Annotated in this window: 39 protein-coding genes (1 of these 39 cut by a window edge); 23 read left to right on the top strand and 16 right to left on the bottom strand. The window is 70.3% G+C overall.

Going from position 1 to position 42678, the window contains the following annotated elements; all coding sequences use genetic code 11:
- Nucleotides 1-308, top strand: the final stretch of a protein-coding gene (locus tag ASF22_RS03655; RefSeq protein WP_056175373.1) for a response regulator transcription factor. It extends 388 nt beyond the left edge of the window; the window shows 308 of its 696 coding nt (coding positions 389-696); the start codon falls outside the window, past its left edge; the stop codon is at nucleotides 306-308.
- Here ASF22_RS03655 and ASF22_RS03660 read toward each other — a convergent pair.
- Nucleotides 284-886, bottom strand: coding sequence for a hypothetical protein (locus ASF22_RS03660; protein WP_056175376.1), 603 nt, complete (start codon nucleotides 884-886; stop codon nucleotides 284-286). The two genes, ASF22_RS03655 and ASF22_RS03660, sit on opposite strands and share 25 nt — an antisense overlap.
- Nucleotides 887-1174: 288 nt before the next feature.
- Between ASF22_RS03660 and ASF22_RS03665 the strand changes: the two genes are divergently transcribed.
- The 5 genes from ASF22_RS03665 to ASF22_RS03685 all read left to right on the top strand — a co-directional run bounded on the left by ASF22_RS03665 (nucleotide 1175) and on the right by ASF22_RS03685 (nucleotide 8632).
- Nucleotides 1175-1657 carry a hypothetical protein gene (locus ASF22_RS03665; protein ID WP_056261541.1) on the top strand — a complete coding sequence of 161 codons (483 nt, stop codon included), beginning with the start codon at nucleotides 1175-1177 and terminating at the stop codon, nucleotides 1655-1657.
- Nucleotides 1658-1996: 339 nt separating this feature from the next.
- A complete protein-coding gene (locus ASF22_RS03670) occupies nucleotides 1997-2854 on the top strand; it encodes a hypothetical protein (protein ID WP_056261545.1) in 858 nt (285 codons plus the stop codon).
- 112 nt (nucleotides 2855-2966) lie between these two features.
- Entirely contained in the window at nucleotides 2967-4949 is a 1983-nt protein-coding gene (locus ASF22_RS03675; RefSeq protein WP_056261548.1) for a hypothetical protein, read from the top strand.
- Between the two features lie 120 nt (nucleotides 4950-5069).
- Nucleotides 5070-7223, top strand: coding sequence for a type I secretion system permease/ATPase (locus tag ASF22_RS03680; protein ID WP_082483496.1), 2154 nt, complete (start codon nucleotides 5070-5072; stop codon nucleotides 7221-7223).
- Between the two features lie 53 nt (nucleotides 7224-7276).
- Complete coding sequence (locus ASF22_RS03685; protein WP_056261550.1) at nucleotides 7277-8632, top strand: HlyD family type I secretion periplasmic adaptor subunit; 1356 nt, start codon at nucleotides 7277-7279, stop codon at nucleotides 8630-8632.
- A 106-nt stretch (nucleotides 8633-8738) separates the two neighbouring features.
- Here ASF22_RS03685 and ASF22_RS03690 read toward each other — a convergent pair whose 3' ends face one another.
- Nucleotides 8739-9923 (bottom strand): MFS transporter, encoded by a 1185-nt coding sequence (locus ASF22_RS03690; RefSeq protein ID WP_056261553.1) that lies wholly within the window; start codon nucleotides 9921-9923, stop codon nucleotides 8739-8741.
- Nucleotides 9924-10200: 277 nt separating this feature from the next.
- Entirely contained in the window at nucleotides 10201-10734 is a 534-nt protein-coding gene (locus ASF22_RS03695; RefSeq protein ID WP_056175392.1) for a MucR family transcriptional regulator, read from the bottom strand.
- 898 nt (nucleotides 10735-11632) lie between these two features.
- On the opposite strand from ASF22_RS03695, the gene flhA reads away from it, so the two are divergent.
- Nucleotides 11633-13750 (top strand): flagellar biosynthesis protein FlhA, encoded by a 2118-nt coding sequence (gene flhA, locus ASF22_RS03700; RefSeq protein WP_156368976.1) that lies wholly within the window; start codon nucleotides 11633-11635, stop codon nucleotides 13748-13750.
- Nucleotides 13751-13833: 83 nt separating this feature from the next.
- Nucleotides 13834-14130: a hypothetical protein gene (locus ASF22_RS03705; RefSeq protein WP_056175398.1), complete on the top strand. Its 297-nt coding sequence runs from the start codon at nucleotides 13834-13836 to the stop codon at nucleotides 14128-14130.
- 205 nt (nucleotides 14131-14335) lie between these two features.
- On the opposite strand, the gene ASF22_RS03710 is transcribed toward ASF22_RS03705, so the two are convergent.
- The 3 genes from ASF22_RS03710 to fliI form a co-directional block, all read right to left on the bottom strand.
- Nucleotides 14336-15382 carry a lysylphosphatidylglycerol synthase domain-containing protein gene (locus ASF22_RS03710; RefSeq protein ID WP_056175400.1) on the bottom strand — a complete coding sequence of 349 codons (1047 nt, stop codon included), beginning with the start codon at nucleotides 15380-15382 and terminating at the stop codon, nucleotides 14336-14338.
- Nucleotides 15383-15536: 154 nt separating this feature from the next.
- On the bottom strand, nucleotides 15537-15944 hold the full coding sequence (fliJ, locus tag ASF22_RS03715) for a flagellar export protein FliJ (protein ID WP_056175403.1): 408 nt from the start codon (nucleotides 15942-15944) through the stop codon (nucleotides 15537-15539).
- 84 nt (nucleotides 15945-16028) lie between these two features.
- A complete protein-coding gene (fliI, locus tag ASF22_RS03720) occupies nucleotides 16029-17396 on the bottom strand; it encodes a flagellar protein export ATPase FliI (RefSeq protein ID WP_056261559.1) in 1368 nt (455 codons plus the stop codon).
- Nucleotides 17397-17821: 425 nt separating this feature from the next.
- Here fliI and ASF22_RS03725 point away from each other — a divergent pair, with 425 nt between their 5' ends.
- Nucleotides 17822-18523, top strand: coding sequence for a response regulator transcription factor CtrA (locus tag ASF22_RS03725; RefSeq protein WP_056175409.1), 702 nt, complete (start codon nucleotides 17822-17824; stop codon nucleotides 18521-18523).
- A 294-nt stretch (nucleotides 18524-18817) separates the two neighbouring features.
- Here ASF22_RS03725 and ASF22_RS03730 read toward each other — a convergent pair whose 3' ends face one another.
- The 6 genes from ASF22_RS03730 to ASF22_RS03755 all read right to left on the bottom strand — a co-directional run bounded on the left by ASF22_RS03730 (nucleotide 18818) and on the right by ASF22_RS03755 (nucleotide 25704).
- Entirely contained in the window at nucleotides 18818-19717 is a 900-nt protein-coding gene (locus ASF22_RS03730; protein WP_056175412.1) for a protein-glutamate O-methyltransferase CheR, read from the bottom strand.
- Nucleotides 19714-20808 carry a chemotaxis response regulator protein-glutamate methylesterase gene (locus ASF22_RS03735; protein ID WP_056175680.1) on the bottom strand — a complete coding sequence of 365 codons (1095 nt, stop codon included), beginning with the start codon at nucleotides 20806-20808 and terminating at the stop codon, nucleotides 19714-19716. Before ASF22_RS03735 ends, ASF22_RS03730 begins: the two co-directional genes overlap by 4 nt.
- A 175-nt stretch (nucleotides 20809-20983) precedes the next feature.
- The gene (locus tag ASF22_RS03740; RefSeq protein WP_056175413.1) at nucleotides 20984-21385 is read right to left on the bottom strand and encodes a response regulator; all 402 of its coding nucleotides are present in this window, start codon (nucleotides 21383-21385) and stop codon (nucleotides 20984-20986) included.
- 48 nt (nucleotides 21386-21433) lie between these two features.
- The gene (locus tag ASF22_RS03745; protein WP_056175682.1) at nucleotides 21434-21925 is read right to left on the bottom strand and encodes a chemotaxis protein CheW; all 492 of its coding nucleotides are present in this window, start codon (nucleotides 21923-21925) and stop codon (nucleotides 21434-21436) included.
- 37 nt (nucleotides 21926-21962) lie between these two features.
- Nucleotides 21963-24740: a hybrid sensor histidine kinase/response regulator gene (locus tag ASF22_RS03750; RefSeq protein ID WP_056261562.1), complete on the bottom strand. Its 2778-nt coding sequence runs from the start codon at nucleotides 24738-24740 to the stop codon at nucleotides 21963-21965.
- A gap of 238 nt (nucleotides 24741-24978) precedes the next feature.
- Nucleotides 24979-25704, bottom strand: coding sequence for a histidine phosphotransferase family protein (locus ASF22_RS03755; protein ID WP_056261564.1), 726 nt, complete (start codon nucleotides 25702-25704; stop codon nucleotides 24979-24981).
- Between the two features lie 246 nt (nucleotides 25705-25950).
- Between ASF22_RS03755 and ASF22_RS03760 the strand changes: the two genes are divergently transcribed.
- The 6 genes from ASF22_RS03760 to lysA all read left to right on the top strand — a co-directional run bounded on the left by ASF22_RS03760 (nucleotide 25951) and on the right by lysA (nucleotide 31009).
- Nucleotides 25951-26811 carry a 3'(2'),5'-bisphosphate nucleotidase CysQ gene (locus ASF22_RS03760; protein ID WP_082479211.1) on the top strand — a complete coding sequence of 287 codons (861 nt, stop codon included), beginning with the start codon at nucleotides 25951-25953 and terminating at the stop codon, nucleotides 26809-26811.
- A gap of 189 nt (nucleotides 26812-27000) precedes the next feature.
- On the top strand, nucleotides 27001-27639 hold the full coding sequence (locus ASF22_RS03765) for a DUF1134 domain-containing protein (protein WP_056261567.1): 639 nt from the start codon (nucleotides 27001-27003) through the stop codon (nucleotides 27637-27639).
- A gap of 195 nt (nucleotides 27640-27834) precedes the next feature.
- Nucleotides 27835-28569: a hypothetical protein gene (locus ASF22_RS03770; protein WP_082483498.1), complete on the top strand. Its 735-nt coding sequence runs from the start codon at nucleotides 27835-27837 to the stop codon at nucleotides 28567-28569.
- A gap of 172 nt (nucleotides 28570-28741) precedes the next feature.
- Nucleotides 28742-29014, top strand: a complete 273-nt coding sequence (locus ASF22_RS03775) for a hypothetical protein (RefSeq protein WP_056175436.1) — start codon at nucleotides 28742-28744, stop codon at nucleotides 29012-29014.
- Between the two features lie 210 nt (nucleotides 29015-29224).
- On the top strand, nucleotides 29225-29593 hold the full coding sequence (locus tag ASF22_RS03780; RefSeq protein ID WP_056261573.1) for a lipoprotein: 369 nt from the start codon (nucleotides 29225-29227) through the stop codon (nucleotides 29591-29593).
- A gap of 138 nt (nucleotides 29594-29731) precedes the next feature.
- Nucleotides 29732-31009: a diaminopimelate decarboxylase gene (gene lysA, locus ASF22_RS03785; protein WP_056261576.1), complete on the top strand. Its 1278-nt coding sequence runs from the start codon at nucleotides 29732-29734 to the stop codon at nucleotides 31007-31009.
- Between the two features lie 137 nt (nucleotides 31010-31146).
- On the opposite strand, the gene ASF22_RS03790 is transcribed toward lysA, so the two are convergent.
- Nucleotides 31147-31752, bottom strand: a complete 606-nt coding sequence (locus ASF22_RS03790) for a DUF533 domain-containing protein (protein ID WP_244474192.1) — start codon at nucleotides 31750-31752, stop codon at nucleotides 31147-31149.
- 178 nt (nucleotides 31753-31930) lie between these two features.
- Between ASF22_RS03790 and ASF22_RS03795 the strand changes: the two genes are divergently transcribed.
- The 8 genes from ASF22_RS03795 to ASF22_RS03830 all read left to right on the top strand — a co-directional run bounded on the left by ASF22_RS03795 (nucleotide 31931) and on the right by ASF22_RS03830 (nucleotide 40322).
- Nucleotides 31931-34618 (top strand): TIGR02302 family protein, encoded by a 2688-nt coding sequence (locus ASF22_RS03795; RefSeq protein ID WP_056261579.1) that lies wholly within the window; start codon nucleotides 31931-31933, stop codon nucleotides 34616-34618.
- A gap of 291 nt (nucleotides 34619-34909) precedes the next feature.
- Nucleotides 34910-35095, top strand: a complete 186-nt coding sequence (locus tag ASF22_RS03800) for a twin transmembrane helix small protein (RefSeq protein ID WP_056175447.1) — start codon at nucleotides 34910-34912, stop codon at nucleotides 35093-35095.
- A gap of 151 nt (nucleotides 35096-35246) precedes the next feature.
- Complete coding sequence (locus tag ASF22_RS03805) at nucleotides 35247-35861, top strand: acyloxyacyl hydrolase (protein WP_056261582.1); 615 nt, start codon at nucleotides 35247-35249, stop codon at nucleotides 35859-35861.
- A 128-nt stretch (nucleotides 35862-35989) separates the two neighbouring features.
- Nucleotides 35990-36562 carry a cob(I)yrinic acid a,c-diamide adenosyltransferase gene (locus ASF22_RS03810; RefSeq protein WP_056175453.1) on the top strand — a complete coding sequence of 191 codons (573 nt, stop codon included), beginning with the start codon at nucleotides 35990-35992 and terminating at the stop codon, nucleotides 36560-36562.
- 477 nt (nucleotides 36563-37039) lie between these two features.
- The gene (locus ASF22_RS03815; protein WP_056175455.1) at nucleotides 37040-37789 is read left to right on the top strand and encodes an electron transfer flavoprotein subunit beta/FixA family protein; all 750 of its coding nucleotides are present in this window, start codon (nucleotides 37040-37042) and stop codon (nucleotides 37787-37789) included.
- A gap of 96 nt (nucleotides 37790-37885) precedes the next feature.
- Nucleotides 37886-38839 (top strand): FAD-binding protein, encoded by a 954-nt coding sequence (locus tag ASF22_RS03820; protein WP_056261584.1) that lies wholly within the window; start codon nucleotides 37886-37888, stop codon nucleotides 38837-38839.
- Nucleotides 38840-39037: 198 nt separating this feature from the next.
- Nucleotides 39038-39919 carry a 3-hydroxybutyryl-CoA dehydrogenase gene (locus ASF22_RS03825; RefSeq protein ID WP_056175461.1) on the top strand — a complete coding sequence of 294 codons (882 nt, stop codon included), beginning with the start codon at nucleotides 39038-39040 and terminating at the stop codon, nucleotides 39917-39919.
- A gap of 25 nt (nucleotides 39920-39944) precedes the next feature.
- Nucleotides 39945-40322, top strand: coding sequence for a hypothetical protein (locus ASF22_RS03830; RefSeq protein ID WP_056261588.1), 378 nt, complete (start codon nucleotides 39945-39947; stop codon nucleotides 40320-40322).
- Nucleotides 40323-40341: 19 nt separating this feature from the next.
- Here the strand turns inward: ASF22_RS03830 and ASF22_RS23590 are convergent, their stop codons facing one another.
- The 3 genes from ASF22_RS23590 to ASF22_RS03845 form a co-directional block, all read right to left on the bottom strand.
- Nucleotides 40342-40920, bottom strand: a complete 579-nt coding sequence (locus tag ASF22_RS23590; protein ID WP_056261591.1) for a hypothetical protein — start codon at nucleotides 40918-40920, stop codon at nucleotides 40342-40344.
- Nucleotides 40921-41005: 85 nt separating this feature from the next.
- Entirely contained in the window at nucleotides 41006-41290 is a 285-nt protein-coding gene (locus tag ASF22_RS03840; protein WP_056175471.1) for a hypothetical protein, read from the bottom strand.
- A gap of 93 nt (nucleotides 41291-41383) precedes the next feature.
- Entirely contained in the window at nucleotides 41384-42394 is a 1011-nt protein-coding gene (locus ASF22_RS03845; RefSeq protein ID WP_056261594.1) for an NAD(P)H-quinone oxidoreductase, read from the bottom strand.
- Nucleotides 42395-42678 lie beyond the last annotated feature (284 nt).

Consider the following 42678-nt stretch of genomic DNA (forward strand, 5'->3'; position numbering starts at 1 on the left):
TGACGACGGAGGGCTTCTACCTCGATCCGACCATCGCCGGGCAGCTGTTCGATCCGCGCGCCGCGCAAGGGCGCCGCCGCGCGCCGACGGAGGACGGGGCCATCCAGCCCGCCCTGACCCAGCGCGAGAGCGAGGTGATCCGCCTCGTGGCGCTCGGCCACACCAACAAGGAGATTTCCGGCCAGATCAACGTCACCACCAAGTCCATCGAGACCTACAAGATGCGCGCCTGCGACAAGCTCGGCATCCGCACCCGGGCGCAGATCGTGCGCTACGCCCGGCTTCAGGGCTGGCTCGCCGAGCCCTGAGGCGGATCGGCGGGGACGTCTGGGGCGGGCGCGTCCAGGCTGGCGGCGAGCACGGGCAGGAACTGCCAGAGGTCGCGGTTGAGCCGGGCGAGCTGGCGGTTGACGTCCGTGAGTTCGCGCACCCGCGCGTCGTCCATGGCCCGCTGGGCGCCGAAGCTGAGGCGGCCGCCATGCTCGACGATCCGCATGGTGTTGGTGTGGGTGATCTCGCCGTGCGCGTTGACCACCGACATGGCGTGGGTGAGGTCGTTGCGGACCCTGGTGGCGGCGTTGAAGCGCCGGATCAGGCGTTCCAGCGTCTGCGCCGTGGCCGGATCGGCGAGCTTCACCGAAGCGAGCCGGCGGATCAGGTCGAGGCGCGCCCGGCTGGTGTTGAGGGTGGTGAAGACGATGGCCGCCGTGATCTCGTCCGTGCGCAGGAGCAGCATCAGGACGTAGACGAACACGCTCTCGGTGTTGGACCAGCTCAGACCGAGATTGCCGATGAGGCTGAGGATCTGCGTCTGCCGCAGGGCGGCGTCGCCCTTCGGAGCCTGGAGCGCCTCGAAGTCCGGGGCGGCCGGGAGGTCCGTTCGCATGGGGCCGCTCCTGTTCGGGGCCAGTCTTCTTCGAGGCCAGTCTTTTTCGAGGCCAGTCTTTTTCGGGACCGGTCTTCGGCCGCAACGATACGCCGAACCCGCAAGGCTCGCGCGGGCCCCGGCCCGTCATCCGCAAGAATTCATCGGTGGATGATGCGTCGAATCACGTCGTCCGGCGTCGATGGTCCGGCGCGAAGGAGGTGGCTTGAATTCCGGCGTGGCCGGGCGGACCATCGCGCGCGACCGGCCTCGATCGGTCGGCGGACGCCGCCTTCGAAGAGTCCCGACATGGCGCATCTCACCGACCTGTGGCTCGCCCGGCGCGGGCGCCGGGCCGCCCTGCGGATCGTCCGCCCCTACGTGGAGCGCACGCGCTGGCGGCGCGGCTCAGATCCGGGCGAGGCGTGGATGGAACCCTACGCGCTGGGCTTCCTCACCTGCCTCGTCACCCTCGTGGCCCGCCCGGTCATGGGCGGTGCGCCCGGCGAAGTGCTGGGGCTCGTCCAGGCCGAGGCGTGGGCGGCGCTGACCGGCCTGCCGGCGGGGCCCGTCGGCGAGCGCGTCCTCACCTTCAGCCTGGCACAGGACCCGGACTTCACCCTCGGGATGGGCGACGCCCTCCTGTTCCATTCAGCCCATCGGGGCAGCCATCAGGGCTGGACGCCGGACGGGCTCTCCGAGCAGACCGGCGCGCAGACGGTTCTCGATCTGTGGGACAGCCTCATCGGCGTCCGCATCGAGGCCGGGCCACTCCGCGCGACCGCTCCGTAAGCCCTGGATACGCGTCGGCGCCCGCAGTGCAAACGCGAGGAGCCGAGCGGTTCTATTGCAGTGCGAAGGGATCGTCCAAGTATTCCCCGGGCAGGAATCCAACTCTCAGCGCGTTCCGGTTTTCCTGACGAAAAGTTTACGTTTTTTTAACACTTACGAACCGCGGCCATTCTGCAAAGTTCGGCTCGTTCCCAAGTGGACCGCACCGAACCGGCCCCGCCGGAGACGGCGCAAGCTTCGGGAACACTGTCCCGCACGAAATGGACCACGCCGTCTCGCCGACGCAGAAGATCAGCGAGCTGCCGGTCCCGTGCCCCATCCATCGAAGGGAGAACGATCATGTCGACCAACAACCAGAACGCGCTCGCAGCCCTGTTCGGCACCCAGGCCCAGGATCAGTTCCAGGGCGAGGCCCAGGGTCAGCTGCAGGGCGAAGCCCAGGGACAGCTGCAGGGCGAGGCCCAGGGACAGCTCCAGGCCGAGGCGCAAGACCAGGGCCAGGGCCAGGACCAGGGTCAAGGGCAGGATCAGGGTCAGAGCCAGTACTCCAGCAGCGAGTCGCTCAACGGGAACGGCAACCTCAACGGTAACGGCAACGGCAACCTGAACGGGAACCTCAGCGCCAACGGGAACCTGAACGGCAACATCAACGACAATATCAACACCACCACCACCACCGTATCCACCACGGTCGACGTCAATGTCGACATGACCGGCGTCATGGCGCCTCCATCGGAATCCAGCCTCATCAACCTCGAAGGCCTGACCATCGAGGGTCTCGAAGGCGGCATGTTCGTGATGCCGGACTTCTCGACCCAGACCCTCAACGGGGACGGGAACATCTTCAACCTCGATCAGATCAGCAGCCTGGTCGACAACGACTACCTGTCCAGCCCGAGCGTCAGCCTCGGAATCGGCGGTCTGGATTCCTACTGCGGTCCCGAAGGGACGCTGCCGAACTTCAACTTCACCCAGAACGTCTCGGGCAATGGCGGCAACGCCAGCAGCGACGGCGGCGTGAGCGATTTCGCCAGCAACGGCAACGTCTCGTCGGCGAACACGGTCTCGGGCGAAGCCTTCACCCAGCACATCACGCAGGGTGCCAACATCCAGTACAACTCCATGCCGGTCTCCGTCGTCGGCGGCGATTCCTTCAGCGAGATCAGCGGCACGGCCGATAGCAGCCACAACGTCTGAACCATGATCCCGGCCCGCGCCGTCACCCGGCGCGGGCCGTTCCACACCCACCGATCCCCGCGCGCCGGCCGCTTCCGGCCGTCGCGCGCGGGTCATCCTGATGGGGACGGTCATGATCGCTGGCGGCCCGACCGAGATCATCGCCCACTTCGCCGGGCACATGCGCCTGCTCGACACGGTGGTGCTCCACCGCGAGGTCTACGACGGCGAGCCGGGGCGGCTGCCCGCCCCCGCGCCCGGGACGCCGCACCGCGAGGCGGCACCGAATTTCGACCTCGACGAGATGCCGAGCCGGCCCTACCCGGCGGCCCTTCCGCCCCCAGACGCGCTCCGGTTCGGCCACGATGTCCTCATGCCGGCCGGCCCGGTGATGCCGGCCAAGCTCGCATCTGGGTCCGTGCCCGTCGGCGTTCCGCGCACCGCCGCCCCGGCCGGCGGCGGCGTCGGCGGGAGCGCCGGCCGGGCCGAGGCCGACCGCGACGTCACGCCCGACCAGGAGCTGATCCAGGTCCTCCAGGTCAACGAACTGCACGACAACGACCTCCTGCTGATGGTCGAGGGCACGGGCGTCGAGCACCTGCACCGCCTCGACCCGGGCTTCGTCGATCCCATCGTCGCCCTCGACCGGATGCTGGCCGAGGCGCGCGGCGGCGTGCCGGCCGACCTCGTCGCCCACGGCACCGGCACCGGCGACTGGATCGCCTTCGTGCAAGGGCGCGATGCCCACCTGGCCGCGGGCGGGATGCCGCGGGACGGGGTCGACGACGGATCGGCGGACCTTCAGGGCCTCACCGTCGACGGGGTGCGCCAGCCCGCCGGCACGGCGCTGCCGACGGTGTCCTCCCCCGCCCCCACGCCCGAGGCCGCTCCGCGCAACGGCCTCCTCGACCCGGGCCTCGCAGCGACGACGGGGGCCAACCAGAGCTTCAACGTCGCCGGCATCCTCGACAACCACACCCAGTACCACGCCCTCTTCGTCGGCGGCGACGCCTTCACCACCCAGGCCATCGTCCAGGTCAACGTCCTCGCGAGCGATGTCGACATCACCGTGGGCGGCCGCAGCGGAATCCTGGACCTCGTCACCGGCGGCGACCTCACCCGCAACGCGGCGCGGTTCACGCAAGCCGACACCGATCCGGGGGTGGTCACCCATCTCTCCGCCGGGGCGCGCACCGAGGTCGACGTGATCGCGGGCGACTTCTACGACGTGAAGAGCATCACCCAGATCAATCGGCTCTTCGACAACGACGTCGTGGTGCAGGGCACGTTCAGCACCTTCTACACCGCGGTCGCCGGGGCCAACACGCAGGTCAACCTGTTCTCCCTGGAGGAACTCGGCTCACGCTACGACCTCATCGTGGTGCGGGGCGACTATCACACCGTCAACATGGTCCATCAGACCAACGTGCTGCTCAACGACAGCATCGTGAAGGCCTATACGGGGCGGGCGGACACGATCGGCCAGACCATCGTCACCGGCGACAACGTCCTCGAGAACGTCGCCTCCGTCGATCAGTACGGCAGCACCGCGTTCAAAACCCTGTCGGCGGACCAGCACGCCGCGCTCTCCGGCCTGGAGGCGAATCACCTCGACCCGGCCCTGGCCGCGCTCCTGCCCCAGGCCGAATCATCAACCCTGCACGTGCTCTACGTCGCGGGCGACTTCTTCAACATCAACGCCATCACCCAGACCAACATCGTCGCGAACGTCGACACGGCGATCCAGCACCTGCCCGATACCGGCACCGCGACGGGGCCGACGGGCGCCGCGACCCAATCGACTCAGACGGTGACGACGGGCGCCAATCACCTCGCCAACGTCGCGGCCATCTCCACCGTGGGGACGACCACGGCGGCGCAGTTCGTTGGCGGCGAGCATTACGACGACGCAATCCTCGTTCAGGCCAACTACGTCAGCCACAGCGCCCGCGTCACCATCGGCGACACCCAGAGCCTTGCCTCGGAGGTCGCGGCTTTCACCGGCCTGCACGACATCGCCCTTCCCGAAACGGGCACGCAGGACCTGCTCGGACCCGCCTTCCACGGCGGTGGCTCCAGCCTGACCCACGACCTGCTCCACGGAATGATGGCCTGAACCGGACAAACGGCCGGGATCACCGGTCGACGCACCCGGTCGGGATACCGGCCAACGGATTCGGTCGGGATACCGACCGACGCACTCGGTCGGGATACCGACCGACAAGGGGGACGCGACATGGACGATCTCAGCCGCCGCGGTACGGCCGCGGGCCGCGATGCCGCCGGCGCGGCCGGACCCGATCTCGGGCCCGGCCTCGCCGCCCTGGAGGCGCGATTCCGCGAGGCGGCCGGCGGCCACTACATCGGCCCGACCGCGGCGCCGGCCCCGACGGAGGAGGCCGGCGCGGTGCCGGCGCAGGGGGCTCCGCCAGTCGTATCGCCGGCCAGGACGGCCCCGGTCGAGACGGCCCCGGTCGAGGCGGCCCCGGTCGAGAGTCGGGCGGAGGCGGTCGCAGCGGCTCCGGCGGCGGTGGCGGCCACCCCCTCGACCGCGCCACCGCGCGCGACGGGCGAGGGGGGCGGTTCGGGCAAGGGCAGTGGTTCCGGCGGCGGCGGTGGCGGGGCCGGCGGTGACGCCGGCGCCCCGCTGCAGCGTCGCTCCGGCGACCGCGACTTTCGCGAGGTGCTGACCAAGGGGCTCGCCGGCTGTCGGCGCAAGCTCGTCGTCGTCGCCATCTTCTCGTTCTGGGTGAACCTTCTCGTCCTCGGCATCCCGATCTACCTGTTCAACATCTCCGACCGGGTGCTGACGAGCCGCAGCCTCGACACCCTGATCATGCTGACCCTCGTCATCGTCGGCGCCATCGTGGCCCACGTGGTCCTCGACGTGGTGCGGCGGTTCATCCTCATGCGGATCGCCGTGGAGGTGGAGGTGCGCCTCGGCGCGCCGGTCCTGGCCGCGGCGGCGAAAGCCTCGCAGGCGGGCTCGAGCCGCGAGTTCCAGACGCTCGCCGACCTGCAGCAACTGCGCAACTTCATCACCGGTCCGGTGCTGCTCGTCATGTTCGACGCCCCCGTGGCGCCGATCTACCTGCTGGCCGTGTTCCTCATCCATCCGGATCTCGGCTGGATCGTCATGGCGACGGGCGTGCTGCTCCTCGGCCTCGCCCTCATCAACCAGAAGCTGACGGCGGTGCCGTTCGCCCAGGCCAGCGCCTACTCGACCCGTGCCAACCTCCAGGCCGACGCCATGGCGCGCAACAGTCAGGTGATCAACGCCATGGGGATGACGCCCGAATGCGTCACCATCTGGGGCCGCGAGACCGCCGAATCCCTCAAAGCCCAGGTGATCGCCCAGGACCGCAACATCGTCATCGCCGGCCTGTCGAAGTGCATCCGGCTCTCGACGCAGATCGGCATGCTCGGCTGGGGCGCGATCCTGGCGCTGGACGGCAAGCTCACGGGCGGCACCATGATCGCCGCCTCCATCGTCGGCGGCCGGGCGCTCGCCCCCATCGAGGGCGTCATCGACGGCTGGCGCAGCTTCGTCGGCGCCCGCATCGCCTACGCGCGGGTCAAGTCCCTGCTGCTGAACTCGCCTCTGAACTTCGACCGCCTGCGCCTGCCCCGCCCGATCGGGCGCCTCACGGTGGAACGGGTTCTGTACGTGCCGCCGCCGAACAAGAAGGTGATCCTCAACGGCCTCACCTTCCAGCTCGAACCGGGCGAATCGCTCGCCATCGTGGGCGCCTCGGGGACGGGCAAATCCACCCTCGCGCGCATGCTCGTCGGCTCGATCTCGCCCACCGCCGGGGCCGTGCGCCTCGACATGATGGACCTGCGCAACTGGGACCCGCGCCAGTTCGGCCAGAGCGTCGGCTACCTGCCCCAGGAGGTCCAGCTCTTCCCCGCCAGCATCAAGGCCAACATCGCCCGCATGCAGGACGACGCCTCCGACGCCGACGTGTTCGACGCCGCCGAGATCGCCGACGTCCACGAGCTCATCTCGCAGTTCGCCCAAGGCTACGAGACCGTGGTGGGCATGGACGGCAGCCCCCTCTCGGGCGGCCAGCGCCAGCGCATCGGCCTCGCCCGGGCCTTCTTCGGCGACCCGCGCCTCGTGGTGCTGGACGAGCCGAACTCGAACCTCGACACCCCCGGCGAGATCGCCCTGGCCCGCGCCCTCCTGCGGGCCAAGGCGCGCGGCACCACCGTGGTGGCCATCACCCAGCGCCCGACGCTGCTGAAGAGCGTCGACAAGATCATGATCCTCAAGGACGGCGCCATCCAAGTGTTCGGGCCCCGCGACGAGGTGATCCCGATGATCGTCGGCCGCAGCGCCAACGACGATCGCCCCCTCACGGGCCGGGGCGGGACCGGTACCGCCTGATCCGCCCCTGACGAGCCCCCGCCCCGAACGAGCCCCTTCAGGAGCCCCGCGCCATGACCCGGATCGTCACGATCAAGCCCACCCCGCCTCGGCGCGAATGGTACGACGACATCCCGCAGGACACCCGCTACCACACGGGCTTCGGCTTCGCCTTCCTCGTCGGGATCATCGCGGGCTTCGGAATCTGGGCCAACACCGCCCTCATCGCGGGCGCCATCGTGGCCACGGGCGCGTTCGTGGCGACGGGGCAGAACAAGACGATCCAGCATCTCGAAGGCGGGGTGATCCGCACCATCCTGGTCAAGGAAGGCGACATCGTCGAGCCCGGCCAGCCCCTGCTCCAGCTCGACGAGACCGGCCCCAAGGCGGAACTTCGCCGCCTCGCGCTCCGGCACGACCGACTCACCGCCATCGAGGCGCGGCTCCAGGCCGAGGCGCGCCAGGCGCCCGCCGTCACCTTCCCGGCGCCCCTCCTCGCCAAGGCGGGCGACCCCGACATCGACGCCATCGTGGGCAACCAGCTCCTGGCGTTCAAGGCGCGGATGACGAGTCTGGCCAGCGACCTGTCCGTCCTCACCAACGGGATCGACGCCCTGGAGGAGAAGATCCGCGGCAGCCAGATCCAGCTCAAGGCGGTGCGGCGCCAGCTCGAGCTGTTCGAGCAGGAGATCGCGTCGAAATCCGTGCTGCTGAAGGGCGGCATGATCCGCATCTCCGAGATCCTCGCCCTGCAGCGCTCCCAGGCGAGCGCGCAGGGTGAGATCGGCCGCCTCGACGGCGATATCGGCGACGCCCGCGAGCGCATCGCCCGCATCCGCGAGCAGATCACGGGCGCGCGCAACACCGCGATCAAGACGGCGGTGGAGCAGCTGCACGAGACCCTGGCCGACCAGAACGACGTCCGCGAGCGCATGCGGGCGGCGCGCAGTCTGCTCGACCGCATCGTCATCGCCGCCCCCGTGCGCGGCATCGTGGTGAAGCTGCGCTACCACACGGACGGGGGCGTGGTGGAACCGGGGAAAAGCATCATGGAACTGGTGCCGCTCCACGACGAACTCGTCATCGAGGCGCGGATCAAGCCGCAGGACATCGACCACGTGCGGCGGGGCCAGTCGGCCGCGATCCGCCTCACGGCGCTCAGCCAGCGCATCGTGCCCATGGTGTCGGGCGAGGTGATCTACCTCTCGGCCGACGCCCTGCCGGACGACCGCCGCAACCAGGCCGGCGGCGGCGACCTCTACGTCGCCCGCATCCGCCTCGATCCGAAGAGTCTGGCAGAGGTCCACAACTTCGCGCCGACCCCCGGCATGCCGGCCGAGGTCTACATGCGGACCACGGACCGGACGTTCTTCGAGTACGTCTTCAAGCCCCTGAAGGACAGCATGGTGCGGGCGTTCCGGGAGATCTGACGCCGCGTCCGTCCGCGCTCAGCCGAGGCGGGTCGCGTCTTCATCCCGGTCGTGGCGCGACTCTATCCAAGTCGTGGCGCGACTCTATCCGAGTCGTGGCGCGACTCTATCCGAGTCGTGGCGCGGCCTGGCCCGGCATCGGTGCCGGCGCGGCGTCCGTCCGGCGGGCGGTCAGCACGAGCCCCAGGGCCAGGGCGGCCATGCCGGCGCCGAACCAGGGCAGACTGCCGTAGCCCATCCCCAGGGTGAGCACGCCGCCGCCCAGCGCCGCGCCCGTGGCGTTGCCGAGGTTGAACGCGCCCTGGTTGAGAGTGGAGGCGAGGTTGGGCGCGTCGCTCGCCGCCTCCACCACCCAGACCTGGAGCGGCGAGACCAGGGCGAAGACGAGGGCGCCCCAGACCGGCAGGGTCAGCACGGCGGGGATCGCCGACCGGCTGGTGAAGGCGAACAGCACCAGCACGGCGACGAGGGCGGAAAAACTCCCGATCACCGTCGCCATCAGGCGCCGGTCGGCCAGCCGCCCGCCCGCGAGGTTGCCGAAGGTGAGGCCGATGCCGAACAGCAGCAGGGCGCCCGTCACCGCGTGCGGGGTCAGACCGCTCACCTCCGTCAGGAGCGGCGCGATGTAGGTGAACACCGTGAACAGGCTGACGGAGGACAGGGTGCTCACCAGCATCGGCAGCAGCACCGCCCAGCGCTGCAGGGAGCGGAACTCCCCGGCGAGCCCGCCGCGCGAGCCCGGCAGGCCGTTCGGCACGAAGGCCGCGATGGCGGCGGCGGCGACCAGTCCGAGGCCGAGCACCGCCCAGAACGTCGCGCGCCAGCCCGCGACCTGGCCGAGCGCCGTGCCGAACGGAACCCCGAGAACGTTGGCGAGGGTGAGGCCGGTGAACATCAGCGCCACCGCCTGCGCCCGCTGCGCGCGGGGGACGAGGCCGCTCGCCACCACGGCGCCGATGCCGAAGAACGCCCCATGGGCGAAGGCCGTCAGGATGCGGGCCAGCATCAGAAACCCGTAGGTCGGCGCGAGGGCGCAGCCGAGGTTGCCGAGAAGGAACACCCCCATCAGCACGAGGAGCGCCGTCTTGCGCGGCAGCCGGGCCGTGGCGATGGCCACCAGGGGCGCGCCGACGGCGACGCCGAGGGCGTAGCCCGAGACCAGAAGTCCTGCCCGGGGCACGCTGACCCGGAGGCTCTCGGCCACCTCGGGCAGCAGGCCCATGATGACGAATTCGGTGGTGCCGATGCCGAAGGAGGCGGCGGCCAGGGCCAGGATCGGACGGGACAGCATGGAGTCGCTCACGCTCGGGGGCCCAGGCCCATCCGGCGCAAGGCGGTCACGCTGCGTTGCAGCATCGGCCGTGCGCTACCATGCGTGCCCGCCGCCACCGATGCCCCCGGCTTCGCGGGTCGCCTGCGCGTGGCACATGGAACCGCGGGCGGTCGGGGGCAGCCCATCGCCCGTCCAAGCAAAAAGCCATCCCCGCGGCGCGGGGATGGCTCGTGAGGGCGTCGGCCCTACCAGGATCGTGATCGGTTCGCGGTCCGGGAGAGCGAGCCCGGTCGGATCAGGCGTCGACCTTCTTGCGGGGACCGCGGCGCTTCTTCTCGGGGGCGGCGGGGGCCTCCTCCTCCTGCGGCTCCGGCTCGGCGCTGACGGTCTCCTCCGGGGCGGCCTTGGCCAGACCCTTGCGGCGCTGCTGGCCGAGGCCGAGGGCGCGGGCGAGTTCGGACCGCTGCTCGGAATAGCTGGCCGAGGTCATCGGGTAATCGGGCGCCAGGCCCCACTTGGCGCGGTACTGCTCGGGGGTCAGGCCGCGCAGGGTGAGGTGCCGGCGCAGGGTCTTGTACTGCTTGCCGTCCTCGAAGCTGATCAAGTAATCCGCCGTGATGGAGCGGCGGATCTCCTGCGGCGTCGCCTTGGGCGGGCCGGTCTCGACGGCCGGTGCGCCGTTCGCCGTCACGCCACGGATCGCCTCGTGGACATCACTGAGCAGTTTCGGCAGCTCGGCGCTCTGGACATGGTTGTTGCTGACATAGGCGGAGACGATATCGGCGGCCAGCGTGATCAGGCGGGCTGCATCGGATTCTGTTTCATTCATGTTGTCGGCACCATTCTTGATTTAAGTCATAAGTCGTTTCGAGCGTAAGCTCAGTTCTTTCCGCAAGCAATGTTCCGCCGCGGTGATCCGAGAGTTTTTCACGTCTAGTTGTGGATTGACCGATCATTTCCTCGTGCGGTGCAGGAAGTTCGCGCCCTTATCCCGTAGGGGTTGCTCTGCCGGGCAATGTGCACCTGCCCTGCTCTGGCGTGGTGGGTATTGCCACGGGGGCGGTCCTGTCGATCACCGTCGCGCGCGACGGATTCGATGATGGAGCCGGGTACGGGTGCTGATCCGGACGGACGCGATACTGTCTCGTCCCAGTCTCTATCCGTGATCGTCCGCGAACCCTTCGCTGCGAGCACCACCCTTGAACGATCGTGCCTCGCGAAAGTTTCAATACTGGCATTGCCACGATGAAAACGCATTGGCAATGCCGTTCCGGTGCAAACGCTGCGCAGGGTCGAAGATTATCGACGGGAAATTTTCGTTGATCGTCGTGCGCACGTGACGGAACCCATGCGATTCCCAGAGAAGCCGAAGATCGCCGCGGCGTCTGTGCTGTGACGTCACACGCGTTGCCTGCGCGGGCCATCGCGGCCGATCCATCATTCCTCGAAGCCAAGCATGCGTCCGCGACACCAAGCATGCGTCCGCGACACCAAGCATGCGTTCTCGAAGCCCAGGACGACGCCGCGACACCGGATACGGGCGGAGGTGTGGGGTTGTGGGGTCGGCCGGACCCCGCTCCGACGCCGCCGCGGGCGAATCGTTAACGGTCCGCTAACCATGCGGGCGGCAAATCTTGCCGGGTCCCCTCTCCGGGGCGGCGAGGAAGACCATGAGCGAGACGGCCGCCGCGCCGGTACGGGGAAACGGGGCCGGACAAGGGTCCGGCATGAGTGTTGGCCAGTTCGCGAGCTATGCGATTCCCAACCGGGCCAATCTCCACGCCCTGTCGAAGCGCACGGACCTGTTCTTCGCCACCGCCGTGATGGGCATCCTCACGGTGCTCATCTTCCCGCTGCCGGCGTTCCTCCTCGACCTGCTTCTGGCCGTCTCGATCATCATCTCGGTGCTGATCATGATGACGGGTCTGTTCATCGACAACCCGCTCGAATTCACGGTCTTCCCGACGCTGCTCCTCGTGGCGACTCTGCTCAGGCTCGCCCTCAACCTCGCCTCCACCCGCCTCATCCTCGGCCACGGCCACGAGGGCACGGCGGCGGCCGGTCACGTCATCGAGGCGTTCGGCAACTTCGTCATGGGCGGCAACTTCGTCATCGGGATCATCGTCTTCGCGATCCTGATCATCGTGAACTTCGTGGTGATCACGAAAGGTTCGGGCCGTATCGCCGAAGTCGCGGCGCGCTTTACCCTCGATGCCATGCCGGGCAAGCAGATGGCCATCGACGCCGACCTCTCGGCCGGCCTCATCGACGAGAAGGTGGCGAAAGCCCGCCGCGCCGCCCTGGAGGAGGAATCCTCGTTCTTCGGCGCCATGGACGGCGCCTCGAAGTTCGTGCGCGGCGACGCCATCGCGGCGCTGCTCATCACCTTCATCAACGTCATCGGCGGCATCATCATCGGCGTCGCCCAGCAGGGCATGCCCTTCGGCGCGGCGGCCAAGACCTACACGCTGCTGACCATCGGCGACGGTCTCGCCTCCCAGGTGCCCGCCCTCATCGTCTCGGCGGCGGCCGGCATCCTCGTCTCGAAGGCGGGCGTGAAGGGCTCGGCCGACAAGGCGCTCGGCAAGCAGCTCGCCAACTACCCGAAGGCGCTCGGCATGTCGTCGGGCGTCATGGTGCTGATCTCGCTCCTGCCCGGCATGCCGATGCTGCCCTTCCTCGCGCTGGCCGGCGCCTCCGGCTACGCCGCGTGGCATTTCGCCAAGGTCGCCCGCGAGGCCCCGCCGCTGGATTCCGACGGCGCACCCATGGACGCCACGGCGGTGGCCGCCGCCCAGGCCGCCAAGGAGGAGACGGTCACGGATCTCCTCAAGCTCGACGACCTCAAGCTCGAGATGGGCTACGCACTCCTCGCCCTCGTCAACGGCCCCGACGGGCAGGACCGGCTCACCGACCAGATCAAGGCCCTGCGCCGCCAGCTCGCCGCCGAACTCGGCTTCGTGATGCCGTCGGTCCGCATCCTCGACAACGTCCAGCTCGACGCCAACGCCTACGTGGTGCGGGTCAAGGAGATCGAGGCCGGCACGGGGCAGATCTTCCCCGGCCAGTTCATGGCCATGGACCCCATGGGCGGGCAGGTGCAGCTTCCCGGCCAGCACATGCTGGAGCCGACCTTCGGCCTGCCCGCCACCTGGATCGACGCGTCCCTGCGCGATCAGGCCCAGCTCAAGGGCTACACGGTGGTGGACGCCGCGACCGTGGTCTCGACCCATCTCACCGAGATCATCAAGGCGCACGTCTCGGAGCTTCTCAGCCATGTCGAGGTGCAGAAACTCCTGCGCGAGGCCTCAAAGGACCATTCCGACCTCCTCAAGGAGGTGATGCCGAGCCAGATCGCCTCCACGGGCATCCAGCGCGTGCTGCAGTTCCTCCTGGCCGAGCGGGTCTCGATCCGCGATCTCGGCGCCATCATCGAGGGCGTGGCGGAGGTGGCCGGCCACGTGAAGAACCCGCGCGACATCGTCGAGCACGTGCGTGCCCGCCTCGGGCGCCAGATCTGCGCCCAGTACCAGGGGCCGGACGGCATGCTGCCGATCATCACCCTGTCGCCGGCCTGGGAGCAGGCCTTCCTCGAATCCATCGCCGGCGAGCGCGACGAGCGCTACCTCGCCATGCAGCCCTCCAAGCTGTCGGAATTCGTCAGCACCGTGCGCGACCGCTTCGAGACCGCCGCCCGCATGGGCGAGATGCCGGTGCTCGTCACCTCGGTCCAGGCCCGGCCGTTCGTGCGCTCGATCATCGAGCGCTTCCGCCGCGAGACCCCGGTGATGAGCCAGGCGGAGATCCATCCCCGCGCAAGGCTGCGGACGGTGGGGTCGGTGTGAGGCGGATTCGCGATGCCGCCGCCTGACGGCCAGGTCCCGTGCCGTCAGGGAAAGATGATGGGGCGTCTTGCCTGGAGCGTGACATGACGGATTGGCCTTTCAGCGACCCACCGAACGTCGCGGTGCTGACGACCCGGAGCATCGTTCGGGATGCGGCATGGATCGCCCGCGTCGTCCATGATGCCGACGATGGTGGATGGCAGTTCCACGACGGCACACCCGGCGCTCGGCACGAGGCGGATGCCGTCGTGACGTCGCTGCGCGATCTGGTGCTCCGAGACGCATCCCTACGCGCGTTGGCCGATCTCCCGGAGGGGTGGTGTGCCTGGCGCGGGAGCCCGGAGCAGCCCTGGCAACGGGCGAGGGTCGACGGCGTGTGAGCCGATCGGGGCCGGCGAGGTTTCTCCCCCGGCCGCCTGGCCGATGGCCACCATCCGGCATCCGTTCGAGCCTGTCGCCGATCCCGGCCTCGACGATGCGCTCGGCGGCGCCCCGTCGCGCGGACTCTTCAAGAGCCTTCGCGGGGCGCTCGTACGGCCCGCGACGCCCCGCCCGTCCCGGGCAGGGCGTCGATCTCCGGAACGGTCAGGCCGGGTTCTTGCGGACGCGGCGGTCGATGGCCTTCGGGTCGAGGCCCGGGGCGGTGAGCGGCGCACCGGGGGCGACCTCGGCAGGTTCGCCCTTGATGGCGCTGGCGAGGCGGTTGCGCTCGTAGAGCAGCACCACGACGACGGAGATGAGGAACGGCAGCCAGAAATAGAACAGCCGGAACACCAGCAACGCCGCGATGATCGACGGCCGCGCCACGTCCGGCATCGCCACAACGAAGACGAGCTCGAACACGCCGAGCCCTCCCGGCGCGTTCGACACCAGGGCCGCCGAGAACGAGGCGAGGAACACGGCGAGGACCACGAGGAAGCCCGGGTTCCCGGCCTCCGGCAGGGCGAAGTAGATGATCCCGGCGGCCCCAAGAAGCTCCAGGGGCGCGGCGACGATCTGCCGGACCATGATCTGCGGGCGCGGGTACTCGAGCTTGAACGACCGAATGGTCATGGGCTTCAGCCGCATGAGCGAGCCGATGACGTAGAGGGCGACGAAGCCGAGGAGGCCGGCGCCGAGGATGCGGGCGGTGGCCGGATCGGTGAGCACCGACGGCAGGTAGCCGTTGAGGCGGGTCAGGGTGTCGGGCAGGGCCACGAGGACGAAGCCGCCGAGCAGGATCGTGCCGAGGCCGAAGGTGAAGGAGCACAGGGCGACGAGCACGGCGACCTGGGCCGCCGACAGGCCCTTGGCGGTGTAGGCGCGGTAGCGCACCACGGCGCCGGAGAACACCGAGGCGCCGATGTTGTGCGACAGGGCGTAGGTGGTGAACGAGCAGACCGAGACGAAGAACCACGAGATGTGGCGCACCCCGAGATGCAGGAGGGCGATTCGGTCGTACCAGGCGAGCGCCGCGTAGGCCACGAGGGTGGCGAGGCCCGCGAGCAAGAAGCGGTGGACCGGGATCTCGGCAAAGCTGCTCTTGATCTCCGCCACCGAGATGCCGGCGAGCTCGCGATAGAGCAGGTAGCCGGAGACGATGACGGCGGCGAGGCCGACGATCGGCCAGATGAAATCGCTGATCTTCTTCATGATCGACAGGTCGAGCCCCCTCACGCGGGCTCTCCCTGCACGACCATGCCCGTCATCGCAAGCAAGGTCGTGCGCTAGCCCGGGAGGAAGCCGGCACGCTGGGCTGATGGCACCCGATCATGACGGTTTCGTGCCGGTACCCCGCGGGGAGGCCTCAGGCGCGGACGCGCGACAGGCCGATGCCGTCCATGGCGGCCTGGTCGCGGGCGGCTTCGGCCGCGCGCTCGGCGGTGCGCTCGCGGTCGTCGAGGATCTCGATCTTCTTCAGGTCCTCGAAGGCTTCGCCGAGCTCGGCCTTGGCCTCGGCGAGCTGGCCCTCGAGGGCGGCGGCGGACTGGCGCATGTTGTCCCGGCGGGCGGCGGCCGCGCGGGCATAGGTCGGATAGGCGAAGTGCGCCGTGTCGGTGATGCCGGCGCGGCCCTCCTCGTGGGCGACCTCGCGGTCGAGCTCGAGGGCCATGCGGGTGAAGTCGGCCATCATCATCTCGATCTGCGTCACGCGCCGACGCTTCTCGTCGACCTGGAAACGTCGCAGCCGGATCAGCGTGTCACGCGATTTCATCTGATGGGTCCACTCCACGCAACGCACGCCCGGCTTCGTCGCCGGCGACCCGAAGCGACACCGGCCCATGGGCGGTGCGGCGGATCAGGGGCCGCCGACGATCCCGGCGAGGCGTGAGTAACCCTCGCCGATCGAAGTTGCTTCTTCCTTACCCTGACCCAGAAAAGCCTCCAGATCGGGCATCAAAGCCACCGCTTCGTCCACTTCCGGCGACGCACCGGCCCGGTAGGCGCCGAGCCGGATGAGCTCCTCCATGTCGGCGTAGGTCGAGAGCAGGCGCCGGGCCCGCCGGACGGTCGGCAGGTGCGCCGGGTCGCAGGCCTTGGGCATGGTGCGCGAGACCGAGCGCAGGACGTTGATGGCCGGGTAGCGCCCGCGCTCGGCGATGCCGCGCTCCATGACGATGTGGCCGTCGAGGATGCCCCGCACGGCATCCGCCACGGGTTCGTTGTGGTCGTCGCCTTCCACCAGCACGGTGAACAGGCCCGAGATCGCCCCCTGCCCCGTGCCGGGCCCGGCGCGCTCCAGCAGGCGCGGCAATTCGGAGAACACCGTGGGGGTGTAGCCCTTGGCGGTGGGCGGTTCGCCGGCGGCGAGGCCGATGTCGCGCTGGGCCATGGCGAAGCGGGTGATCGAATCGATCATGCACAGCACCTGCGCGCCCTGATCGCGAAAGTACTCCGCCACCGCCAGGGTCACGTAGGCGGCGTTGCGGCGCATGAGGGCCGGCTCGTCGGAGGTCGCCACCACCACCACGGAACGGGCGAGCCCGGCCGGGCCGAGGTCGTCCTGGAGGAACTCCTGCACCTCGCGGCCGCGCTCGCCGACGAGGCCGATCACCGCGACGTCGGCGGCGGTGTAGCGGGCGAGCATCGACAGCAGCACCGACTTGCCCACGCCGGAGCCCGCGAAGATGCCCATGCGCTGGCCGGCGCACATGGTCAGGAAGGTGTTGATGCAGCGGATGCCGAGATCCAGCGGCGGTCCGACGCGGCGGCGGGCGTGCGCCGGCGGCGGATCGGCCCGCAGGGGGTAGATCACCGGTCCGGATTCCAGGGGGCCGAGGCCGTCGATGGGCCGCCCGAGGGCGTCGATGGTGCGCCCGAGCCAGGCGGGCGACGGGCGGATGGCGCCCGCGGCCGCGTCGCGGACATAGGCCGGGCAGCCCCGGCGCACCCCTTCCAGGGAGCCGAACGGCATGGCCAGCGCCCGGTCGCCCTGGAAGCCGATGATCTCGCACGGCACCGCGCCCGGTGGGGTATTCGGCCCGTTCTCCACGGCGATGTCGAGGCGCCCGCCGAGCCGCATGGCCGAGACGGGACCGGCCACCTCGACGAGGAGCCCGCGGATCGCCACGACCCGGCCGTAGATCTCCAGGGCCTCCATGCCCTCGAGGGCGGCGCGCGCGCCAGCCAGGCGCAAGCGCCCGGCGCTAGGGTGCGGCTCGGTCATCGGCGATTCTCTCAACCATTCGTTTACCTCCCTCCTTAACACTGCGGTCATCGGGCAGGTAGCAAGGCCCCCGGCTTCGGAGCCGGGGCGCCGTTTTTCCCGGAGGGCGTCGGCTTCCTCGCGAAGACGTGTCCCCCGGGAGACAGGCTGCGGCCCGGTACGGTCGGTACGGTGCTTGGGGATGGTTCTTCAGGTGATGCATGAAGCGGAAGACGGTTCTGTGGAGAACAGACCGCCAACGGTTGCAAGCGTCACCGGACACGTTGCCCAAATCGCCGCTTGCGCCCGTGAATCAGGTTTTGTTAACGATTAACCAATAGCGTTTCACGTCAATGACGAGGGAGCGTCCGCCGCGGGCCGGTGGCGGACGAAGGCGGGGGTGTGCCCGTACGCTTGCACACGGCCGGCTGGGCTGGGGACCGACGATGCGGGTACTTCTGATCGAGGACGACAGCGCAACCGCGCAGAGCATCGAATTGATGCTCAAGTCCGAGAGCTTCAACACCTACACCACCGATCTCGGTGAGGAAGGGATCGATCTCGGCAAGCTCTACGACTACGACATCATCCTCCTCGACCTGAACCTGCCCGACATGTCGGGCTACGAGGTGCTGCGGAACCTCCGCGTCGCCAAGGTGAAGACCCCGATCCTCATCCTCTCCGGCATGGCCGGCATCGAGGACAAGGTGAAGGGCCTCGGCTTCGGCGCCGACGACTATCTGACGAAGCCCTTCCACAAGGACGAGCTCGTCGCCCGCATCCACGCCATCGTGCGCCGCTCGAAGGGCCACGCCCAGTCGGTGATCACCACCGGCGACCTCATCGTGAACCTCGACCAGAAGACCGTCGAGGTCTCGGGCTCCCGCGTCCACCTCACCGGCAAGGAGTACCAGATGCTGGAACTCCTCTCGCTCCGGAAGGGCACGACGCTCACGAAGGAGATGTTCCTCAACCATCTCTACGGCGGCATGGACGAGCCCGAGCTGAAGATCATCGACGTGTTCATCTGCAAGCTGCGCAAGAAGCTCGCCAACGCCTCCTCGGGCAAGAACTACATCGAGACGGTGTGGGGCCGCGGCTACGTCCTGCGCGAGCCGAACGAGGTCGAGGAGCGCATCGCCGTCTAGGCGATCCGAACCGCGCAACGAAAAAGGCCCCGCTCGCGCGGGGCTTTTTTGTTGCCGTCGCGAAAGACACCTCGTCGTCGTTCCGGGACCGCGTCGCGGAACCCGGAATCCAGATCCACGACGCGCGCTCGACTTGGCCAGTCCTGTGTTTCTGGATTCCGGGTTCGCTCAGCGCGCGACCCGGAACGACGGACGCGGTGAGACGCCCGGCCGTCTCGCGACGGAGCCTGCTTAGCTTCTTGATCCGCCGCGGGTTTTCGACGCAAAACCGGTGACCGCTTTTGCGAAACCCGCTTAGAGGCCGACCGCCCGACGCAGGGGCGGCGGGGTCAGGGTGGAGGCCATGGCGGCCGGGGGCAGGCCGGCCGGCGCCCGGGCTTGGGCCGGGGCCGGATTGTAAAGGCCGCGATGCCGGGGGTTGGGGGCGAGGCGGTCGGTGAGACCGATCACCGTCTCGGCGGCGCCGAGCAGGACCGCGCCGTCCGGGGACAGGCAGGCGCTGATTCGGGCGAGCACGTCGCCCTTCGTGGCGGCGTCGAAGTAGATCAGCACGTTGCGGCAATACACGATGTCGAAGGTGCCGAGGCCGTCGAAGGCGTGGAGCAGGTTGAGGGGCCGGAAATCGACCATCTGACGTAAGGGGGCGGCGATGCGCCACTGCTCGCCGACCTGCTCGAAGTGCTTGATGAGCAGCTGCACCGGCAGGCCGCGCTGCACCTCGAAATGGCTGTAGAGCCCGGCGCGCGCTTTCTCCAGGACCTCCGTCGACAGGTCGGTGGCGACGAGGTCGACGGTCCATCCGGCGAGCCGCGGCGCGGCCTCCTGGAGCATCATCGCCAGGGAGTACGGCTCCTGGCCGGTGGAGGCGGCGGCGCACCAGATCCGCAGGCGGCGCTGGGCCGCCCGCCGGGCCATGGCCTCGGGCAGCAGCACGTCGCGGAACAGGTCGAAGGGCGCCCGGTCGCGGAAGAAGAACGTCTCGTTGGTGGTCATCGCCTCCACCACCGCCTTCTCCATGGCGGCCTCGCGCCCGCCCTTGAGGGCATTCACGAGGTCGTGGAGGGTGGCGAGGTTGAAACGCCGGCAGACCGGCCCGAGGCGGCTCTCGACGAGGTAGCGCTTCTCGCCGCTGAGCGCCAAGCCCGAGCGCGTCTTGAGGTAGCTGCGCAGGAAATCGAACTCGACGTCGGTCATGAGCCCTGCCCCGTGAGGAGGTTGCGTAGCGCGCCGCCGATTTCGGACAGCGGCAGGATCGCCTGGGCGAGACCGGCCTTGGCGATGCTGCCGGGCATGCCCCAGACCGTGCTGGAGGCCTCGTCCTGGGCCAGCACCGCGGCCCCCGCTTCCGTGAGCGCGCGCGCCCCGCCGGTGCCGTCCGAGCCCATGCCGGTGAGAACCACGGCGAGCGCCGAGGCCCCGAAGATCGCGGCCGCGTCCTGGAACAGGACGTCGACGGCCGGGCGGCAGAAGTTGACCACGGGACCGTCATGGAGGCGGATCGACACGTCCGAGCGTCCGGCCGCCCCCGTCAGGCCCATGTGGCGCCCGCCCGGGGCGACGTAGATCCGGCCGGGCTGGAGCCGCTCGTCGGCCTTGCCCTCGGCGGCCGGCAGGCCGGTGCGGGCGCCGAGGTGCTCGGCGAACACCGCCGTGAACACCGGCGGCATGTGCTGCACGATGAGGACGGGAAACTGGCGCAGGGTCGCGCTGCCGATCTTCTCCAGCACCTCGCCGACGGCCCGCGGTCCGCCCGTCGAGGCGCCGATGAGAAGGACGCGCGGACTGACGCCCGAGCGGGCCTTGGGCCGCAGGACGATGGGGGCGGTGGGCTTCGGCGGCGGCACGGGCGCCGGGGTCGCCGAACCGGCGAGGCTGAGGCCCGGTCCGCGCTTGCGGGCCCGCGACGAGCCGAACAGGCGCACCCGCTCGATGAGGTCCGTGCGGAAGGCGTCCGAGGTGGTGACGCCGCGGTTGCTCTCGGGCTTGGCGAGGTAGTCCACGGCCCCGAGCGCCAGGCAGCGCAGAGAGATGTCGGCGTTGCGCGTCGTCAGGGTCGACATCATCACGATCTGCACGCCCGGGCTCTTGGCGAGCAGCAGGGGCAGGGCCTGGGTGCCGTCGAGCTCCGGCATGTCGATGTCGAGGAGGATCACGTCGGGGTCGTGGCGGGCCATGGCCTCCACGGCGATGCGACCGTTGGCGGCCGTGGCGACCACGTCGTAGCCGGCCTCGGCGATCCAGCGGGCGACGAGGCCACGCACCACGGCCGAATCGTCGGCGATCATGACGCGGATGCGCGGTCCCGTCGTGGCCGGTCCCGTCGTGCCTAGTCCCGAGGCGGCCGGTCCCGTGTAGGGAGCGGCGGAGAGTGGGTTGAGTGCCAGCATGGGTCCTTGACGCTTCGGCTGAGCGGACGGGGGCGGGTCTCGTCCAGCCGGGCGGGACGCCCGGCGGGTGGTCTCAGAGGGCGCCGGCCTCGCTGGCGAAGGCTGTCTCGTTGACGAAACCGACCTGAGCGAGCTTGGCGGTCACGATCTCGCGATCGAACGGCTTCATGATGTACTCGTCGGCGCCCGCGTGCAGGGCGCGGGCGATGGCGCCGACATCGTTCTCGGTGGTGCAGAACAGCACCTTCGGCTTCTCGCCGCCCGGCGTCTGGCGCAGGGCCTTGAGGAAGTCGTAGCCGTCCATGGTCGGCATGTTCCAGTCGAGCAGGATCGCGTCCGGCATGGCCTCGCCGCAGGCGGCGAGCGCCATCTGGCCGTCCTCGGCCTCCCCGACCTGAAAGTTCATGGTCTCGAAGATCCGGCGGGCCACCTTCCGGATCACGGCGGAATCGTCGACGACGAGGCAGGTCTTCATCGGTGTGTCCCCGTGGAAAGCGGCGGGATCGGCAAGCGGCGCATGGGATCAGGCCGCGCCGGCGGCGAGGCGGGGGGTGCCGAAGGCCAGGAGCGCATCGACGTCGAGGATCACGAGGAGGTGGCCCTGGAGGCGGTGGACGCCGAGCGACAGGTCGCGCCAGCGTGCGTCGAGGTTGATCGGCACCGGCTCGTGGGTGTCGGGCCCGAGCTTCAGGACCTCGCCGACGCCGTCGACGATGAGGGCGAAGGTCTCGCCGCCCTGCTCCAGGCCGATGGCCATGCGGTTGGCCTCGCCGTCCCGGTCGGGCAGGCTGAGCCGGCGCCGCAGGCACAGGGCGGTGACCACCCGGCCGCGCAGGTTGAGCAGGCCGACGATCTCCGGCGGCGACAGTGGCACCGGCGTCACGCCGGCGGGGATGAAGACGTCGTGGACCCGGTCGATGGCGAGACCGAACATGGTCTCGCCGACGAACACCGTGACGAAGTCGTTGGTGGTGGCGGCATCCGCCCGCGCGGCGTTGCTGTTTGCGGCCTGCATCATGGACTGGAGCTCCGAACGTGCACGAGGGCCGGCATCAGGCGGCGTTGGCTTGGGTAGCGTTGGCTTGGGCGGCGGGGGCGACATCGATCTCGGCGAGGGCCGCGATGAGACCGCTGCGGTCGAACTTGGCGACGAGGTCGAGGATGGAGAGGGTCCGGGCGCGCGCGATGGCGTCGGGACCGATGGTGCCCGAGAGGCCGATCACCGGCAGGCCGGCGACGCGGCCTTCGACCTTGCGCATGGCGCCGACGAGGTCGAAGCCGTTGCGGCCCGGCATTTCGAGGTCGCAGACCACCACGTCGACGCGGCCGTTGGAAAGCAGGGTCGCCACCGCTTCGTCGGCGCTGGCCGCCGTGATCACGTTGTAGCCGGCCGCCTTGAGGACCGGGGACAGCATGTCCCGGAAGAAGGCCGAGTCGTCGACGAGCAGCAGGGTCGAGGAGCGCTTGGCCGCCTTCTTCGGGCCGCGCGCCCAGTCGTCGTAGGCGAGCGGCAGGAAGTGGGCGATGTTGATGATCTCCGTGGCGCGGCCGCGCAGGACCGCCGAGCCGATGAGGTCGGAGCGGTCGGCGGAGATCTCGACGTCGAGGCGCTCCTCGACGATGTCGACGATCTCGTCGACCACGAGGCCCATGGCACGCTCGCCGTCGGAGAACACCACCAGGGCCTGGGTGCCGGAATCCCGGATGGTGATGGAGGAATCGGCCGGCACCAGGGGCATCAGGCGGCCGCGATACTGGATGAGCGGACGCCCGCCGACCCACTCGACCTTCGCCGCGTCGATCTCCTCGAGGCGGGTGACGAGGGAGAGGGGGACGGCCTTGTAGCTGCCGGCCCCGCCCTTGAAGACCAGGAGGGTCGCCTTGGCATCGGCGGCCTCTGTCTCCTCGGCCTCGGCCTCGACGGGGATCGCGCCGGACTGGGCGCTCTGGCTGACCTGCTGGGCGATGCCGTTGGGATCGACGATGAGCACCACGGCGCCGTCGCCCAGGATGGTGTTGCCGGCGAACAGCGGCAGGTGGCGCAGCTTCGAGGACATCGGCTTCACGACGATCTCCTCCGTGTGGAAGACCTCGTCCACGAGGATGCCGAAGCGCTGGCGCCCGACCTGGGCCACCACCACGAAGCCGGAATCGATGGGCGCCGCGGAGGCCGCCTGGCCGAGCACGCCCGTCAGGGTGACGATGGGCAGGAGCCGCTCGCGCAGGCGCAGCACCGGCGAGCCGTTGATGCGCTCGACCTGCTGGGCCGTCGACTTGTCGACGCGCACGAGCTCCAGCACCGCCACCTGCGGCACCGCGAAGCGCTGGGCGCCGGCCTTGACGATGAGGGCGGCGATGATCGCCAGGGTCAGGGGGATCTTGATGGTGAAGGTGGTGCCGCGCCCGAGCTGGGTGTTGATGTCGATGACGCCGCCGATGAGCTCGATGTTCGTCTTGACCACGTCCATGCCGACGCCGCGGCCCGAGACCGAGGTGATGGCGGCGGCCGTCGAGAAGCCGGGGTGGAAGATGAACTTCGCCACCTGGGCGTCGGTCATGCGCTCGACTTCGGCCTGGGACGCGACCTTGCGCTCCACGGCCTTGCGGCGGATGGCGGCGAGGTCGAGGCCCTTGCCGTCGTCGGCGATCTCGATCGTGATGGTGCCGCCCTCGTGATAGGCGGACAGGCGGATGGTGCCCCGCGCCGGCTTGCCGGCGGCCTTGCGGTCGGCGGCCGACTCGATGCCGTGGTCGGCGGAGTTGCGCACCATGTGGGTGAGGGGATCCTTGATCACCTCCAGGACCTGGCGGTCGAGTTCGGTCTCGGCGCCGCTCATCACGAGCTCGATGTGCTTGCCGAGTTCCGACGACAGGTCGCGGACCACGCGGGGCAGCTTCTGCCAGGCGTTGCCGATGGGCTGCATGCGCGTCTTCATGACGCCTTCCTGCAGCTCGGCCGTCACGTGGCTGAGGCGCTGCAGGGGCACCTTGTAGGTGGAATCGTCGTGGCGGCGGGCGATCTCGAGGAGCTGGTTGCGGGTCAGCACCAGCTCGGACACCATCGTCATGAGGTGTTCGAGGGTGTCGACGTTCACCCGGATGGTCTGGACCTTGGCGATGCCACCTTCGGTGCCGCCCTCGGAGGGGCCGTCCTTGGCCGGGGCCTTGGCGGCCGGCTCGTCGTGGGCGGGCGCCAAGGCCACGGGGGCGGGCGCGGAGACCGGGGCGGGTGCCTTGGCGGCCGAGGGGGCTGCCGAGGGGGCGGCCACCGGCGCGGGCGCCGCGGCGATCACGGGCAGGGGGGCGTCGAACGGGTCCGGGCCTTCCGCCTCGAGGAAGGCGCGCTCGAGATCGTCGAGGGTGACCTCGCCGGGCTTCAGTTCGCGCGAGACCGGCTCGGGGAGCCTGATCTCCGGCGCCGGGACCGGCGCGGCCACCGGGGCCGCGGCTTCCATCGGCCCGGCCGACATCACGTCGAGGGCGTCGATGAGGTCGTCGTCGCTGCCCGTCGGCTCGGTGCCGGTCTTCTCGAGGTCGCCCAGGATCGACTTGAGGCGGTCGAGGGTGACGAGGATCAGGCTCACGGCGGGGCCGGTCACCGGCATCCCGTCGCGGAACTGGCCCATCAGGGTCTCGGCGGCGTGCGCCAGGGCTTCCAGGCGCGGCAGGCCGAGGAACCCGCAGGTGCCCTTGATGGTGTGGACGAGGCGGAAGATGTTCCGGAGGATCGTCTGGTTGTTCGGGTCCTGCTCGAAACGCACGAGCTCGGCATCGACGGTGTCGAGATGCTCGGCGCTCTCGGTCAGGAACTCACGCAACAAGTCGTCCATGAGAGGCACTCGGTCCAGATACGCACTACGGTCTGTGCAGACGGACATTGTGCCGGCATGGGTTAGTGAACGGTTTCCTTTGACGAGACGATGGAACGGAACGGAGCAATATTTGTTATTGCGCCGCCTCGTGTCGGACTATGGTTAATGGAGTTCGCCGCGCGTCCGCGAGCCCGGTCCCCGGATGACGCGATGCCGGCCGGGCCCCGCACCCCACCCGATCCTCGGGTCCGCCGGATCAGGCGAGGGCGGTTTCCGGCGGCTCGTCGTCGGACGGGTGCGGCGCCGCGGTCGCTTCGGGCGCCGGGCTCGCGTCGGGCTCCGGCGTCGGCACCGCCCCGATGGTCACCCTGTCGCCGGTGATCGCGAAGCTCACGTCCATCTGCGCGGCGCGCGCCACGAGGCCGGCATAGAACGGCAGGATCGCGTGGGCGTCCACGGTGCCGCCCTCGGGGGTGCCGGCCATGAGCGCCTCGACATGAGGCGGAATGCGCGCGTGCGAGCCCTTGGCGGTGATGACGATGGTCGGCGCTTCGCCATCGCCCTTCACGGTCACGTCGATGAGGCCGCCGCGCGGGATCGCGCTCTGGGCGATCACCACGAGGTTGAGGATCAGCTTGACCTTGTTCTTCGGGTACAGGGCCTGGGGCGCGCTCCAGGCGAGCTGGGTCTTGTCGTCGGTGAACATGCCGCGCGAGACCTTCTCGGCGTCGGCGAGGTCGATGGAGGCCCCGGCCGAGCCCGCCGCCCCGAAGGCGATGCGGGCGAACTGGAGCCGGGCAGAGGCCTGGCGGGCGCTCTTGGCGATGAGTTCGAGGGCGAATTCGCGCATGGAGGCGTCGGACTCGTCCTCCAGCACCTCGAGGCCGTTCACGATGGCGCCCACCGGGCTGATCACGTCGTGGCAGACCCGGGAGCACAGCAGTGCAGAGAGGTCGAGGGCATCGAGTTGGACGAGGGTCATCTTGCGCTCCGCGCGAGGCACTGTAAGGGGCCGCCGGCGATATCGCCGGACTGTCCTGCGCACCGTCGCGGCCGATCGCCAAGGGCACCGATAGACGGCGCCGGATACTTTGGGAAGCGCCGACGGCAGACCGGAAAAGCGCCGACGGCAGACCGGAAAAGCGCCGATGCCGGACCGGAAAAGCGTCCCGCGCGGCCATACCCCGGCTCGACAACCCGTCCGCGCCGGGGCATGAGGTTAGGGATCATGCATCTCGACGCCCCGACGCGCGACCGGATCGCCGCAACATTGACGGAGATCGCCTGCGAGGCGGGCGAGATCCTCCGGGGCTACCACGGCGGCGACTGTCCGCACGTGCTGAAGGGCGACGGCTCCCCCGCGAGCCTCGCCGACACGGCCTCCGAGGCTCTGATCCTCGAAGCCCTCGGGCGGCACTGGCCGGACATCCCGGTGGTGGCCGAAGAATCCTCCTACGACCGTCCGCCGGCCGACCTGTTCTTCCTCGTCGATCCCCTCGACGGAACGAAGGACTTCCTCGCCGGCAACACGGAATACAGCGTCAACATCGGCCTCGTTCAGGGTGACCGCCCCGTGGCGGCGGCGCTCGCCGCCCCCGGTCTCGGCCGGGTCTGGGGCGCTGGCGCCACGGCCTTCGAGGCGACCATCGTCGCCGGCCGGCCGGGGCCGCACCGGGCCATCGGCGTGCGCCCGGTGCCGGCCGACGGCCTCGTCGCCCTCGTGAGCAGCCGGCACGGCGACGCCGAGACGGAGGCCTGTCTCTCCCACCTGCCCGTGGGCGGGCGGCGGGGCGCGGCCTCCGCCCTCAAGTTCTGCCTCATCGCCTCGGGCGAGGCCGACATCTACGTGCGCTGCGGACCCACCATGGAATGGGACACGGCGGCCGGCGACCACGTGCTCACCAGCGCGGGCGGTTGCGTCGTGGTGCCGTCGGGCGAAGCCATCACCTACGGGCATTACGGGCGCCACTACCGCAACGGCCCCTTCGCGGCCCTGGGCGACCGGACCTATGCCACCCGCCTCGCCCTGCCGGCGTCCAGCCCGGCGCCGCGCCGGTCGGTCGGCGCCACCGCCGGGCATCACGTCTGAGCGCCATCCGTTCGCGTTGACCGCATGCGTTCGCGTTAACCCGATGTTGACCTTGTCTCGCGTCATGATCGGGGTGATCCGGGCGCAGGAGCGTGGCCCGGAGTCTGTTGCTGGGGGTCTCCCGCTGGGGACCTCTCGCTCGGGATCTTTCGCCGGGACGCCATCCGGCACCGCACGCGACGAGGCACGATGCTGATCTGTCCCTCCCCCCGCCCCGCCCCGGCCCGGTTCGGCGCCCGCCTCGCCCTGGCCGCCGCGCTGCTCGCCCCGGCGTTCGTCCACGGCACACCCGTCCTGGCCGGTCCGGCCCGCACGGCGCCGGCCGCCCCGGACGAAGCCGGGTCCGGCACCTTCCGGCCCGCCGAGATCGTCGACAACGGCCACCGCTTCTTCGGCTCGATGTCGCGCGGCCTCGCCCTCACCGTCGAGGAGGCGACCCGACGCTGGGGCGAGCCCAACGGCTACATCCTCGGCCAGGAAGCGTCCGGCGCCATCGTGGGCGGCGTGCGCTACGGCGAGGGCACGTTCTACACCCGCAACGCCGGCAAGCGCCGCATCTACTGGCAGGGCCCGTCCATCGGGTTCGACGTCGGCGGCGACGGCGACCGGACGATGATGCTCGTCTACAACCTGCCGTCGGTGCAGGGGCTCTACCGCCGCTTCGTCGGCGTCGACGGCTCGGCCTACTTCATCGGCGGCTTCGGCATGACGGCGGTGACCGCCGACGATGTCGTGGTGGTGCCGATCCGCACGGGCGTCGGCGCGCGTCTCGGCATCAACATCGGCTACCTCAAGTTCACCGACAAGCCGACCTGGAACCCGTTCTGAGGAACGCTCGCCCGAAGTCCCTCCCCGCCCGGTGCGGGCATGGGCCGCGCCCCGGGGCGTTCCGCACACCACTCCGGGGCGGGGTGTGGCACGCCCACCCTCGCCCTGCCTCATCGACTCGGGTTAAAGCACCTGACGCGGCCGTGACGACGGCCGCGATCGGCTTGTTGCGGTGTGAGGGATGAGGGTGCCCGCGTGATCGAAACCGTGATGATCTTCGCGCTCGGCTTCCTCGCCGCCGCCCTGTGCGCCCTGTTGCTGCTGCCGGCGGTGAACGCGCGCGCCATCCGCCTGTCCCGCCGCCGGATCGAGGCCCGGCTGCCCCTGTCCGTGGCCGAGGTCGCAGCCGAGAAGGATCACCTGCGGGCCGAGTTCGCCGTGGCGCGCCGCCGCCTGGAGCGCCGGGTCGAGACCGTGCAGGCCGCCCGCCACGCCGACATGGCCGCCATCGGCGCCCGCACCCTCGAGGCCGCCGCCCTCTCCCGGGCCGTCGAGGCGCGGGAGGCGGCCCTGCGCGAGCGGCAGGCGGAAATCGCCGAGACCCGGGCCACCCTCGACGGCGTGGAACGCGACCTCACCGTCGCGCGGGCCGACGGCGCGGTCGGGCTCGCCACCCTGCGGGTCCTAGAGGACGCGCATCGCGATCTGCTCGACGATCTCGTGCGGCGCCATCATGCCGCGCCCGCCGCGGACGGCGACCCGGCGCGGATCGACCTCGCCGCCCGGTGCGCGACCCTGACGGCGGAACGCGAGACCCTGCGGGCGAGCCTCGCCACCGCCGAGGAGGCCCTGGCGCGCTCCGTGGCGCGCACGGCGCCCCAGGACGCCGACACCGCCGCCCTGCGGGCCCGGATCACGGACGTGGCCGACAGTCTCATGCGCCGCGACCGCCTGCCCGCCGTCGATGCCTATCCGATGGCGCGCTCCTGAACGGGTTCCCCCGCTGAACGGGGCTCCCGACGCGCCGTTGCGTCTCGTTCAGGCTGCGGCGTAGATAAGCAAACTTTCCATGCGTCGACCATGCATGTGCCTTGTTTCGACCACGCGAGCACAGCATCCGGTCGCCCATTCCCTCCTGACTTCGAGACGGACTGCGCCCCCTATGGCCAAGAAACTAGCTTCGATCGTCCTCGCCCTGGCCGCCACGGCGTCCCTCGCCGCGGCTCCGGCCCTGGCGCAGCCGGCGCCGCAGACCAAGCGCGGCAATGAGACCCTGAAGAAGTACTGCACCGGCGACTACCTGACTTATTGCGGCAACATCTCCCCCGACGATCCGGCCATGGACAAGTGCTTCCAGACCAACTGGACCAAGCTGTCGGAGAATTGCCGCCGGGCCATCGACGCCTACGAGAAGAACCCCGCCAACAAGAAGTAGCCGGACCACCCCGTGGTCTCGGCCGGGCCGCACCGCAGGGTGCGGCCCGGTTTTCCGCAGCACCGTTTTTCCGGTGGACCGGTTTTCCAGTGGACCGGTTTTACAGTGGACCCATGCGCGCCACGGGATAAGCGCGGCCGTTTCCCTCGCGTCGCGGGCCTACAGCCGCTATGCTGGCGGCCATTCGCGTGCCGGACCCCCAAAGCCCCGATGCCCAGATCCCACGGCGCCCCGTCGCGCCCCCTCACGATCCTCGCGGCCTTCGGCCTCGTCGCCTTGGCGACCGCCGGCTGCGGCCGGCGCGGCGGCCTCGAACCGCCGCCGGGCTCCGCCGCGCCGAATCCGCCCACCGCGCGCCTCTCCGGCACGGCGCCCGCGAGCCCCCGCGCCCTCCCCCAAAGCGTCGGCCTCGGCGGCGGTGCCGCCACGCCGGATCCCGATGCGGTGCGGGCCGGCGACGAGCTCGACGCCGCCGTGGTGCCGGGGTCGGGCAGCGAGGCGCCGATCCTGACCGGGCGCGGCGCCAAGCGCGGCTACGTCGTTCCGAAGCAGCCGTTCTTCCTCGACCCGCTCCTCTAGGGTCGGCCTCCTCCGGGGTTTTCGCCCTCCGGGATCTTCGTCCTCTCGGGTGCCCAAGACCCGTCGTCCGGACGCCCGTTGTCCAAAAGCCCGTTGTCCAAAAGCCCTTCCGAAAAGCCCTGCGTCCAAGGCCACGCGATGCATCACTTCCATTACCGCGACGGTCGCCTCGCGGCCGAGGACGTCGATCTGACGGGCCTCGCCGACGCGGTCGGGACGCCGTTCTACTGCTACGCCACCGCCACCCTGGAGCGGCATTACCGGGTGTTCGCCGAGGCGTTCGCGGGCGACGACGCCCTGGTGTGCTACGCCATGAAGGCGAATTCCAACCAGGCGGTGCTCGCCACCCTCGCCCGCCAGGGGGCGGGCATGGACATCGTGTCGGAAGGCGAACTCCGCCGGGCTCTGGCCGCCGGAGTCGATCCGCAGCGGATCGTGTTCTCCGGCGTTGGCAAGACCCCCGACGAGATGGCCGCCGCCCTCAAGGCCGGCATCTACTGCTTCAACGTCGAGAGCGAGCCCGAACTCGCCGTGCTGTCGGGGGTCGCCGCCGGCCTCGGCCTCACGGCCCCCGTCTCGATCCGGGTGAACCCCGACGTCGACGCCGGAACCCACGCGAAGATCTCCACGGGCAAATCCGAGAACAAGTTCGGCATTCCGATCGCGCGCGCACGCGCGGTCTACGCCCACGCCGCCACCCTGCCGGGCCTCGCGGTCTCCGGCGTCGACATGCACATCGGCAGCCAGATCACCGATCTGGCGCCTTTCGACCATGCTGCTCGTCTGCTCGCTGGCCTCGCCCGTGATCTTCTCGCCGACGGCCACGCCCTGCACCACATCGATTTCGGCGGCGGCCTCGGCATTCCCTACCGCGACGACAACGCGCCGCCGCCGGACCCCTCGGCCCTGGCGGCGATCCTGCGCCCGCACTTCACGAGTCTGGGCCTGCGCCCGGTGTTCGAGATCGGCCGGATGATCGCTGGGAACGCCGGCATCCTCGTCACCCGCGTGCTCTACGTGAAGCGCGCGGAAGGCCGGACCTTCGTCATCGTCGACGCGGCCATGAACGACCTCATCCGCCCGACCCTCTACGACGCCTATCACGGCCTGCGTCCGGTCCTCGAGGCCGGTCCCAAGACGCCCCGGCTCGTCGCCGACGTGGTCGGCCCCGTCTGCGAGAGCGGCGACTACATCGCGCTCGCCCGTGACATCCCCGAGGTGGCCCCCGGCGACCTCATGGCGGTGATGAGTGCCGGCGCCTACGGCGCCGTCCAGGCCGGCACCTACAACACCCGCCGCCTCGTGCCCGAGGTGCTGGTGCGCGGCGCCGACTGGGCCGTGGTGCGCCCGCGCCAGACCTACGAGGAACTCATCGGCCTCGACCGCGTGCCGGAGTGGCTGGCGGAGACGGCTTGAGAGTTTGGGGTAACCCCCCGGCGCAGATCGTCAAAAGTTTACTGAACGCCTGAGTGCATCGCCTCTCCCCGCAAGCGGGGCGAGGGGATGCGCTTCGAGTGGTTCGGTCGATCCCGGCCGGGGAAACGATCTCGGACTCACGCCGCCAGTTCCGCCTCCAGCCGCTCGGTCGCCTCGACGGGGAGATCCAGCGCCTCGGCCAGGTCCTGGAGGAACTTGCGTTCCTGCAGGGTGTCGGGGTCGATGGCGAGGCGCGCCGCCGCGTAGATGCGGGCCGCCTGCTCGGGGTTGGTCGCCCGCTCGGCGATGTCGTCCACGTCCGCCGGGTCGGCGAGTTCCGCCTCGAGCCAGCGCCGACCGTCGGCCTCGATGCCCGCCGCCGCCAGGGCGTCGTCGAGGCGCTTGCGCTCGCCCGCATCCACCAGACCGTCCGCCAGGGTCGCCGCCACCATGGCGCGCAGCATGGTCCGGGCCTCGTCCTCGGCCACCGCGATGTGGTCGAACGGCGTGGCGCCGGGGGGGGCGGGCGCTTTCGTGTCGGTGCTCTTTGGATCGGAGGCCTTGGGATCGCCCGACTGCGCGGCGGGCGCCCCCCGCAGGGCCTTCGTGGCGAGGGCCGCCACCAGGGCGAGGCCGCCGAGGGCCGCCGTCGCCGCGAGTCCCGTGCGGCGGGTGCGCACCAGCGCATCGACCATGCTGCGTGCGGCCGAATCGCCCGGCCCGGCCTGCTGTACCTCGGACATCGGATGCCCCCTTCGTCATGTGCAATCGATCCACAACCCCGGCCGGGGCGCCTCGGTTCAGATCGACGCTCCGCCCCGGCGCGCTATGGGCTGATTTGACCCGATCGCCCCCGGCGGCCACCATGCTAGCTTGCGCGTCCGGCGTCAGAGGATCACGGCGCCAGAGGAACCCGACACGATGGCCGAGGCCGACCCGGCGACGTCCGGCGCGACACGCGCTTCCAGCCCGGGTGGTGCCACCACCGTCGGCGGCGCCGCCCTTCGCGGGCGCCTCGACCGCCTCGTCTCCCGGTCGCAGACGGCCGCGCTGTGGGAAGGCGCCTGGCCGATCCTGTGGCGCGGGCTCGGACTCGTACTCGCCTTCCTCACCCTGTCCTGGCTCGGCCTGTGGCTCGACCTCTCGCCGACGTGGCGCATGGTGGGGCTCGCCGTCTTCGGCCTCGCCCTCGTGGCCGCCCTCCTGCCGCTGGCGACCCTGCGGCGCCCGAGCCGGCGCGCCGCCCTGGCCCGCATCGACCGCGAGGCCGCCGGCCGCGACGGCGCCCTCGTCCACGGTCCGGCCTCGGCCATCGAGGACACCCTGGCGCTCGGCACCGCGGACCCCGCGACCCGGGCCCTGTGGGCCTTGCACCAGCGCCGGTCGGCCGAGGCGGTGGCCCGCCTGAAGGCCGCCCCGCCCCGGCCCGACATGCCCCGGCGCGATCCCTTCGCCCTGCGCGCCGCCCTCCTGGTGGCGGCCGTCGCCAGCCTGTTCGTCGCCGGGGCCGAGTGGCGCCAGCGCCTCGCGGGCGCCTTCGACTGGACCCTGCCGCCCCCGCCCGCCCCGAGCTTCCGGGTCGACGGCTGGATCGACCCGCCCCTCTACACCCGCCTGCCGCCCCTGGTGGTAACCATGAACGGCACCGAGCAGCGCCTGCGCGCGCCGGTCAATTCCACCCTGATCATCCGCATCGCCGGCCACGGCGCGGCGACCCTCGACGCGAAATCCGGCCTGACGGCGTTGCCGGCACAAGCCCCGCAGGGGGACAAAGCCCCACAGGCGAACAAGCCGCCGCACGCGGACCTGCGCGAGGACCGGTTCCGGCTCACGGGCGGCACCGCCGAACTCACCATCGCGGCCGGCGGGGCGCCGCTCCAGCACCTCGTCGTCGAGACGATTCCCGACCTGCCGCCCGAGATCCGCCGCATCGGCGCCCTCGAGGTCAACACCCGCGGCACCTTCAACCTGACCTACCGGGCCAAGGACGATTACGGCATCGCGTCGGCCGAGGGGATCGTCGAGCCCCTGGCCGGCACCCGCGCCCTGGTGCCGCCGCCGCGCATCGCGCTCGCGCTGCCGGCCGACGCCGCCGGCGAGGCCGACACCAAGACCCTGGTCGATCTCACCGACAATCCGTGGTCGGGCGCCCGGGTGCGCCTCACCCTGGTGGCGAAGGACGAGGCCGGCCAGGAGGGCCGCACGGAGACGGCGGAGATCACCCTGCCGGCCCGCGTGTTCACCCAACCCCTGGCTCGGTCCCTGGCGGAGGAGCGCCGCCGCCTCATCACCGCCCCCGACGAGAGCCGGGGCCGGGTCCTCACCGCCCTCGACGCCCTCCTCATCGCGCCCGACCGCTTCACCCCGCAGCCGAGCGTGTTCCTCGGTCTCAAGACCGCATCGCGCCGCCTGCGCGCCGCCCGCAACGACGAGGCCCTGATGGAGGTCGCCGACCTCCTGTGGGAGATGGCCCTCAAGATCGAGGATGGCGACCTCTCGGACGCCGAGAAGAGCCTGCGCGCGGCCCAGGACAACCTCAAGCAGGCCATCGAGCGCAACGCCCCCGACGAGGAGATCCAGAAGCTCACGGAGGATCTGAAGAAGGCCCTCGACACGTTCATGAAGAACATGGCCGAGCGCCAGAAGGAGAAGGGCCAGAAGCCCAAGGCCGACGGCCAGCCGCCGGCCCAAGGGGGCAAGACCGTGACCCCCGACGACCTCAACAAGATGCTGAAGGACATGGCCGACGCGATGAAGCGCGGCGACACGGCGGAGGCCCAGAGGCTCCTCGAGCAGCTGCGCGAGATCCTCGAGAACCTCCAGACCGCCGAGCCCGGCGGCAAGGCCGATCCGAGTTCGCGCGAGATGGCGAAGCAGGCCGACGAACTCGACAAGCTCTCCCGCGAGCAGCAGGAGCTGCGCGACCAGACCTTCAAGGAGGGCCAGGACAAGGAAGGCGGGTCCGGCCAGCCCCGGCCCGGTCAGCGCCCGCCGCGCGGTCAGCAGCAGCCCGGCCAGAAGGGCCAGCCGGGACAGGGCCAGCCGGGTCAGGGCCAGAACGGCGAAGGCCAGCAGGGCCAGGGCCAGAAGGGCCAGAAGGGTCAAGGACAGGGCGAGCGCCAGCAGGCCCTGCGGGAGCGCCTCCAGGATCTGCAGCGCAAGATGAAGGACCTCGGCATGGAGGGCGAGGACGGCCTGTCCGAGGCCGAAGAGGCCATGCGCGAGGCCGAAGGGGCGCTGGGCCAGGGCCGCGAGGGCGATGCCGTCGATGCACAGGGGCGTGCCCTCGACGGGCTCAAGCGCGGCGCCGAGGGCATGCAGAAGCAGATGCAGGAGATGGCGGAGGGCGAAGGCGAGGGGGACGGCCAGCAGGAGGGGGGGCAGAACCCGAGTCAGCAGGGCCAGGCGGGCAACAGCGAGAACGACCCCCTTGGGCGTCCCAACAAGGGGCGCAACATGACGAGCGGCAACGCCCGGGTGCCCACTGCCGACGAATCCGCCGTCCAGCGCACCCGCCGGATCCTCGAGGAGCTGCGGCGCAAGCTCGGCGACCCGAGCCGCCCGCGCGAGGAGCTCGACTATTTCGAGCGCCTGCTGCGCCGGAACTGAGCGGTCCCCCGCTCTTTCCGGGCCAGCGCGGTGTGGTGAGGCGCGGACAACGCCGCCTCGTCAGGAAATGATCGCCGTTTCGCAGAGGGGGCCCGTCGCGCTCCACGCCGACCGCGACGCGTTGTCGGACATTGATCCGCGCAATTTCGCCCTCGCGACCGATGCCGAAATCCCGGCCCCTGGGCGGCGACGGAGCCGAAGTCCATATGGGGAGCGTACCGTCGTGTCGGCGCTCGGCCCCCTGTTCCGATCGGCGCGCCGACGCCCCAGCCGCGAGATCCTGACCCCGTGATGTCCTCCAACACCCTCGTTCTCCTCGCCTGCGCCGCGGTGGCCGTCGTGCTGCTGCTCGGCCTCGTCAACATGATGCGGGGCGGCAGCGCCAACGTCTCGCAGAGGCTCATGCGCCTGCGCGTCCTGCTGCAATTCGTGGCCATCGTCCTGATCATGGGCGTGGTGTGGTGGCGCTCGACCTGATCGTTCCGGTCCCGGCGGGATCCCCCGGGGTGTGGCGGGGAGGTCTCACCGCCGGTCTATCGGGGAGGATGGGGCGGATTAAGCGGTCCGTGGCCTGACGCGGCTCCGTGGCCCCGTGCTAGACAGGCCCGCTACAACCGGATCGGTCCCGATGCTTTCCAACTCGTCCCGTCTGCTCGCCGGCGCCCTCGCCCTGGCCGCCGTCCCGGTCCAGGCCGCCGATCTGCGCGGCGGATCGATGCCGGCCGCCTACGCGGCCCCGGTCAAGCCCATGAGCTTCGTCTCGGAGGTCCGCATCGGCGGCGCCGTGCAGGACCCCGGCAGCGCCGAGCGCGACACCAACAACATCAACGGCGAGATTCTGTTCGCCAAGCCGCTGGTGAGCCTCGATCCGTTCTGGCAGGCCTTCGTGCCGCGTCCCACCGCGGGCGGCAGCTACAATTTTGGCGGCCGCACCAGCTACACCTATCTCGGCGCGACCTGGACCGTGGACCTGTTCCCGCAGACCTTCAACAACATCGTCTTCCTCGAAGGCTTCTTCGGTGCCGCCGCCCATAACGGCCACACCGGCCTGAAGGCCACCACGCCGCCCGGCTTCAATTCCCTCGGCTGCAGTCCCCTGTTCCGCGAGGCCGCCGCCCTCGGCTTCCGCCTCAGCGAGCGTTGGAGCATCATGGCCACCGTCGAGCACATGTCGAACGCAGGCCTGTGCAGCAACAACCGCGGCCTGACCAATTACGGCGGCAAGATCGGTTACACGTTCTGACCTGAGCGGATCCAGGGACACGTCCGGCGGATTCCGGTGCCCGAAGGATCGACCGGCAGGGCTCGGGCGTTTCCCGGGATCTCTCTGTTCCCCGGGGCATGCCTGCCCCTCCGACGATCGGACAGCCCGTGGTCACGCTCAACCGCATCTACACCCGCACGGGCGACAAGGGCTCGACGGCCCTGGCCAGCGGCGAGCGCCGCTCGAAGGCGGATCTGCGCATCGAGACCTACGGCACGGTGGACGAGACCAATGCCTGCATCGGCCTCGTCCGGCTCCATGCCGAACCGGCTTTGGATACGATGCTGGGCCTGATCCAGAACGACCTGTTCGACCTCGGCGCCGACCTCGCCACGCCCGAGACCGGCACGCCGCTGCCCTACGAGCCCCTGCGCATGGTCGACGCCCAGGTGAAGCGCCTGGAAGCCGACATCGACACCCTGAACGCGCACCTGTCGCCCCTGAAATCCTTTGTGCTGCCCGGCGGCTCGGCGGCCTCCGCCGCCCTGCACCTCGCCCGCACCGTCTGCCGCCGGGCCGAGCGGCTGGCCGTGGCCCTCGCGGCGACGGAGGGCGAGGTCGTCTCGGCGCCGGCCCTGCAATACCTCAACCGCCTGTCGGACTTCCTGTTCGTGGCGAGCCGCACGGCCAACGCCAACGGCGCCGACGACGTGCTGTGGGTGCCGGGCAAGAACCGCTGATCGGAACATCGCTGATCCGATCGCGGGCGGCACGCCGTCCCGGTCCGTGCCGGATTCTCACATCCGCTGACTGCCTCTTTTCGAAATCCGCACTGAGCCGGCGTGGAGCACGACAGGCCCGCTCTCCTTTCAGGAGAGGGGGCCCGCGCATCCCGCGCGATGCGTGAAGGCCATCGCCTTTCGGGAGGTGAGACCGGCGCGGCCCGCGGGAGGTACGAAGGCCGTCGCCACGGGTGGAGGGCCGTCTCGCGATGTCTGGACGGCGACTTGGTCCGCCCCCGGAAGCGCCGCTCGGTGAATTCATCGGGTCCCCCGGCGCGGGGTGCGTCCCCGCACGTGCGTTGACAAGGCCGAAACCTCGTCGTTACGGTCCGCCGCCTCAAATGAGAGGGTTCTGGATCGCCGGACGTGCCGGGGGTCCTCCGCGCGCCGCGCCGGCCCTCCCCAAAAACATCCGCGCGGAGGATAGTGACCGCCATGAAGGTTCTGGTGCCCGTCAAGCGGGTCGTCGATTACAACGTGAAGATCCGGGTCAAGGCGGACGGCTCGGGCGTGGATCTGGCCAACGTCAAGATGTCCATGAACCCCTTCGACGAGATCGCCGTCGAGGAGGCCATTCGGCTGAAGGAGAAGGGCAAGGTCACGGAGATCGTGGCGGTGTCGATCGGCCCGCAGCAGGCGCAGGAGACCCTGCGCACGGCCCTCGCCATGGGCGCCGACCGTGCCATCCTGGTGAAGACCGACGGGCTCGTGGAGCCCCTCGCCGTGGCCAAGATCCTCAAGGCCCTGGTGGACAAGGAGGGCCCGGAGCTCGTCATCCTCGGCAAGCAGGCCATCGACGACGATTCCAACCAGACCGGCCAAATGCTGGCCGCCCTCCTCGACTGGCCGCAGGGTACCTTCGCCTTCCGGGTCGAGTTCGGCGACGGCGCCATCGACGTGACCCGCGAGGTCGACGGCGGCCTGCAGACCGTGAGCCTCAAGCTGCCGGCCATCGTCACCACGGACCTGCGCCTCAACGAGCCGCGCTACGCGAGCTTGCCCAACATCATGAAGGCGAAGAAGAAGCCCCTGGAGGAGCTGACTCCCGATGCGCTGGGCATCGACGTCACCCCCCGGATCACGGTGCTGAAGACCGTCGAGCCCGCTGGCCGCAAGGCGGGCGTCAAGGTCGAGTCGGCCAAGGCCCTGGTCGAAAAGCTCAAGGTCGAAGCCGGGGTCATCTGACCCCGCCTCCTAACCTCTCCTCGCCCTCCCCCGTGTGAGGCCCGGCGCCGCGACGGCGACGGGCCCCCGGCCCCGACACTTCCCGAGGTCCCCCGAATGGCCACCCTCCTCTACATCGAGCACGACAACGGTGCGGTTCGCGATGCGAGCCTGAAGGCCCTCACCGCCGCCGCCCAACTCGGCGCGCCCGTCCACGTCCTGGTGCTGGGCTCCGGCGGCCGCACCGCCGCCGAGGCCGCCGCCAAGCTGGAGGGCGTCGAGAAGGTGCTGCTCTCCGAGGACGCCGTCTACGACCACGCGCTGGCCGAGCCCACCGCCGCCGGGATCGCCGCCCTCGCGGGCGCCTACGACGTGGTCATCGCCGCCGCCTCGACCACGGGCAAGAACGTACTGCCGCGCGTCGCCGCCCTCCTCGACGTGGCCCAGATCTCCGACATCATCACGGTGGTCTCGCCCGACACGTTCGAGCGGCCGATCTACGCCGGCAACGCCATCCAGACCGTGCAGGCGAAGGAGCCCAAGAAGGTCATCACCGTCCGCACGGCCGCGTTCAAGGCCGCCGTCGAGGGCGGGGCCGCCGCCCCCGTCGAGGCCGTCTCGGGGGCCGCACCGGCCGCCGGCGCCTCGACCTTCAAGGGCGAGGAGATCGCCAAATCCGACCGTCCGGAACTCGCCGCCGCGCGCATCATCGTCTCGGGCGGCCGGTCGCTGGGCTCGGCCGACAAGTTCAAGGAGCTCATCGAGCCCCTGGCCGACGCCCTGGGCGCGGCGGTCGGCGCCTCGCGCGCGGCGGTCGATGCGGGCTACGCCCCCAACGACTGGCAGGTCGGTCAGACCGGCAAGGTGGTGGCCCCCGACCTCTACGTGGCGGTGGGCATCTCGGGCGCGATCCAGCACCTCGCCGGCATGAAGGACTCGAAGGTCATCGTCGCCATCAACAAGGACGAGGACGCGCCGATCTTCCAGGTGGCGGATTACGGCCTCGTCGGCGACCTGTTCCAGGTGGTGCCCGACTTCCAGGCCGAGCTGGTCAAGGCCAAGGGGCAGTAGGACCGCCGACGAGGGCGGCCGCGCCCAAGGGTCCGGCAAGGGTCCGGCGCGAGAATAACGGTCTCCGCCGGGCTGCCCTCGGGTTGGAAATGGTCTAAGATTCTGGTGCGACGCGCGTTTTCATAGCCGCAGACCTACCTGCCGCCGGGTCGCTCCGGCGGTGGGCGTGAAGCGCCTCGGGGGTTTGGATTCACCGCAATGGGCATCGATATCAGGACCGTCGGGATCGTCGGCGCCGGGCAGATGGGCAGCGGCATCGCCCATGTCTGCGCCATGGCGGGTCTCGACGTCCGGTTGAACGACCGCGATCCCGCCCGCATCCGTAGCGGGCTGGCCACCATCGACGGCAACCTCGCCCGTCAGGTCGCCAAGGGCACGATCCCCGAGGAGCAGCGCCGCAGCGCCGTCGGCCGCATCGTCGGGGCGGAAAGCTTCGACGACCTCGCGCCGTGCGACCTCGTCATCGAGGCGGCGACGGAGGACGAGACCACCAAGCGCCAGATCTTCAGCACCCTGTGCGCCTCCCTGCGCCCCGAGGCCCTGGTCGCCACCAACACCTCGTCCATCTCGATCACGCGGCTCGCCGCGTCCACGGACCGGCCCGAGCGATTCATCGGCATCCACTTCATGAACCCCGTGCCGGTGATGCAGCTCGTGGAGCTCATCCGCGGCATCGCCACGGAAGACCCGACCTACGAATCCGCCAAGGCGTTCATCGCCAAGCTCGGCAAGACCTCGACCATGTCGGAGGATTTCCCGGCCTTCATCGTCAACCGCATCCTGCTGCCGATGATCAACGAAGCGATCTACACCCTCTACGAGGGCGTCGGCTCGGTGGAATCCATCGACACGGCGATGAAGCTCGGGGCGAACCACCCCATGGGGCCACTCCAGCTCGCCGACTTCATCGGCCTCGACACCTGCCTGTCGGTGATGCAGGTGCTCTACGAGGGGCTGGCCGATTCGAAGTACCGCCCCTGCCCGCTCCTGGTGAAATACGTCGAGGCCGGCTGGCTCGGCCGCAAGGTGAAGCGCGGCTTCTACGATTACCGCGGCGAGACGCCGGTCCCCACCCGCTGAGGCGGCGCCTCGCGTCGGTGGTGCGGTGACGCTGAGCTACACCCGCGCGGGGTCGGGCTGGGTCGCGGCGATCGGCCCGATCCGCCTCTACCTCGACGACCGGAACGGGGCGGTGCACCCCGCCCAGGCCGCCGTGGCGGACGCCATGCCGGCGTCGCTGCCCGCCCTGGGCGCGACGGCGGCGGCCTACCTCGATCTGTTCGTGGATCGGCGCAGGGCCTGCGGGGGCGACGCGGCATGGTGGCTCGATGAAGTCGAGTTCCGCGACCATCCGGCGTCGGACCCCCTCGTCTACGCCCTGCACTTCACCCTCGCGGGCGACGAGGGCGGCTTCTGGACCGTCGACATGCGCGTCGGCGTGGACGGGCACCGGCCGATCCGGTTCGAGCGGCGGCAGGGGTGATGCGGATGGGCCTTCGGCGTCAGGCCTCCTCGCCCGGCTCGGGCGGCACGCCGTACACCCGCGCGTAGAGGTCGGCGGTCGGCTCGATCTCGACGGCGCCGGTTTCCCCCGGGCCGTAGATGCCCGCGACGGCGAACTGCCAGGCCTCCTCGAACCCGACGATGTCGAACGACAGGGTCGGGAAGCGGCCGTGCAGCGCCGCGAACACCGGTGCGGGAAAGCTCCAGGCCGTGGCGATGCAGAACTCCAGCACGGCGGTGCCGTCCCGGTGCCACGCCGTCTCCGTGTAGGCCTCCGCGTTGCGCTGGGTGCCCCAGTGCTCCAAGAGCCAGGCGGTCTGTTCGGGATAGGCGGTGAGCGAGGCCGGCATCGGCAGGATGCGGTCGAAGTCCATCGCCAGGAGCGGCTCGACGGGCGGCGCCGCGCCCGGTTCACACCCCCGGACGAGGCCGCGCAGGCGCGCCAGCAAGCCCGGGACGGGCGAGGCCAGGGCGGGACGCCGGGGCGGATCCACCGCCACCACCATCAGCGCCCGGAACGCCGCCACCGCTTCCGCGGGGCCGCGGACCGTGCAGCGCGTCGTGACGTGGTTGGTCATGCCGGACGCATCCCGCCTGCCGTCGATCCCAACGAAAAAGGCCGGCCCGCGGGTGCGGGGCCGGCCTCTGGTTCGGTCCGAGCGATCAGCGCGCGGAGTTCGTGGACGGCTGGGTGTTGGCCGGGACGGTGCTGCCGGTGCTGGCGGGCATGTCCGACTTCAGGCCGTTGTTCGCCTGGCCGGGGGCGGCCGGGTTCTGGGCGCCGGCCCGAGTCTGCGACGCGTAGTCCGGCGGGGACTGCGAGCCCTGCCAGGTCATCAGGCCGACGATGGCCACCGCCAGGAGCGCGAGGCTCCCCAGCAGGACGGCGAGGACCGGCTTGCCCTTCTTGCCCTGGCGGGAATCCTGTCCGTGAAGCTGCTCTGCCATGTGACCTCTCGTGGATGGCGCCCAGGGCGAATCGCCCGGACGCGTGACTGTGTTCGGAGGTCAAACGCCGGGTCGGATCGGGAGTTCCTAAGCTCAGCGCCCCGTCACCAGCAGGATCTTGCCGAGATGCGCGCTGGATTCCATGAGTTCGTGGGCGCGGGCCGCGTCTTCGAGGGGGAAGGTCGCGTGGATGACCGGCCGGATCGTCCCGGCGTCGAGGAGGGGCCAGACATCCCGGGCGAGCCCCCGGGCGATGGCGGCCTTTTCGGATTTCGGCCGGGCCCGCAGGGTGGCGCCCGTGACGGTGAGGCGCTTCATCATGATGGGCGTCATGCTGAAGGACTCGACCTTGTAGCCCTGCATGAAGGCGATCTGGACGAGGCGCCCCTCGATGGCCAAGGCCGACAGGTTCTTCGCCAGATACGGCGCGCCCACCATGTCGAGGATCACGTCGACGCCGTTGCCGTTCGTGAGGGCCTTCACCCGCTCGACGAAATCCTCGTCGCGATAGTTGATGGCCGCCTCGGCGCCGAGATCGACGCAGAAGGCGCATTTCTCCGCCGAGCCCGCCGTGGCGAACACCCGGGCGCCGTGGTGCCGGGCGATCTGGATCGCCGTGGAGCCGATGCCGCTCGATCCGCCATGGACCAGGAAAGCCTCGCCGGGCTGGAGCCGGCCGCGCTCGATCACGGTGGAATAGACGGTGAAATAGGTCTCGGGGATGCCCGCGGCCTCGACCAGGGACAGGGGCGCGGGGCGCGGCAGGCACTGCCCGGCCTCCGCCACGGCGAACTCGGCGTAGCCGCCGCTGAGGGTGAGCGCGCAGACCTCGTCCCCGAGGCCGAGCCCCGTGACGCCCTCCCCCAGGGCCACGATCCGGCCGGCGACTTCGAGGCCGGGAATCTCCGTCGCGCCCTTCGGCGGCGGATACTTGCCCTCGCGCTGCTGGATGTCCGGCCGGTTCACCCCCGCGGCCACCACCTCGATGAGCACCTGCCCCGGCCCGGCCTCGGGCAGCCCCACCGTCTCGACGGCCAACACCTCCGGCCCGCCGGCGGCGGTGAACCGGATCTGGCGCATGGATTTGGGGAGGGTGGCGGTCATGGCGGGGTTCCTTGTGGGGGTGTCCGTCATGTGCGGTGTGGTGAGGGTTTGGCAAGGGATGGGGTTTTTGTAAGGGGGATTGGTTGCGGTCGGGCCTTTCCCAGACGGGTGGCGGCACAGAGGAGCTTGATCTGGGACCAAGTACGGCCCAGCGCGACTTAAAGTTGGTCGCTGGGCGCGTCGCGATGGTCCGCCCCCATTGAAGTGGTCCGCCCTTTGGTATGGCTTTTAAGCCTGGAGGACGGACAAGATGGCAAAGCACCCGAAGCCCGAGGAGATCGTTG

Origin of the sequence: Methylobacterium sp. Leaf87, from assembly GCF_001422775.1 — a bacterium.
Lineage (GTDB): Bacteria > Pseudomonadota > Alphaproteobacteria > Rhizobiales > Beijerinckiaceae > Methylobacterium.

What these genes read in the sequence shown, in the direction of transcription:
- ASF22_RS03660 (WP_056175376.1), bottom strand. Translation starts at nt 886, where the DNA reads ATGCGAACGGACCTCCCGGCCGCCCCGGACTTCGAGGCGCTCCAGGCT.
- ASF22_RS03665 (WP_056261541.1), top strand. Translation starts at nt 1,175, where the DNA reads ATGGCGCATCTCACCGACCTGTGGCTCGCCCGGCGCGGGCGCCGGGCC.
- ASF22_RS03670 (WP_056261545.1), top strand. Translation starts at nt 1,997, where the DNA reads ATGTCGACCAACAACCAGAACGCGCTCGCAGCCCTGTTCGGCACCCAG.
- ASF22_RS03675 (WP_056261548.1), top strand. Translation starts at nt 2,967, where the DNA reads ATGATCGCTGGCGGCCCGACCGAGATCATCGCCCACTTCGCCGGGCAC.
- ASF22_RS03680 (WP_082483496.1), top strand. Translation starts at nt 5,070, where the DNA reads ATGGACGATCTCAGCCGCCGCGGTACGGCCGCGGGCCGCGATGCCGCC.
- ASF22_RS03685 (WP_056261550.1), top strand. Translation starts at nt 7,277, where the DNA reads ATGACCCGGATCGTCACGATCAAGCCCACCCCGCCTCGGCGCGAATGG.
- ASF22_RS03690 (WP_056261553.1), bottom strand. Translation starts at nt 9,923, where the DNA reads ATGCTGTCCCGTCCGATCCTGGCCCTGGCCGCCGCCTCCTTCGGCATC.
- ASF22_RS03695 (WP_056175392.1), bottom strand. Translation starts at nt 10,734, where the DNA reads ATGAATGAAACAGAATCCGATGCAGCCCGCCTGATCACGCTGGCCGCC.
- flhA (WP_156368976.1), top strand. Translation starts at nt 11,633, where the DNA reads ATGAGTGTTGGCCAGTTCGCGAGCTATGCGATTCCCAACCGGGCCAAT.
- ASF22_RS03705 (WP_056175398.1), top strand. Translation starts at nt 13,834, where the DNA reads ATGACGGATTGGCCTTTCAGCGACCCACCGAACGTCGCGGTGCTGACG.
- ASF22_RS03710 (WP_056175400.1), bottom strand. Translation starts at nt 15,382, where the DNA reads ATGAAGAAGATCAGCGATTTCATCTGGCCGATCGTCGGCCTCGCCGCC.
- fliJ (WP_056175403.1), bottom strand. Translation starts at nt 15,944, where the DNA reads ATGAAATCGCGTGACACGCTGATCCGGCTGCGACGTTTCCAGGTCGAC.
- fliI (WP_056261559.1), bottom strand. Translation starts at nt 17,396, where the DNA reads ATGACCGAGCCGCACCCTAGCGCCGGGCGCTTGCGCCTGGCTGGCGCG.
- ASF22_RS03725 (WP_056175409.1), top strand. Translation starts at nt 17,822, where the DNA reads ATGCGGGTACTTCTGATCGAGGACGACAGCGCAACCGCGCAGAGCATC.
- ASF22_RS03730 (WP_056175412.1), bottom strand. Translation starts at nt 19,717, where the DNA reads ATGACCGACGTCGAGTTCGATTTCCTGCGCAGCTACCTCAAGACGCGC.
- ASF22_RS03735 (WP_056175680.1), bottom strand. Translation starts at nt 20,808, where the DNA reads ATGATCGCCGACGATTCGGCCGTGGTGCGTGGCCTCGTCGCCCGCTGG.
- ASF22_RS03740 (WP_056175413.1), bottom strand. Translation starts at nt 21,385, where the DNA reads ATGAAGACCTGCCTCGTCGTCGACGATTCCGCCGTGATCCGGAAGGTG.
- ASF22_RS03745 (WP_056175682.1), bottom strand. Translation starts at nt 21,925, where the DNA reads ATGCAGGCCGCAAACAGCAACGCCGCGCGGGCGGATGCCGCCACCACC.
- ASF22_RS03750 (WP_056261562.1), bottom strand. Translation starts at nt 24,740, where the DNA reads ATGGACGACTTGTTGCGTGAGTTCCTGACCGAGAGCGCCGAGCATCTC.
- ASF22_RS03755 (WP_056261564.1), bottom strand. Translation starts at nt 25,704, where the DNA reads ATGACCCTCGTCCAACTCGATGCCCTCGACCTCTCTGCACTGCTGTGC.
- ASF22_RS03760 (WP_082479211.1), top strand. Translation starts at nt 25,951, where the DNA reads ATGCATCTCGACGCCCCGACGCGCGACCGGATCGCCGCAACATTGACG.
- ASF22_RS03765 (WP_056261567.1), top strand. Translation starts at nt 27,001, where the DNA reads ATGCTGATCTGTCCCTCCCCCCGCCCCGCCCCGGCCCGGTTCGGCGCC.
- ASF22_RS03775 (WP_056175436.1), top strand. Translation starts at nt 28,742, where the DNA reads ATGGCCAAGAAACTAGCTTCGATCGTCCTCGCCCTGGCCGCCACGGCG.
- ASF22_RS03780 (WP_056261573.1), top strand. Translation starts at nt 29,225, where the DNA reads ATGCCCAGATCCCACGGCGCCCCGTCGCGCCCCCTCACGATCCTCGCG.
- lysA (WP_056261576.1), top strand. Translation starts at nt 29,732, where the DNA reads ATGCATCACTTCCATTACCGCGACGGTCGCCTCGCGGCCGAGGACGTC.
- ASF22_RS03790 (WP_244474192.1), bottom strand. Translation starts at nt 31,752, where the DNA reads ATGTCCGAGGTACAGCAGGCCGGGCCGGGCGATTCGGCCGCACGCAGC.
- ASF22_RS03795 (WP_056261579.1), top strand. Translation starts at nt 31,931, where the DNA reads ATGGCCGAGGCCGACCCGGCGACGTCCGGCGCGACACGCGCTTCCAGC.
- ASF22_RS03800 (WP_056175447.1), top strand. Translation starts at nt 34,910, where the DNA reads ATGTCCTCCAACACCCTCGTTCTCCTCGCCTGCGCCGCGGTGGCCGTC.
- ASF22_RS03805 (WP_056261582.1), top strand. Translation starts at nt 35,247, where the DNA reads ATGCTTTCCAACTCGTCCCGTCTGCTCGCCGGCGCCCTCGCCCTGGCC.
- ASF22_RS03815 (WP_056175455.1), top strand. Translation starts at nt 37,040, where the DNA reads ATGAAGGTTCTGGTGCCCGTCAAGCGGGTCGTCGATTACAACGTGAAG.
- ASF22_RS03820 (WP_056261584.1), top strand. Translation starts at nt 37,886, where the DNA reads ATGGCCACCCTCCTCTACATCGAGCACGACAACGGTGCGGTTCGCGAT.
- ASF22_RS03825 (WP_056175461.1), top strand. Translation starts at nt 39,038, where the DNA reads ATGGGCATCGATATCAGGACCGTCGGGATCGTCGGCGCCGGGCAGATG.
- ASF22_RS23590 (WP_056261591.1), bottom strand. Translation starts at nt 40,920, where the DNA reads ATGACCAACCACGTCACGACGCGCTGCACGGTCCGCGGCCCCGCGGAA.
- ASF22_RS03840 (WP_056175471.1), bottom strand. Translation starts at nt 41,290, where the DNA reads ATGGCAGAGCAGCTTCACGGACAGGATTCCCGCCAGGGCAAGAAGGGC.
- ASF22_RS03845 (WP_056261594.1), bottom strand. Translation starts at nt 42,394, where the DNA reads ATGACCGCCACCCTCCCCAAATCCATGCGCCAGATCCGGTTCACCGCC.